This is a genomic window from Rhizobium sp. Root491, from assembly GCF_001427205.1.
GTDB classification, from domain to species: domain Bacteria; phylum Pseudomonadota; class Alphaproteobacteria; order Rhizobiales; family Rhizobiaceae; genus Agrobacterium; species Agrobacterium tumefaciens.
Genome location: NZ_LMFF01000018.1, coordinates 114,631 through 172,301, shown reverse-complemented (window position 1 = coordinate 172,301; position 57,671 = coordinate 114,631). Strand labels below are relative to the sequence as shown.

The window sequence follows — 57,671 nt, the reverse complement described above, 5'->3', positions numbered from 1 at the left end:
GCGCGGATTCAGCCCCAGCGAATATCGCAAGACGCAGATTGGCCACACGACAACGGACGAAGAATTCGCCGTCGGCGTGTTGTTGCCGCAACCTTGAGGCTTTGCTGTTCGCCTGCGAAAAGTCGGGCCCTGCAAAAAATAGATCAACGTAATTGATATGGTCAGACTTGCCCGTACCGGTATAAAAGTCCTCGATCCTGTTTAGGGGAGCCGTGGGGGTATGGGATGAATTCAGAGCGTCGTGGCGTTCTCGCGCTTTTAGGTGGCCTTGTGCTGGGAAGACCGTCTGTCGGCAAGGCCGCGAGCAACGTTCCGGCAGTTGCCCAATCCCGCTCCGAATACAAACCCCGCCATGTCCTTTGTTTTCTCGGCCCGGAAAATGGTCTGGCAGCGCTGCAGCAGAGCGCTCGCGCCGCTATCGATAAATTTGCCGGCGATTTCAGTCTCGATGAGGATTATTCGCAGGATGAACCGGACGACAGGATGGAACGCTCCTTCAATGTCTGCTGGGATCGTGTCGAGCCGGATGCCTATCAGGAGAGTGACGAGGAGGCAGTTGCAGGCCACGGCTCGGTTCTTTATGTGCTCGGCCCGTCAATGGCCGCGGAAACAGCCGTGGCGACCTGCGGTAAAGCCCTGATGTTCGTGCACCACATGCTCGATAGTGGCGCAGTTGCCGTAAAGGGTGAAAGCGCCGGCGTTGCCCATGGTGTGCAGCGGTGGAAGGAACTCTTCGAACAGTCGCGCCGTAACGCGACCGCAAACGACGCCCTGGCATTCGCCAGAACCTGCCGTCTAGCCTTCGCGCGCCGGCCCATCGGCGGCGATGCCGACGGGATGGGGAGCGTCGGCTTTCATCTGGTCGGATTGCCTGACGTGGAGATACACTTCACCCGAAAAGACCAGCAGCAGCCCTCAACAAATAGCGAGCAGCTGAAGATCGCCGCGCTGATTGACGATATTGCCGATCAAATGACCCGCAACGGGGTTGAAGCGGCCGTGAAGGATCGTCGTGCCGACCTGTCCGATGACACGCGGTATGAGGAGGACGAATATAAATTCAATCCGTTCGGCGTTGCGACCATTCGAGACCACAAGCTTTGACGCCACGCTTATAAAGATGCGGGGCCTGGGTCGCTCTCTCCGGCGACAAGCTGCATCGGCCAGACGCAGTAACGCGCCTGATTTGGGTAAAACGGCGCATAGGTCGGCATGGTAGACAGAAGCGTCTGCGCGACCATTACACCGAGATCGTGCAGGGACATGCGGAAACTGGTCAATCGCGGTTCGAGAAACTGGCCGCGTGGACCATCACGAAAACCGATGACCGCAAGATCCCGTCCCGGTTTCAGACCCACTTCCGCCAGACGGCGATAAAGGCCAAGGGCCATCAACTCATAGATCAGCACAAGCGCGGTTGGCCGCGGCCGCATCTGTAGCCACTCGCTGGCGGCGTGATATCCGCCCTGCTCGCTCGATTTCGCCCGGATGACCAGAGAAGGATCGTAAGCAATGCCGTTCTCCTCCAGTCCACGCCGGTACCCGTCCATGAAAACATAACCGAGATTGACGTCGCTATCGGGTGCGGCAACCGCAATGGTGCGATGACCGGCAGCGGCGAGCCGGTTGACGGCACTGCGCGCAACCTCCTCGAAATCGAGATCGATCCACGCATGATCGGCGCTGGAAGAGGTGCGGCCGAGCGTTACGAAAGGCAAGCGGGTCTGCTTTAAAAAATCGACACGCTTATCGACACGGCGGGTCGAGGAAATGATCATCGCATCCACCATGCGGCGCGCCACCATGCGCTTGAGATATTCGTCCGGGTCTTCCTCACCGGGACACGGCAGAACGATAAGATCGAGATTGTGAGCGGAAAACACGCTTTGCAAACCATCCGTCACTCCCATGAAGAAGTTGTCGGAGTTCTCCACCGTCTGCGCGTCGCTGCCGGTCATCAGGCCGATGACGTTAGTCGTCCCCTGCCTGAGGCTGCGGCCTGACTGGTTAGCGACATAGCCAAGTTTTTCCGCCGCCTCCAGAACACGCCGCCGCGTCTCCTCGTTAACGTCCGGCTTGCCGTTCAAGGCACGGGAAACGGTGCCTATCGATATCTCCAGATAATCGGCAAGCTGACGAATTCCTTTCATGCACTCCCCCTCCTGAGCCGGGTACCAAAATGGGTCCCCAATAACGGTATTGACATATCTAACATGATCATCCTAGTGTCGTAAACGTTTACGACGCTCTGCGCAAAGAGGAGTTTGCCCAGAGAGCGGGGAGAGAAGATGACATACAATGCCGTTTTATGCGGGTGCGGAGCTATGGCCAAAGGTTGGCTGCGCGCCATTCAATCGACGCCGGACATTCTCGGCGCGATCAAGATCGTCGGGTTCGTCGATCTGAACGAAGACACGGCACGCGCGCTTGCCGAAGAATTCTCCCTCACCGACGTCATCATCGGCGTCGATCTCCGCGATGTTCTCGCACGGACCAAAGCCGACATCCTGTTCGATGTCGTCATCCCGCAGGCACGGTATGCCGTGGTTGAAACCGGTCTTGCAGCCGGGTGCCATGTGCTCAGCGAAAAGCCGCTTGCGGCCTCGATGGAAGAAGCCGAAAAGCTGGTGGAACTGGCGGAAAAGGCCGGAAAAATTCATGCTGTGGTGCAAAACCGGCGCTTTATCTCCGGCATCCGGCGGCTGCGCCGGGCCGTGGAAGACGGCATTATCGGTGATTTGACGGCCATTCACTGCGACTTTTTCCTCGGGCCCCATTTCGGCGGTTTCCGCGAGGAGATGAAGAACGTTCTTCTTCTCGACATGGCGATCCACACTTTCGATGCGGCGCGTTTCGTCGCCGATGAAAAGCCGCTCTCCGTGTTTTGCGTGGAGAAAAATCCGGCAGGCTCCTGGTACGCCCACGGGGCAAGCGCAAATGCCATATTCGAATTCTCCAACGATGTGGTCTTTACCTATCGCGGCTCCTGGTGCGCGGAAGGCGAAAGAACCAGCTGGGAAGCCCGCTGGCGGCTGATTGGCTCCAAGGGCATGATCCTCTGGGACGGCGAAGACAATTTCTCCGCATCCGTCGCCGGCGAAGAGCCAGGTCTTCTACGCGGCTTCAAGACCGTAAACGTTTCCGACAGTATTTCCGAGAAGGATACGCACGGCCACGCCAGCGTAATACTCTCGTTTCTTCAATCCATCCGTACCGGCCAGATGCCGGAAACGGCCTCCTTCGACAACATCAACAGCCTGGCAATGGTGATCGGCGCGATTGAAAGCGCCCGCATCGGCCAGCGCGTTTCCATCGCAGCATAAGGACCGACAGACGTGAGCAATCCGGCAAAATCCATCCGCATCGGCACCATGGTCAGCGCCACCAAGGGACAGGCAGCTGAACGCATCGGGCAGATAGCCGATCTTGGTTTCGAGAGCTTCGAACCGTTCTTCTGGCAGACGACCAACGGCCAGGACCTTGCCGAGCTTGGCAAGCGTTCACTTGACGCGATCGGTGACCGCGACATCACCATCGGCACGCTCGGCATGTTCGGCAATCCGCTGGAGGAAACGGAAATCGACCTTCAGACCTTGCAGGGCTGGAAAGACTGCATCGACAATGCTCATCACTTCGGTGCCACCTGCGTTGCCGGTTTCACCGGCCGCCTGCGCGGAAAGCCGCTGCCCGAGAGCCTGCCCCGTTACAAGGAAATCTGGAGCGAGCTTGCCAAACGCGCAGCGGACAAGGGCGTGAAGATCGCCTTTGAAAATTGCGCCATGGACGGCAACTGGCAAACCGGCGACTGGAACATCGCCCATAATCCGGATGCGTGGGAACTGATGTTCAACGAAACGCCGGACGAGAATATCGGCATCGAATGGGAACCCTGCCACCAGATGGTTTATCTCATCGATCCGCTGCCGCAGATCCGCAAATGGGCGGACAAGATTTTCCACGTGCACGGCAAGGATGCGACCATTCGTTGGGATGTCATTCGTGAGCATGGGATTTTCGGCAAGGAAAAATTCGTCTTCATGCGCACGCCGGGCTTCGGCGACAGCAACTGGACGGACATTATTTCGGAACTGCGCCTGGCCGGCTGGTCCGGCTCGATCGACATCGAAGGCTGGCATGACCCCGTCTATCGCGACGCGCTGGAAATGACGGGACAGGTACACGGCCTGAACTATCTGAAACATTGCCGGGGCGGCGATTTTGTCGTCGATCCCACCTAAGGAATGGAAGCCTTTGGGAGAAGGCTTCCAGTAATTGCAGAGACGATAACCAAGAGGAGGAGATTATTATGGGTATCGCGAAATGCATGATCGCCGGTGCGCTTGTTCTGGCAGGCGTATCCGCCGGTGCGATGGTGGCGCATGCGGAAGATGTCACCTTGACCCTGTGGTCGCTGGACAGGGACATCCAGCCGGCACCCAACCTGGTAAACGAGTTCAACAAGCTCAATAACGGCATCAAGATCGAATACCGGCAATTGCAGTTCGATGATGTGGTGAGCGAATCCATGCGCGCCTACTCGACCGGCAACGCGCCCGATATCATCGCCATCGACAACCCAAACCACGCCATGTTCGCCGCACGTGGCGCGTTTCTTGACGTGACGGATATGATTGCGAAGTCGGACGTCATCAAGACGGCAAACTATTTTCCGGGCCCGCTGAAATCCGTAACCTGGGACGGCAAATATTTCGGCGTTCCGAAGGCGACGAATACGATCGCACTCTATTACAACAAGGACCTGTTCAAGGCAGCCGGTCTCGATGCGGCAAAACCGCCGCAGACCTGGGACGAGCTTGTGGAAGCTGCCCGCAAGCTGACCAACCCCGCCAAGAATGTTTACGGCATCAGCTTCAGCGCCAAGGCCAACGAGGAAGGCACCTTCCAGTTTCTGCCATGGGCGCAGATGGCCGGTGCCACCTACAAAAACATCAATACCGATGGCGCGGTGAAGGCGCTTGAAACATGGAAGACCCTTCTCAGTGAAAAGCTGGCCTCGCCGGATACGCTGACGCGCAGCCAGTGGGATTCCACCGCCACCTTCAACGCCGGCAACGCGGCCATGGCGATCTCCGGTCCTTGGGAAATCGACCGCATGCTCAAGGACGCCAAGTTCGACTGGGGCGTAACGCTACTGCCGGTTCCGACGCCGGACGCGCCGCGGTCTTCGGCCATGGGCGACTATAACTGGGCGATCTTCTCCAAGAGCAAACATCCCGCCGAAGCCTTCAAGGCCATCGAATTTTTCGCCTCGCAGGACAAGGATATGTTCAAGAACTTCGGGCAATTGCCGGCTCGTTCCGATATTCCCGTTCCGCCCACCGGCAACGCGCTGAAGGACGAAGCGCTCAAGACCTTTATCGAGCAACTCAAATATGCGCAGCCGCGTGGTCCCTCGCCTGAATGGCCGAAGATTTCCAAGGCGATTCAGGACGCTATCCAGGGCGCCCTGTCGGGTCAGATGACGCCGAAGGCCGCGCTCGATCAGGCCGCTGAAAAGATAAAGCTGATCGAAGGCTGATCTGTCTGGGCGGGCGGCCGGGTTCACCCGGCCCCATCCAAGTGGTTCCTCCCGGTGGGGCTGCCTGCTGCTTTATGCAGCGGCGGCCCCGATCGGAGCTTGTGAGGATGTTTCATGAAAAAACTGTTTTCCAGCGTCAGCGACGGTCGTGATTTCGACCTCATCCTTGTCGCTTTTCCTTTGGGCTTCCTGTTCGTCATGGCGGGGCTGCCGCTCATCTACAACATCGTCATGAGCTTTCAGGAAGTCGACATGTTCAGCCTGGGCACCTTCGTGCGCCCCTTCGTCGGCTTCAAGAATTATATCGACCTGTTCCGGCAACCGGAAACATTGCCGATCCTTTTCAACACCGTCACCTTTGTCGTCACTTCGATTGCCGGGCAATTCGCCATCGGCTTCGGTCTGGCGCTGTTCTTCTGGGTGAACTTTCCCGGCGCCACCTGGCTGCGCGGGCTGTTCCTCGTTTCCTGGGTCATGCCCGGCCTCGTCGTCGGCGCGATCTGGAACTGGATATTGTCAGGCGATTTCGGCGTGCTGAATTTCTTCCTGCGGGAAAGCGGCATGATCTCAGGCAATATCTTCTGGCGATCGGACGCGAATTTTTCGCTCTGGGCCGTGGTCATCGCCAATATCTGGCTCGGCACCTCGTTCAACATGATCCTTCTTTCTGTCGGCCTCGCCTCCATCCCCGGCGATCTCTACGAAGCGGCGGAGCTGGATGGCGCGAACGCCTGGCAGCGTTTTTACACCATCACCCTGCCGATGATGCGTTCCACCATCGGCGCGATCATCTCGCTCGGCCTGATCTTCACGCTTCAGCAGTTCGATCTTTTCGCCGCCATCACCGATGGCGGGCCCAACAACAGTTCCAACGTGGCGCAATATTGGGCCTGGGATCTTTCGTTCCGGCAATATGATTTCGGCAAGGGCGCGACGATCTCCGTCATCATGATCGTTTTCGTCATGCTGGCTTCCGTCGTTTATGTGCGCTCGACACGGCATGAGGTGCGCGGATGAGTATCACGACCCGCAACCGGTTGATGCTGGTAATCGCCATCGTGCTTGCCGTCATCTATCTCTTTCCGCTCTACTGGATGTATCTGACCTCGCTGAAAAGCGGCTCGGAGATGTTTGCGAACCCGCCGGGCTTCTGGCCGGCCGATCCGCAATGGCAGACCTATGCCTATGTCTGGGAAAGCCGCAATATGGGCCGTTATCTGTGGAATTCGGTGCTCATCGCTTCAAGTGCCGTGGCGCTCATCACCGTGCTTGGCGTTGGCTGCGCCTATGTGCTGGCGCGCTATCGCAACGTCTGGGTTGATATCGGCCTCTTCCTCATCCTCATGCTGCAGGTTCTGCCGGCGTCCCTTATGATTACGCCGATCTTCGTCGGCTTCTCGCAAGTGGGTCTGCTGGATTATCCCCGCCTGTCGGTCATTCTCGCCATTGCGGCGAAAAGCATGCCCTTCTTCGTGGTGCTGGTGCGCGCAACCTTCATGGCGGTGCCGCAGGAGCTGGAAGAGGCAGCGCTTGTGGACGGCAATTCCCGCGTCGGCGCCTTCTTCAACATCGTGCTGCCGCTTGCCAGAAACGGCATTCTCGTCAGCGCCATTCTCATTTTCATGCAGGCATTCGGGGAATTCGTCTATTCGAAATCGATGATCCAGGCGGCTGAATTGCAGCCTGCCAGTGTCGGCCTCAATTCCTTCATGGGCCCCAACACCAGCGAATGGAACAATATCATGGCCTATGCGACCATGTATGTGACGCCCATTCTTGCCCTATTCATTCTCTTGCAGCGCCGCATCGTTTCCGGCCTGACATCGGGAGCGTTAAAATGACCCTTCAGATCGAACTTTCCGGCGTAAACAAATATTACGGTGCCTTTCACGCGCTGAAGAACATCCATCTTTCCATCAAGAAGGGCACCTTCGTCGCCCTCGTCGGCCCGTCCGGTTGCGGAAAGTCCACCTTGCTGCGTTCGCTGGCGGGGCTGGAAACCATATCGAGCGGCGACATGCGCATTGCAGGCACGTTGATGAACGGTGTGCCGCCGCGCAAGCGCGATGTGGCGATGGTGTTCCAGTCCTATGCGCTCTACCCGCACATGACGGTGGAGGAGAACCTGACCTACTCGCTGCGGATGCGCGGCGTGGCAAAATCGGAAGCCCGCAAGGCGGCAGAGGAGGTTGCAGCCACCACAGGCCTGTCAAAGCTGATGAAGCGCTATCCGCGCGAACTTTCCGGCGGGCAGCGCCAGCGTGTGGCGATGAGCCGCGCGATCATCCGCAACCCGCAGGCATTCCTGTTCGACGAACCGCTCTCCAATCTAGACGCGGCCCTGCGTGTGCACATGCGCAAGGAAATCCGAGCGTTGCACGACCGCTTGCACGCCACCTCGGTCTATGTCACCCATGACCAGATAGAGGCTATGACGATGGCGGATCACGTCGTCGTCATGCGCGACGGCGTGATCGAACAGCAGGGCACGCCACTGGAATTATACGACCGCCCAGTCAATCGTTTTGTTGCTGGCTTCATCGGTTCACCGGCAATGAATTTCATTCCGGCAACGGTCAGCCCGGACGGCGCGGTGCTTCAGCTGCGTTTCAGTGAAGGCGAGCCGCAGCAGTCCATCAAAAACCCGGCTCCCTTATCGCCCGGCAAGCGTGTCATCGTTGGTATCAGGCCGGAACACATCCGGCCGCGAACCGCAACCGGCGCGGCGCTGACGTTACCTGTTTCGGCCGTGGAAACCACAGGTTCGGCCACCTTCCTCACCCTTGGCACATCGACCGAAGTGGTCATCGCTATACAGGGACGCAGTGAGGTCAGGAGCGGCGAAGTCGTCGGCCTCGACATCAACCCGACCGACCTGCATTTGTTTGATGAAGAAACCGGAGCCGGCCTCGGAGGCCGGTGAAACGAACCATGGGGCATATCCGGACCGGGCGGCCCTTCGGGGCTTTCCGATCCGCAACGAGGTGAAAGCTTCAGCGCCCCATGATGATGTCGAGGATGTTGCGGCGCGCGGTTGCGGAGGTGGCGGTGGCCCGGCCAACCTCGCGGGCGGCGATGGCGGGCGAACCGGAGCCTTCAATATCCACCCACCGACCGGCATGTTCCGTGGATTGACGCTTGAGATAGGTATAGGGCGTTTCGTCCCAGCGAAAGATCTTCGATTTCATATTGTCGAGAATGAAATCTCCGCGGTCCGTTCTTACCGTGAGGATGGCATGGCCATCGCCTTTTTCGTCGCGGACAACGGTGATCAGCAGATCGGAAACCGGGAAACCGGCATCCACAAGCCGTTTCCGTTTCTCCAGCGTGAGGTCCTCGCAGTCTCCCGCGCCGTTATAGGGATACTCCCAATAGTCCTCGTAACCCCACACTTCCATGTCGGAACGCTGGTCGATTTCGATATTGACTGCGCTGTTGATCGAAACAAGGGTAGCCCAGACATCAGGCGTAAGACTGAGCGGCGGCATTTCCTTGACCGGCTGACATTCATCCGTATGCCGCTTGCAGAAATCGTAATGCCCGATGGGCTGCGACGTGAACTTGCCAGTCTGCATCGAAGGAGACGCCTGCACCGGCGCAGCGAAACCCGCGACGGCCAGAATGAAACATGCTTGCAGCAATTTGATGAGATGGGTCATGTTCGTCTCCTGACGACATGACCTACCGGTGGCGATTTGAGTTCACATGAAACAAAATGCTCGACTTTTAACGAACCCGATAATTCCGCTCCCGATGGTCCCGACAACGAGCGGCGTTGACTGGGATAACGCCGGGGTAGCCACGGCATCTGAACAGCCAGCAACGGTAAAGTGAGCAGCGGGAACTTGCCACGCCGGGGCGGCCTGCCTATGAAGAGGCCGTCACGCAATAGTAATCCACATATTAGAGAACGCTGCATGAGCCTGTTTGCGAAGACCACCCGCGCGGCCGCTGTCATTCTGGCACTGGCCTGCCTGCCCTCAAATGCCGCAGCGCAGCAGATGGTCGTCGTACCTCCCGGAAACCGCTCCGCCCAACAGCCGGAAATACCCCAGGCCTCGGCGATCAGGACCAGGGCGTTTTCCACGACCTATGAGGAAAAATTCCGCAAGACGGTCGATCTTCTAAACAGCGAACCCGGTCTACTCGGCAAGATCAGGAAAGCGGGAGCGGCCTATGGCATCGACCCGATCCATATCGTCGGCGCTATCGTTGGCGAACACACTTTCAACGTCACCGCCGTGGACCGCCTGCAGACATATTACGTCAAGGCCATTTCCTATGCGGAACTCGATATAAAATTCAGCTATCAGGGCGTTGCCCTGAAGACGTTTCTCGAGCGTCCGGAATTCCGCTCCTGCGCGACGCTTGCCACGACATCCGAGCAATGGAGCTGCCGCGATATCGTTTGGGATGCAAGTTTCCGCGGCAAGGTCGTCGATGGCGTGAGCTATGAAGCGATTTCGTTCCAGCGGGCCTTCTTCCAGCCCTTTTATGCCGGACAGACCTTTGGTCTTGGCCAGATCAGCCCGTTGACGGCGCTGCAGGTTACCGATCTCGTAAACAGAACCAGTGGTCTGCCGAAACTCTCCGCCGACAGGCCGAAAGAGATTTACCGCGACGTCATGGATCCTGACCGGAGCATCATCTACATCGCCGCTATCCTTAGAGATTCCATCGACGCCTACAGGGAAAAAGGCTTCGACATTTCCGGCAATCCCGGCATCACCGCCACTCTCTACAATGTCGGCCAACCCCGGCGTCGCGCCGAACGCCTGCGGACGGCCGTGGATGCAGGCGCAAAGAACCTGCTGCCGGTTGAAAACTACTATGGATGGCTTATCAACGAGCGCCTCGACGTTCTGAGAGGCATCCTCGATGGCAAGGCCATCGACAAGCGAACCACCTCGGATATCGGCGAAAAAACGCGATAATGCCCTTGCAGGGAGGATTGCAAATCCGCCTCGCAAAGGATGATGCACGCAAAACGCTTCCCCGACCGCCTGGAATCTGCTACTGTCACGTGCACAAGAATTGACTGATAGTGGGATAATTCCGCGATATGCCTGACGAAGGCGACAGTACCGACGATAGTCGACACCGAACGAGGCTGGCTTGCGTAAAGCGAAGCCAGCCTCGTCCTTTCTTGTTTTCTTCAACGAAACGGGTTTCAACCTCGGATGTTCAGTCCGGGGCTTTTTGCGTTCGCGCCCGTTCCCATAAAGGCCCCTGACCATGGAATTCCTCGCAGATCCAAATATCTGGATCGGCCTCGTTACCCTTATCGTCCTCGAAGTCGTCCTCGGCATCGACAACCTCGTTTTCATCGCGATCCTCGCCGACAAGCTGCCGCCGCATCAACGCCATAAGGCGCGGATCGTCGGTCTGTCGCTGGCGCTTGTCATGCGCATCCTGCTGCTGTTTTCGATTTCATGGATCGTGACGTTGACGCGGCCGCTATTTCAGGTCGCGGACTTCTCCTTCTCCGGGCGCGACCTCATCCTCATTCTCGGTGGTGCGTTCCTGCTCGCAAAGGGAACGATGGAACTGCACGAACGGTTGGAGGGCGCGCATAAGCCAAAACAGGGCAAGGTTGTCCATGCCGTCTTCTGGCAGGTGATCGTGCAGATCGTCGTGCTTGATGCCGTGTTCTCGCTCGACAGCGTCATCACCGCCGTCGGCATGGTCAACAATCTCTGGGTGATGATTACCGCCGTCTGTGTGGCCATGGCTGTGATGATGGCAGCATCGAAGCCGCTGATGAGCTTCGTGTCGAAACACCCGACCGTGGTCATTCTCTGCCTAGGCTTCTTGTTGATGATCGGTTTCAGCCTGATCGTCGAAGGCTTCGGCTTCCACCTTCCCAAGGGTTACCTCTATGCCGCAATCGGCTTTTCCGTGCTCATCGAGGCGGCAAACCAGATTGGCAGGCGCAATCGCGAAAAACGCATCACCGCCGGTGATATGCGCGAGCGGACGTCCGATGCCATTCTGCGGCTTCTGGGCGGCCGTGTCGGCGAAGAACAGTCCCTTGGCGAGACAGCCGACGTCATCGCGGCACAGGCGGCACGAAGCGACCTGTTCAAATCCGAGGAAAAGGACATGATCCGCGGTGTCCTTACGCTTGCCGAGCGCCCCGTTGTATCAATCATGACGCCACGGACGGAAATCGACTGGCTCGATGTCGACGCCGACCACGATACGCTGAGGAACCGCCTGCTGGAACTCGACCATTCCCGCCTGATGCTCGCGCAGGGCAAGCTGGATTCGTTCCTCGGTGTCGCCGCAACAAGGGACTTGCTGCGCGATCTTCTGCATGACGGCAAATTGAACCTAGAGCGCTCGCTGCGCCAACCCCTCGTCGTGCATGAAAGCGCCACCGCGTTGCAGGTCATGGAGCAGCTGCGCAAATCCCCGCTCCAGATGGCCGTCATCGTCGACGAATACGGCACGCTTCAGGGAATAACGACGCCTACCGACATTCTCGAGGCTATCGCCGGCGAATTTCCGGATGAGGGCGAGGAATCGCAGATTTCGGAACGGGCAGAGGACGGTTCCTGGCTGCTGGACGGCGCTGTCGACGTGAGACGGGTATCCTATCTGCTGGATATCGATCTGGTGGACGAGGACGATCGTTACTCCACCGTCGCCGGCTACATCCTCTGGCGGCTCAATCGCCTTCCCGAGATCGGCGAACGTGTTTCCGGCGACGGGTTCGAGTTCGAGATCGTTTCCTGCTCGGACAGAAACATCGAAAAGGTCCGGGTCTGGAACACCACGCTTCCCGAGGCGTGAGCTGGAAAAATCCCGAACCCGTTCCGAAATGGCGACGTGACGTGCAAGCCACGGCACGTCTCCACATTTGCGTCACCAAGCAAGCGGCCGACCGGTGAAAACCGTCCTCCGCTCTAGTGGGCGGCATCGATCGTGGTAATCCAGCCGGCGGCGCGGCGGGCTGCTTCCGCAAGCACCGGTTTGGGCGCCTTGTACCATTCGTTTTCAGGCAGCTCACGCTTCACGCGTACGAAGCTGATGGCATCGTCGAGCGTCGGGAATTCCACCGGCAACGTCATATGCAGAAAGAGCGCAACAACGGCGACGGAACGCGAGCGGCCGCCGCGGCAATTGATCAGCACGCTGCCGCGCTCGCGCCGGGGATAGGACGGCTTGTCGGGCAGTATCTGTTCGAGCGCCGCCCGCAGGATGTAATGGGCCGCAACCATCTGGGTATCGGGATTTCCATCGCCGTCGATCAGGCCGATCTTGTAATAACGTATTTCGCCGGGTCCATAGACGCTGCCTTCATGATCGGAAACGATCTGCGGCTGCTCCACGAAGTTGAAGTCGAGATTGACGGCGCAATTGACGACGGTGGTGATGCCGTTTTCACGCAGAAGCTTCAGATCGCTGGCGCCTTCCTTACCTGAAATGAAGAGATCTACGCCATAAAGAGGATGCCGCTCATAGATGCGGCTGAGCTTCGGCAATTCGCCGGTTTCCTGTTCGCGAGATAGGGTCTTTTCCGGTTGCGGCATGTCTTGTCTCCATCGGCGCCGATGTGGCGGCCGTCATGTCCTTGCTTGTTCAGGCGTTTGCAGCCGTCTGGCTTGGCGAGATCGCTGCCCTGGCTATGCGGCTTGCGGATATGGATCGCGCCACCCGCTGCAATGTCTGGTAATTCGCCCCCTCGCCCGTAGCGATATAGCCGGGGCAGAGAAAATCGGCCGACCCCTCCGCCACCTTCCCCAAGGTCAGCGGCTCGTATGTTCCCCCGGCATTCTTGAGAATGAGGATGGCTGCTGCCACATCCCAGGCGTTGACGCCGAAGCCCGCAGCAGCATCTGTCCAGCCTGCCGCCACATGCGCGATGCTGAGGGCAGCGCTGCCGGGCCGGCGCAGCGTCGAGAAGGTCTCGACAAGCGCACCGAAATTGGAAAGCGCCGCATCCCGCCCATCCAGCCGGAAATCGCGCGAGACCGGATAGCCCGTGATAAGCGTCGCCCGGGTTTCATCTGCAACGCTGCGGGAGCGCAGCCTGTCGCCGTTGAGATAAGAAGCCTCGAGGTCGGCGGAAAACATCTGGTCAGTCACGGGGTCGTACACCACGCCGGCAACGGCTTCCCCACAGATGACGGCGGCAATCGATACGCACCAGAAGGCAAGGCCACGGGCAAAATTCGCCGTGCCGTCAATCGGATCGACATACCATTGCACCTCGCCATTGCCGATCTGGCCACCCTCTTCGCCCATGATCGCCGAATTCGGCTCCCGTTCGAGAATGACGGCGCGGATCGCGGCTTCGGCGCGTTTGTCGTGAATGGTGACGATGTCGTGGAGATCGACCTTGTAATCCACCGCCATATCAGAGCGGAATGCCACCAGCAGCGGATCGCGCACGGCACGCGCCGCCGCTTCGGCGATTTTCATCAGCCGCACCGAGCGGGAAAGCGCCTCCTCATTTCCAGATTTGTTTTCAGTCGAAGAAGAGCTTTGCATCGGCATATCCAGTCTATTTTTTTCGCAAAGGAGGGACCGGCGCGGCAGGACCGCGCCAGCCTGGATTATTTCCTGTAGTTGACGCGCCAGACATCCTGCCATTCCTCGCGACGATCAAAATCGTTGAGGCCGGTGGCGGACTCGTAACCCATCAGCCTGTCGGCAACCTTCATCAGCCCCGACGGCTCGTCAGCCGGCATCTTGATGTCGATATTGGTCGGCAGCTTGCCGTCCTTCATCTGCGGTGCGATGCCCTCTTCCGTCAGTATGTAGTGGACGAAGAGTTTCGCCATGTTCGGACTTTTGGTCTTGGAGGCGATGAGCCCAAGCTTGATGTAGGTCCAGCCGACCCAGGGATCGAGACCAGTGCAGAGGCCGAGCTTGTAGCCCTTGTCGGCATTGTCGCGGAACTTGGCAGAGCTGAGCAGGCCGAAGAAGGGCTGCTTCTGGCCGGGTGCGCCGACGGCCTCTGCCACCGGGTCATCGCCATCGGTGGCAAGCGGGCCGTTCTGCGCCAGCGCCTTGATCCAGGCTGCGGCCGCATCCTTTTCGATATCCTTGCCAAAATGGGCCTTGTAGGCGGCCGCCACCTTCTCGTTGCCGTGGGCTTCGAGCTGGTTGAACCAGTCCGTATAGGTGCTCTTGCTCAAGGGATCGACCATGGCGACCTTGCCTTTCCATTTCGGCTCGGTCAGTTCCCAGATGTTGGTCACCGGGCATTTATCATAGGCTTCCGTATTGTAAGCCCAGACATTGGCGTTGGTGGAGATTGCCAGCGGGTTCTGGAACTGCGTCGGGATTTTCGCAACCATGTCACCCGGCAGGTAATTCTCGACAAAACCCGCCGGCAGAAGCTGCGCGAGCGCCGATGGCGCATCGGTGATCAGCACCACGTCGCCCTGCACATTGCCGGACTGGCTTTCGCGGATGATCATTTCCAGCTGGCTGTTGGCGGAAACCTTCACGCCTGTCGCCTTTAACCCGTATTTGGCGCTGAACTTGTCGGCCATCTCCACGATCTTGCCGGTGCTGTCGTAGATATTGATCGGCTTTTCCTGCTTTGCCGCCGCCAAGATCGCATCGAGATCGAAGGTTTCTTCGGCTGCAGCCCCCATTGCGGATATGCCTGCAACGGCGATGGCTATCGCCGTCATCGGTAAAAATCTGCTTCTTCTCATCGTTCCCCTCCCAAGGAAAAGGCAAGGCAGGCTCGCGCCTGCCCTGCCGTTATTTTTTGTAGTTCACACGCCAAAAATCCTGCCAGCCTTCGCGCTTGTCGAGGTCGTCGGCCGCCGTTGCGGCATCAAAGGCCATCAACTCGTCGAGATGATCGGCTACCCGCGATGGTTCGTCCGCCGGCAGACCGATTTTCGTGTTGCCGGAGATTTTGCCATCGACCGTCTGCGGCGCGATGCCCTCTTCCGTCATCAGATAGTGAAGGAAGAGCTTTGCAGCATTCGGGCTTTTGGTCTGCCCGGCAATCAGGCCGAAGCCGGGATAGAGGAACCCGGAAAACGGTTTGACGCCACTGCAAAGACCGAGCTTCAGCCCCTTGGCCTCATTATCGCGGTATTTCGCCGCCGAGGTGATGACGAAAAAGGGATCGGTCTGTCCCGGAGCGCCCGCCGCATCGGCAACCGTGCTCGAGTCCGTCAGCAGGGGAGCGTTCTCGGCAAAGGCCTTCACCCAGGCAGCCGTCGCGCTTTTTTCGCCCGTTTCCAGCTTTTTGCCGTAGAGCTCCTCATAGGCCTTGGCGACATCGGCATCATGATGGGTTTCGATCTGGTTGAACCAGTCGGCATAAAGCGGCTTGTCGAAGAGATCGAGCATGGCAAGCTTGCCCTTCCAACGCGGCTCCGTCAGCTGCCAGATGTTGGTGACCGGGCATTTGTCGTATTTCTCGGTATTGTAGGTCCACACATGCGGATCCGAAACGACCACGAGCGGATCGCGCAACTTTTGCGGAATATCGCTTTCCATATCCGGTGGCGACCAGCTGGTGGCAATGCCTTCCGGCAGAAGTTCCCCCATGGCGGAGGCGACATCCGTTGCGACGCTGACATCGCCGACGACATTGCCGGCGCGGTGTTCGCGGATCATCAACTCGACCTGAGTTGCCTCGTTCACTTTCTTGCCGCTTGCCTGCACGCCATATTTGGCGGTGAAGGCCTGTGCGGTGTCGACGATCTTGCCGGTCACCGCATAAACGGTGATCGGTTTTTCCTTCTTCGCGGAGTCGATGAGCGCATCGAGATTAAAGGCGTCCTGCGCGTGGGCAGCACCGCCAAGCGCCAGCGAGAAGATGAGGGAAAGGGCTGAAGCCGCCATCCGCCGCCGCCGCTCGCCACCATATCGGTTCTTGGTCATGATATTCACTGTGTCGGTCCCCCCGTTATTTCTTGTAATTCACACGCCAGAAGTCCTGCCAGGTTTCGCGCGCATCCCAGTCTTCCAGGCTGGTGGCCATGCTGTAGGGCAGAACGCGGTCGAGCACGGCGCCGATACCCGAAGGTTCGTCGGCGGGCAGTTTCACGTCTTTGTTGGTGGACATCTTGCCGTCGATCGCCTGCGGCGCGATGCCTTCAGCAGTCATGACGTAGTGAATGAAGAGCTTTGCAGCATTGGGGCTATCCGTACCCTTGGTGATCAGGCCGACACCTGGATAAAGCCAGCCGATCCACGGCTTCAGCTCCTTGCAGAGGCCGAGTTTCATGCCCTTGTCGGCATTATCGCGAAACTTCGCCGAGCTGATGAGGCCCATGAAGGGCTGCTTCTGGCCAGGCGTGCCAACGGCTTCCGCCGCCGCTGCATCGGCATCGGTCAGCAGCGGCGCGTTGGCGGCAAGTGCCTTGACCCAGGCCGCTGTCGCGCTTGACTCTGCGGTCTCGAGGTCCTTGCCGTAAAGCGCCTTATAGGCCGCCTTCACCTCCCCATCGCCATGCTTAGCCATCTGGTTGAACCAGTCGACATAGGATGCCTTGCCGAGCGGATCCTGCATCGCCACCTTGCCCTTCCACTTCGGGTCGGTCAGTTCCCAGATATTGGAAACGGGGCATTTGTCGAAAAGCTCGGTATTGTAGGCCCAGACATTGGCGCTGGTGACGACGGTCAGCGGATCCTGATATTCTGGCGGAATATTGCCAGCGAGATCCGGCGGCAACCAGCTTTCGACAAAGCCCATTGGAATAAGCTGTGCCATCGCCGCCGGGGCATCGCTAATGATCGAGACGTCACCCTGAATATTGTTGGCCCGCGCCTCGCGGATGACCATCTCCAGCTGCGCTGTTGCCTTTACCTTCGCACCCTCCGCGCCCACGCCATACTTCTTGGCGAAATTCTTCGCCATTTCCACGATCTTGCCGGTGCTGTCATAGACGGTGATCGGCTTTTCCTTTTTGGCAGCCTCGATCAGGGCGTTGAGGTCGAAAGGCTCCCCCGCCTTCGCCACGCCGCCAAACGTTGCCAGAATTGCCGTTGCACACAGGAGACGGCTAAGGCCGCTCGTCATTTTCCGCTTCATACTGCTCCTCCTTCAGCAAGCGATTGTCAGTCTTTTCGTCGTTGTCAGTTGTAGCTACTGCTCCTCAGCACGGCGTCCGCTTCGGTAATCCGTTGCCCTTTTGCGTCGAACACATGCAGGGCGTCGGGAGGCACGTGGAAAAACACACGGTCGCCACTATCGACGCGCGGCAGGGCATGGGTGGTCAGGAACAGCGTATGGTTCTCGCTCCTCAATTCGAGAATCCAGCTGCCGCCCGTCGGAAGCACGCCGGTCACCGTCATTTCACCGAAGAGGCTGCCCTGCGGTACATCCTCAGACCTTGCCGTGTAACCCATCGCCTCTGGCCGCATGCCGACCGAGGCGATGCCGCGCAACTGCGGATAACGTGTTACGAAATAAGCCTCCGCATTGTCGGCGATATCAGACACGCCGGGCTGGCCGAAGGTCAGAATATTGATCGGCGGACTGCCGACGAATTCGGCGACGAAGCGGTTGGCCGGACGGTCGTAGATATCGTTCGGCGTACCCATCTGCTGGAGCGTGCCCTCGTTCATGACGGCGATTGTCGTTGCAAGTGTCATTGCCTCCCACTGGTCATGCGTCACGAAGACGATGGTGGTCTTGAACTCCTTGTGCAGCCGCTTCAGCTCGGCGCGCATTTCCAGCCGCAGCCGGGCATCGAGGTTGGACAGCGGCTCATCCAGAAGCAGCACGCCGGGATTGACGGCAAGCATGCGGGCCAGCGCCACACGCTGCTGCTGCCCACCGGAAAGCTGTGACGGATAACGGTCGCGGTACTTGGCAATGTCGAGCGCCTGCATGACGCGCTCGACGCGTGCCTCCCGCTCGGCTTTCGGCAGCTTGCGCAGGCGCAGGCCGAAATCGGTGTTGCGCTCGATGGTCAGATGTGGCCAGAGCGCGTAGCTCTGGAAGACGAGCCCCATTTCGCGCTTTTCCGGCGGCACGAATATGCCGTCATTGACGGAATCTATCACCCTGTCGCCGACACGGATTTCACCGCCGGAGAGGTTTTCAAGACCCGCGATCATGCGCAGCGTCGTGGTCTTGCCGCAGCCGGAAGGGCCAAGCAGGCACATGAATTCGCCGTCGCGGATTTCGAGATCGAGATCGGAAACCGCATTTGCGGAATTCACGCCGTAGTTCTTCTGCGCCCCGCGCAGGTTGATGGTAGGCATCAGCTTCCAAGTCCTTCTGCAAGATTTGTGCGGGTCAGCTTCTGGGCCAACAGGGTACCGAAATAGGCAATGCCAGCGATGATCAGCACCACGGCGTTTGCGGCCTGCGTATAGTGGTAGTCGACCAGCCGCAGCGAATAGGTGGTCAGAACATCCGTGCTCGGCACCGCGAGGATCACGAACAGGCTCAAGCCCTTGATGCCCGAGATGAAGGGCAGGAGAACCCCCGTCACCAGCGATCCCTTCTGGATCGGGATGACGATCGAGACCATGCGGCGGAACCAGCCGGCACCGGCAATCTGTGCTGCCTCTTCCGGGTCCTTTCCAAGCTGTGTCATGGCCGAGATACCGGCGCGCGAGGCATAGGGCATCTGGTCGGCAATCAGTGCGAGGATAAGGATCGTCACCGTGCCGTAGAGCGCCGGCATCGGCCCGCGCGGAACCGCAAAGAGCGAGAGATAGGCGGCGGCAAAGGCGATGCCGGGCACAAGATAGGGCAGGAACGTGACCTGACGCAGATAGACCGACAGGGCGCGCACCGGCGTGCGGATGACGACATACCCGACCAGAAGACCGAGGACACCAGATGTGAGCGAGGCAAGACCAACGATCATCATCGTGTTCTTCGCGGCTGCCCATAAATCGGGGCTTAAAAGAACGCCGGTCTGCAAGGCCACCGTGTTGAGATTGCTGCCGATCCAGTAATCGAGCGTGAAATTGTCGAACGTGAATTTGGCCGGCATCTTCATGACGGTCGAGAGAGCGAGGGTGAGCAAAGGCAGACCGACGCTGAGAATGAAGACAGCGGCCGCAAAGCCCGTTGCCGGAAGACGCATTTTGCCGAGGCGGCTTTGCCGGTTCATCGACCCCTTCGAGCCGATCGTCACGAAACGGCGGGCTTCGCGAACCAAGCGGGCATCGATCATCAGCGTGATGATGCCGATGAGCATGATCGAGGCCGCAACGACACCGGCAACGCCGGTCTGGCGCGAGGCGATGCTGCGGAACAGCGATGTCGAGAGGACTTCGAACTTCACGGGAAGCCCGAGAACATAGGGTACGCCGAATTCGCCGAGGCACTTTGCAAAGATCAGCACCATGGAAGAGAGCAGCGCCGGGCGCATCAAGGGCAGGATGACCTGCAAAGCCACCTGATAACGATGAGCGCCGAGAATGCGGGCCGAATCCTCCAGCTGCGAGTCGAAGCGGCGCAGCGCCGAGCCGAACAGCAGGATAACGAAAGGTGTATAATGCAGGGCAAGGATGATGGTGATCGGGAAGCGCCCATAGGCCACCCAGTCCGGCGGTGTCAGGCCCATCGCCTCGAACCAGCCGGGCTGGCCGCCAACGGTGCGATTCTTGAACAGCGTCGTCCAGGCGAGAGCGAAGGTCCATGCGGGCAGCATGTAGGGCACGATCAGCGCGGTCGCGAACCAGCGGCGACCGAACATGTCCGTGCGGCTGATAAGCCAGGCAAGCACCGTGCCGATAACAAGCGAAAGCGCAATCGCCCCCAAAGCGACGGTGAGCGTGTTGAAGAGCGGATGCCAGAAAAGATCCGTTGCGACGGGCGAGAAGAACGCCCTGTCGAGATAATAGAGCGTGAGGTCACCGACATCCTTGCCAAGACGCCGTTCGTGGCCAAACTGGACACGGACGGCATCCAGAACGATAGAGATGATCGGAACGACGATCAGATAGGTGAAAAGTAACGCCGTTAGCACGCCGATGAGCGTCGTCGGCTCCCTGAGCGCGACCTTGAGGCGATATCGCCAGGCCTGCCATGCCGAAGGCGCGGTCGCCGGGGGACGCCCCAGTGCCTCCGCCTTCGTTGATTCGCTTAAAAGAGCCATTATTCCTCCCCATATGGCCGCAACATTGCTCCGACACGCCGGCAAGCATCTGCCTGCGCGCAACCTGCGGAACAGGCGGCGCGTGCGTCGAACATGAGCAATGCGTCAATGCTTCAGCAGCGGGCACATCAGGCCCGCGAGCAACGATGACCCAGCTCCTCCCGGAAACATCGCCGGCAAGCAAAACGTGGAATAAATATTCCATATAGCGCTTAACCTTGGAATGCATGATCCATCCTAAACGGCATTTTGTCAACGAAAAAATGCACACGTGATCATTGATATATGCTATTGTTTTTAAATGGTTTTATTGAACGTGTTTTGCAAATTTTCTTATCGACGCACAAGCAGTCATTTTTTCCCGCAGAATGAAAATGGAAAGGACGATATATTTGCCGGCGAAAGCGAGAACCGCCTTCCATCAGCAAGAGCGCTTCGCACCTGAAATATTTCGATTGGAATAGTCGGCCCTTATGGCCTGTGATATCAGACATGTGGTTTTGCAACGGGGAAGTTGAATGGCGAGAGGGTTCGTGACGGCCGAAGAGGTGGCGAAAAAGGCTGGTGTCTCGCGCTCCGCCGTCTCGCGCACATTCACCCCCGGCGGCAGCGTATCGAAGGCCGTCCGGCGCAAGGTGTTGAAAGCCGCGCATGAGCTTGGCTACCGCGTCAACCGTCTGGCCCAGGGCCTCAATAATGACCGATCCAATCTCATCGGGGTGGTCGGTGCCAATCTCAGCTCGCCGTTTATTTCAAAACAGCTGGACCTCCTCAGCATCGGCCTTCTGCGTCGCGGCTTGCAATGCCTGCTGCTGAATGCGGCCGATGCACGCAAGGATATCGCGCCGCTGATCGAACTGCTTTTCGAGTTTCGCGCCCAGGCCATCGTCGTACTCTCCGGCGAGCCGCCAGCCTCTATCGTAGACGAATGCATTGCCAATGGCGTGCGCCTCATACTCATCAACCAGCGCCTCGACCGGACCGATACGAACATGGTGCTGAGCGACGATTCCCACGGCGCCGATCTCGCCGCGATGCGGCTTGTGGCGGCTAAATGCCGGAAGGTCGCGGTCGTTTCCAGCGGCAGCCAGACACCGGCACAGCTGCGCCGCGCCGGCGCTTTCACCCAGCGCATGAGCATCGAGGGTATCGAGGTCGTTCCATGGTCGGGCGGTCCGACGAGTTATGACAGCGGCTATCAGGCAGGCTGCGAGTTGCTGACGGACAAGACAATAGACGGCGCCTTCTGCGTGACTGATCTGCTGGCACTCGGCTTCATGGATGCAGCAAGGCTAGAGATGGGCCGCCGAATTCCGGAAGACCTGTCGATTGTCGGTTTCGACGATATTCCGCAGGCGGGCTGGAAAAGCTATCAGCTGACGACCGTTGCCCAATCCTTTGACGCGCTGACCGAGAAAGTCTTGACCGCCCTCGACAGCGACGAGCCCGAGACCCGGCTTCAGGTCGTGCCCGTTGAGATGGTCGAAAGGATCACCGCGCGCTAGAAGAGCACTCCCGGGCAAAAACCACAGCGCCGTTTTACTGGCATGGCTTCAACCCGCCTGCTTGATCCGGCTTTCGATCAGGAGACCGCTTTCATCGAGGATCGGATGTGCGACGGCGGCGATATGGGCGTTGATGCGCTTCAGATCGCGCAGCATGTCGAGATGCACTGAGCTTGTCTGGATGCTGTCGGTCAGGCCGTCGCGCAGGCGCTGGAGATGTCGCTCCGATGACTGTTTTTCCAGCCGTCGCACATCTTCCTTCACCTCCACCAGCCGACGGGCAAGGTCGGCATTGCGGGTGGCGAAAACGGATTGCGCCATGCGGATATTGTCGAGCGTGATGGAGAATAGACGTTCCAGCTCGCTTTTGCCATCATCGGAAAACCTGAGACCAAGATTGATCTTCTTGGCGATTTCCGGGCGGATGCCCTTCTCGATGATATCGCCGATATGTTCGAGATTGATGGCATATTCAACGATATCCATCGCACGTCGCTGATCCTTCTGGCACAAACCATCCTGGCCCACCTTCGAGACATAGACCTTGATGGCATGCTGGATACTGTCGACCCGGCCTTCCAGCGTGCTGATATCATTGAGTTTGGAAAGATCGCTGTCGCGCATGGCGTCATTCGCCTGACGCAGCATGCGCTCGATCAGGTCACCAACCAGCATGACCTCGCGGCTTGCACCGGCAAGCGCCGCAACCGGTTGACCCAGATCATGACTGTCGAGATAACTGCGGCGGCTTTCGGCTCCCTCTTTTTCCGGCAGCAGCGCGGTCGTCATCCGCAGCAACAACGGCGATAGCGGCCATGCGATCGCGGCAACAGCAAGATTGAAAAGGAGATGCGCATCGACCGCTAGATTGGCGTGCGAGAAAGGCGACATGTCGAGCAGTGCCGCGCCGTACCCGGCAAGAGGCAGGGCTGCGACACAGCCGGTGGTCCGGACGATGAGGTTGCCAAGCGCCACCCGGCGCGCCGCGACCGGCGCCTTCAACGTCGCCAGCACCGGCGGAACCGCGCCGCCGAGATTGGCGCCGAGTACCAGCACGATAACGAGGCTTGTTTCAATGCCGCCGCTTGCCGCAAGCGAGAGTATGAGGACGACGATGGCAAGGCTCGATGATGCCAGCACGGCCAGCACCGCGGAAAAGATCAACGCGACCGGCCAGGCATTGCCGAGCATGGAAATGAAGAGGTTAAGCGCCGGCGACTGCCGGATCGGATCCGTCGCCGCGGAAAGAAGATGCAGGGAAAGCAGCATCAGGCCGACACCGGCAAGGGCAGCACCCGCACCCTGCCGCTGCACCGACTTTCCACGCAATAGAATGACACCGGCAAGGATCAGCATCGGCGACAGCCAGCCAAGACCGAGTGCGACAATCCACGCAGTCGTCGCAGTACCCACATTCGCGCCGAGCAGCACGATTTGCGCCATCGCCGGTGCGATCAAGTCTTTTTCAACGAAGGAGGCAACCATCAGCGCCGTGGCTGTCGAACTCTGCAGGGCGATCGTCGCCACGAGACCGGCGATGAAGGAGCGAAACCCACCCCGTGTACCGGCGGCAAGCCCGATGCGAAGCTTGGCGCCGAAGGCACGCGACATTCCGTCCTTGATCTGCCCAAGGCCGAAAAGCAGCAGCGCCACCGCGCCGAACAGATTGATGCTGACAACGACCGATTCCAATAGATCACCTCGCCGATCACACCGCAACGGATTGGAGTTGCGGTGTGACACGGAGCTCCAGATGCCGCAAACCGCCTTCGGCACGGTTGAGAAACAGCCCAAGGGCACCGAAGAAGATTTCGATAAAACTCTTAACCGAACCGTCGTGGTGATCGGGCTCACGGCCGAACCGCTCCGCCAGCATCCGGTAAAGGGAAAGCCGTTGAGGCGCGATATGGACAAGCGCCAGCCCCGCGCCCTGACGCAGGCAATACCAGTCAGCAATAAGCTCGAACATCGGCAGATCGGAGGAAAGCCCGGCATCATGCGAGGCAAGGCTTTTTTCACCAAGCAGGCCGATAACCTCGGATATGGTTTTATCCGCGATAGCCGCCACGATCCCGGCTGGCCACTCCTTGGTAAAATAACGATGCCTGATAAGCGCGCGTTTGTGGCCAAGCAGGAAATCACCATAATTGCCGGCCGCAAATGCGCGGTCCTCATCCTCGCCCGCAAGTGCCATTTCCTGCGCGTACCCCCGGCAAATGCGGCTGTTAATCGGCAGCGCGGCCATTTCCACCGTCTCGATGGAAATCTCGTGCTGCTGGGGATGGACGACCTTGAAGGCGGGTGGAAAGGCAACCAGAGACGGCACGGCGATATTGGTGAGCGAGGTTTCCCCTTCCCCACGCCGGGTTACGCCTTCCACATGCAGATGCCCGCTGAAATGGACTTGGAGCCCGGCCTCAACCAGCGCATCCTCAACCGCCTTGCGCGGCGTGCGACGCACCACGTTGGTTTCGCCGAATAGCGCACTTTCGGCACCGCTTGCGCCATCGAAAGGATCGAGCGCTGGATAGTGCGAAAAGCCGAGCAAAGTCTTGCCGAGCGCCTGCGCCCTTTCGCGCACATCGGCAATCCAGTCGATGATGAAGGGCTTGCAGCGCAAAAGCGCATTCCAGCCGCCAGAGGTACTGTCGGTGAAAGCCGCTTCCTCACCCGTCTCGAAAGCGCCGTCAAGCGGTTCGAAAATATTGGCGTCGATCATGAGCAGCCAGAGGCCCGGCTCCGGCTCAACCAGATAAGATGCGTCCATCAGCCGGTAGATATTGGTGCCATCGGGGGAACGCACCTCGTAGAGACGATCTTCCGTCGCATCGGAAAGCCCGAACGGTGTTTCCCAATGCAGATAGTCCGGCTGGCGGAAATACCCAAAAGCCGCCATCGGGCCAAGGCCAACGGGGTAGCCTTCGCAATACATCCGGTCGCTGATCACCACCCGATCACCGGCCCGCCGCGCATCGCTTGAAACGGAAAGGCATTTGCCGTTCTCCGTCAGAAACTCCTTGGTATGATGCCGGCCACGCGGGCCGAAAATATCGTGGTTGCCGGGCAGCGCATAAAAGGCGGTGCCATGGGTATCACGATGACGCTCCAGAATACCCTTCAGCGTTTCGGATGTCGCGCGCTGGCCGTCGTCGGTATAGTCGCCAAGCAGCACCACATGGCGAATGCCCCGCTGCCGCACTTCTTCGAGTGCAGCATGCAGCGCATCGGCGCTTTCGTTGAAAACACGGGTGGATTCGCGTGTATCCGACCAGCTACGCATGGTGATGCGTTCTCCATCGACCTCTATTCCGGGAAAACCGAAATCGGCCGCCGTGTCATGGAAATGGGCGTCGGCAATGACGGCGACGGAAGGAAGCGTGCGTTTCAGCATGGTTGGACAGTCTTTCTGCCTTCGACCATATCGATCCAGTCGGAAGCGCGGCGGGCAGCAGCATAAAGCATCGGTTTCGGTGTCTCGAACCATTCGTCCGGCCGCAATTCCCGCTTCGTGCGGATCACAGCCAGTGCATCGTCAAGGGTAGGGTAAAGATGCGGCTGCTGCTTGTGCAGGAAAAGCGCGACCAGCGATACCGAGCGGCTGCGGCCGCTGCGGCAATTGACGAGCACATTGCCGCCATCGGGGAACGGATAGGTTTCGCGCTTCGGCATGGTCTGCCGCAATGCGCCGTCGAGAATATAATAGGCCCCCAGCATCATCGTGTCCGGACTGCCTTCGCCGTCGATAAGACCGAGCTTATAATAACGGATATCGCCATACCCCACCGCGCACCTGTCGCCATCTTCCGCCGACGCCTGCACGAGATTGATATCCAGATTGACGGCGCAGTTGACGACGGTGGTAATGCCGTGCCGGTGAAGGAGCCCAAGGTCGCTCGCACCATCGCTGCCGCCGATATAGAGCGCAACGTTACGCGGGCCGAGCCCTTCCGCAATCAGGCTGATCGCAGGCCGGGCATAAACGGGTCCATCCATCTCATTCCTCCACATGCACCAAGCAACCCTTCACGGACGGGCGCTCGTCTAAACTCAGGCCGATACGGCCCGCTGCCGATCCGAAGGCTGCCGCTCTGCCAAAGGTATCTTCGATGCCAGGCTGACGCCGCTTGCAACACCGCTGGCTGCGGCCAGCACCGGCCCGCCATTTTCAAGACTACCGATCTCCAGGAAAGGGCAGACGTCGCCGCCAGCTTCGCTGACGAGTAGCAGTCCCGCAAGACAATCCCATGAATTCATGTGCAATTCGAGATAGGCATCGGAGCGGCCATCGGCCACATAGGCAAGCGCCAGCGCACCGGAACCGGCGCGGCGCACATTGGTGCCCATATCGAGCAGGTTCTTGACGACATCAAGATAGGTGGCATTCGCGATACGGGTCGACCAGCCCATTTCGATTGAGGCCGCATCGAAACGTTCCGTCTGCGCGACCTGGATCGGCTGTCCGTTACGCGTTGCCCCCTCGCCGCGTCGGGCGAAATAAAGTTCATTCAGAGCCGGATTATAGATAGCGCCGATTTCGGTTTGCCCGTTTTCGACATAGGCGATGGAGATGCAGAAGTGCGGAATGCCGCGGGCGAAATTTGCGGTGCCGTCCACGGGATCAACGACCCAGACGCGATCACCGATCACACCGCCGCCCTCCTCGCCGAAAAAACTGTCCTTAGGAAAGCAGGCCGAGATCGCGCCGCGAATATGCGCTTCGGAGGCTGCATCCGTCACCGTCAGAAAGTCCTGCGGGCCCTTCATCGAGAAGCTGCGTGTCGCCTCGCCCTGAAAGCCTTTCAGCACCAGTTCCCCGGCGGAAAGAATAACGCTGCGGCACAGTTCGGCACGGGCTGCCAACGTATCCGGATAAGGCATCAGGTCCATGCGGAATAACCATCTCTCAAAAGATTGAACACGCGTTCATATTGCACACGTGTTCAATCTTTTCAAGCGTGATTTTGCGGCAGGCGGTCCGCTGGAGTTCATACCAGTCCCCTAAGCGTTCAGACAACCGGTTTAGCCCAAAATCCCCCAGACGCGATGGAACGGTTTTGCACTGCGGGAGTTTCCATATCGCAACCCAAGCAGGAGGAAGAAAAATGGATCACGCCAATCACGTACGCCTCGTTGAAACCGAACTGACACCGTCGGTTCTGGAAGGTGCAACAGTTTATGGCGCAGATGACCACAAGGTCGGCAAGGTCGATCACGTCCATGGCGTTGGCGCGGCAAGCACCGCGATCATCGACGTCGGCGGCTTTCTCGGCATCGGCGCAAAGCCCGTCGCAGTACCGCTCAGCGATCTCGATTTCATGCGCGATGAAGACGGCGATGTCCACGCGATTACCTCGTGGACCAAGGATCAGCTCAAGGAAATGCCTGAGCACCACCACTAATCTTTAAAACACGCCCGGCTACCAACCGGGCGTTCTTTTTTCTCCTGTCGGGCGACCCCGCCCATACTCCCCATAAGATGAGCTAAGGCCCGATTGTTCTGCCGACCGATGGAACGCTTAAGCGTATCGAGCATTTTCATGGCGCTCAAAAATTCGGGCGCAATGCAGTTCAAGGGGACAGCGATTGAACAACCAGATACAGGCCACTCCGCTGAGCATCGACGACGTCACCGTCATCGATGACGAGAAGGTCAAAAAAGCAGTTACGGCAGCCGCTCTCGGTAACGCGATGGAGTGGTTCGACTTCGGGGTATACGGCTTCGTCGCCTATGCCGTCGGCAAGGTCTTCTTCCCTGACGCGTCACCCGCCGTTCAAACGGTGGCGGCGCTCGCAACCTTCTCCGTCCCCTTCCTCATCCGCCCATTGGGGGGCGTATTTTTTGGCGCCATGGGCGACAAATTCGGGCGTCAAAAAGTCCTCTCCCTGACAATCATCATCATGGCCGCGAGCACCTTCTGTATCGGCCTCATCCCCGGTTATGCCACCATCGGCATATGGGCACCCATTCTGTTGCTGTTATGCAAGCTTGCCCAGGGGTTTTCCGTTGGCGGCGAATACACCGGTGCGGCCATTTTCGTGGCGGAATACGCGCCTGACCGGAAGCGCGGTTACCTTGGCAGCTGGCTCGACTTCGGCTCCATCGCCGGCTTCGTGCTTGGCGCGGGGCTCGTCGTGCTGCTCAGCACCGCGATGGGTGAAGCCAAGTTCCTCGACTGGGGCTGGCGCATTCCGTTCTTCCTGGCGGCACCCCTCGGGCTGATCGGGCTTTATCTGCGCCACGCGGCAGAAGAAACACCAGCCTTCACCGAACGCCTGCAGCGCTCCGAAGAAGAAGACCGGCAGTCGCTGAAAGAGCGCCCCATGGTTCCCATCGCCGAGATCGTGAGCCAACATTCCCGCTCGCTGGCAATATGCATAGGCATGGTCCTCGTGACCAACGTTACCTATTACATGCTGCTCACTTACATGCCGACATATCTGTCGAAGACGCTGAATTACAGCGAGGACCATGGCGTCCTCATCATCATCGCGGTTATGGTTGGCATGCTGTTCGTCCAGCCCGCCATCGGGCTTTTGAGCGACCGGATCGGACGCAGGCCGTTTCTGGCGGTTGGCAGCACGGCGATCCTGTTTCTTTCACTGCCGGCATTTCATCTCATCGCCAGCGGACAGGTTGTTCAGATTTTCTTCGGCCTGCTCATCCTGGCGGTCGCACTCAACTGCCTGATCGGGATCATGGCATCCACCCTCCCGGCCCTTTTCCCCGCCCGCATCCGCTACAGCGCGCTGGCTATCGCGTTTAATATCTCGATCATCGTTGCCGGGCTCACGCCGACACTCACCGCATGGTTGGTGGAGGTAACGGAAAATATCTATATGCCGGCTTACTATCTCATGGTCGCGGCCATCTTTGGCATTGTGACGACATTTTTCCTCAAGGAAACCGCCAACCGGCCGCTTTATGGCGACACGCCGAATGCGTCTAGCCGAAAGGAAGCGAAGTCGCTTCTTGCAGAGCAATATCTGCACATCGAGAAAAGCGTCGAGGAGATAGACGACGAATTGCTCAAACTTGAAGAACAGAAGGAAATTCTTCAAGCAAAACGCAACCAGCTGGTTGGCAGACATCCGGATCTGACCTGAGCGGATATCCAGTCCTGGAACAGGATGCGCGGCGATGCATTTGCACCCCGCGCATCCCTTAAACGTCAGACGGCGAGGAACCCGCCATCGATGGGCAACACCGCGCCGGAAATCATGCTGCTATCATCTGACAGAAGCAGTGCGATGCTCTGTGCCACGTCTTCGGCCTCGGCAAAGCGCTGCAGCGGATGGCGAACCATCATTGGTGCGCTCTTGGCCGGATCGTTCCATGCTTCGGCAGCCAGTTCAGTGAGCGTGATTGTTGGTGCGACGGCGTTGACACGGATGCCGTGCGGCCCGAGTTCCTTGGCAAGAACGCGGGTTGCGCCTTCAAGCCCCGCTTTCGAGGCCGCGTAGCAGAGATGATCCTGAAAACCGCGATGACCGGCAATTGACGTGATATTGACGATTGCGCCGCCGCCACCCTTTGCGACACGGGCACGGGCGAATTCCTGGCAGGTGACGAGCGCGGCACGCAGATTGATGCCGAGCACGGCCTCATAACCTTCGTCGCTCATATCAAGCACGCTTTCGAGCACGTTGATGCCGGCGCTGTTGATGAGAAAATCGCATGGACCCGCCTCGACCATCGCGGCCCGCGTTGCAGCCACATCGGCAAGATCGACGCGGATCGAGCGTCCGCCGATTTCGCTTTTCAGGCTGTCGAGATCGGACTGGGTCCGGCTGATTGCCACGACCTCAGCACCGCGCGCGGCCATCAGGATAGCGCAGGCACGGCCGATGCCCTTGCCTGCGCCGGTGATGATGACGGATTTTCCGGAAAACTGCATGGAATCCTCTTTACTTTGCGGCCAAAACGGCCGGACGATGGAAGCGTGTGGCGCTTCAGGAATGGTTTGCGGAACGAATGGCGCGCGCCGCATTCTGCAGTGCCAGAAACGCGTCGTAGCGTGACTGGTGCACTTGGCTGAATGCAGCGTCCGGTGCCGAATATTTGGCAATACGCGACATGGCGGGCATTGCGGAAATCAGGTCGGGATAGGCCTTGGCAGCAACCGCACCGAGCATCGCCGATCCCAGAAGCACCGGCTCCTCGCATTCAGTGAGTTCAACCGGAAGCCCCGTCGCATCCGCCAGCAATTGTCTGGCAAGCGGATGCGCGCCCGCGCCGCCGCTGACACTGATCGTTTCCACGGGAGCGCCATGACGCGCCTGCGTCTCGATGATCTGGCGAAGCCCGTAACCGAGGCCGAGAAGCCCCGCCACGTAAAGCGCGACAAGCGAATCCACCCCCGTCTCGGTGCCGTAACCGGCAATGACGGCACGGGCATGAGGATCGGCGAAGGGCGCGCGGTTGCCGAGGAACTCCGGCACCACGTGAAAATTCTCGGCAATCTTCACGGCAGCGGAAGCAGACGTGGCCAAAGCCAGTGCACGGTCGGCAAGCCATGCAGGTAATGACTTGCCTTCTTTTTCGGAAAGCGCCTTTGCCTCTGAAAATGCCGGGTGCAATTGCACCAGATAATCAATGGCCGCACCGGCGGCGGATTGGCCGCCTTCATTGAGCCACGCGCCGGGAACCATGGCGGAATAATAGGGACCCCAAACACCCGGCACGAAAGCCGGCTCCGAGGTGGTTGTCATGGTACAGGAAGAGGTACCAAAGACGTAACCGAGGCACCGCGAAGCGTCGCCGCCCGCAGCCACCGTGCCGACACCCCCGGCATGCGCATCGATCAGACCGGCGGCAACGGCGGTTCCAGCAACCAGCCCCATGGCTGTTGCGGCCTCATCGGTCAAACCGTTACCCAGCGCCGTGCCTGGATGAACGACGCTTTCACCGATACGGCGGAATCCCTGCTCCGCCAGATCGCCAAGCCCGATGCGGGTGAAATATTCCGCATCCCAACGTTCCTCATGGGCGAGATAAGTCCACTTGCAGGTAACCGTGCACGCGGAACGATCGAGCGCGCCTGAGGCTTTCCAGGTCAGGAAGTCCGTCAGGTCAAAGAAGTGCTCGGCGCGCGCATAGATATCCGGCCTGTTTTCGCGAAGCCAGAGCAGCTTGGGCGTCTGCATTTCCGGGGAAATCCGGCCACCGACATATTTCAGAACGGCATGTTCGCCAGCATTGATCCGCTCCGCCTGTTCGACGGCGCGGTGATCCATCCAGACGATGATATCGCGCTCTGGATGATCCGGCGCGCCGACCGGAAGGGTCTCATCCTCAGGCCCGCGCACCACGAGCGAGCAGGTGGCATCGAAACCGATGCCAACCACGGCTGCGGGATCTATGCCGGCGCGCGAGACACTTTCCCGCACGCTGTCGCAAACGGCTTTCCAAACCTCACCGCTCGATTGTTCGGCTATGCCGCCGTCTTCGCGATGCATCGTGATCGGGCGCTTGGCGGTGGCGAGAAGCCTGCCCGCCACATCAAAGACACCGGCACGGGCAGAGCCGGTACCGACATCGACGCCAATCAGGTAGGAAGCCATTTGCGATACTCCTTGGGAGTGTAGTTTAAACGCGGTCGAAGTTGGTGGGCAGCACCAGCATGTCGCGGATGGTGACGGTGCGCTTGCGGGTCAGCATGTAAACAACCGCATCGGCCACTTCACTCGCGTCGATGAGGCTACCCGATTCCTTGGCCTTGCGAAGATTTTCTTCCGGCCAGTCTGCCAGAAGGGCCGAGACGACCGGGCCGGGAGAGACCTGCGCGACGCGCACACCATGCGGGATCATCTGGCGACGCATGCCCTGCACGAAGCTGGTGATCGCCCATTTCGAACCCGAATAGACCGGCTCCCAATAGGTCGGGAAATGTCCGGCGATCGAGCAAGTGACGATGATGTCGCCGGTCTTGCGCTCCGACATGTGCGGCACGACGGCCTGTACATTCTTCATCACGGCATTGACGTTGAGGTTCAACATCTTGTCGATGGCTTCCGGCGTGGTTTCGGTGAGATCGCCACCGATATAAGTACCTGCGTTGCAGTAGAGAATGTCGATATGATCGACCTTCTTGAGGATCTCAGGGATCATGGCATTGCAGCTGTCGGCATCCAGAAGGTTCGTGACTTGCGCGATGGCGCGCTTGCCGAGTTTACCGACAAGTTCATTCAGGGCTTTCTCGTTCCAGTCTACCATGACGACGGTTGCACCGTTTTCCAGTAGCGCCTCGGTGGTGGCGAGGCCAATACCGGACGCGGCGCCGGTGATGACCGCGATCTTGCCTTGCAGCAATTCAGACATTTAATTCTCCTGCTTCTTTGAAGATATGACGTGTGGGCTCAACGCCAGTCGCGCCCGATATAGATGGCGAGCAGAATGATGCCGCCCTTGATGACATCCTGCAGATAAGGGTTGATACCCATGAGATTGAGGCCGTTATTCAGGATGCCGAGCAGCACCGCGCCGATAAGGGTACCAAGAATGAGTCCGCGTCCGCCGGCAATCGCCGTGCCGCCGAGAACCACAGCCGCAATGGCATCCAGCTCGAAACCGACACCCGCATTGGGCTGTCCGCTCATAAGCCGGCCGGTCAGAATGAGAGCTGCAAGCGCTGCCGTCACGCCTGAGATACCATAGACGGCAAGCTTGACGCGCCGGGTCTTGACGCCGGAGAGGCGCGCGGCCAACTCGTTGCCGCCGAGTGCATAGACGTGACGACCGAAAGCCGTACGCTGCAAAAGCACCCAGGCCACGGCGTAAATCACCACCATGATGATAACAGGCACCGGCACGACGCCAACGCGGCCGACGCCAAACCAGGAAATCCAGCTCGGAATGCCGCTGACGGGATAACCGCCGGAGTAGATGAGGCCGAGACCGCGCGCCATTCCCATCGTTGCAAGCGTGACGATGATGGCCGGCATCTTGCCCCAGGCGACAAGTGCTCCGTTGAAGATACCGATGCCAAGTCCGATGAACAGCCCGGCCGGCAAGGCGAGCGACGCAGGCAGGCCGGTATTCACCATCAGGCCGGCAGACAACGTGCCTACAAGCGCCATGACCGCGCCGACCGACAGGTCGATGCCGCCTGTTAGGATGACGAATGTCATGCCCACGGCCAGAATGCCGACGACTGAAACCTGTCGCAGCACGTTCATGATGTTGTTCACGCTGAAGAAATTGTCGCTCGCAAGACCCATCAGGATCGATACGACAATCAGGCCCGCCAGAGGCAGGGCGAGTGGCGAGCGCAGCATGCTGCCAAGGCCGAAACCGCTCGTCTTTTCGGCAATGCCGGTATTTGCATCAAGCGACATGTTCAACCCTCCCGGTGGTGGCGTTTGTCATTATTGTTTCTGAATTGATGTCTGCGCCCTCGACGGTGGCGACGATGCCCCCGGAGCGGAACACGCAGACGCGGTCCGACATGCCGATCACTTCCGGCAGCTCCGAAGAGATCATGATGATCGAATAGCCCTTGGCTGCGAATTCGCGCATCAGCGCATAGATTTCCGCCTTCGCGCCGACATCGATGCCGCGCGTCGGTTCGTCGAAGATCAGGACGCGCATGTCATGGTTCAGCCAGCGGGCGATAACGATCTTCTGCTGATTTCCACCGGACAGCGTGTCCACGCGGGCATAGGGTCCCTGTGCCTTGACCTGAACCTGCGCCATCGCCTTTTTCGTGTGCTCCAGCTCTTTTTTCAGGTCGATAAACCAGTGAGCCTTCTGGTACTTGCGATAGTTGTTGAGGGAGATGTTCTGCAGGATGGAGAAACTGGTGATCAGACCCTCTTCCTTGCGGCTTTCCGGCAGCAGGCCAATGCCGCGCATCAGCGCCTCATCCGGGCCGGAAAAGCGGGTCTCGACGCCATCGACCTTGATCTTGCGGCGCGAAGCGGAATGCGCGCCAAGCATGGCCAGCACCGTTTCCGTGCGCCCGGAACCGACAAGCCCGGCAAAACCGAGTATCTCACCCTGCCGCAGGGTAAAGCGCGAGACCGGCCCGCCTTTTTTCAGTTGAAGCTCTTCGACCTCGATCACGTTGCGCGCAGCTGTATCGATCTTCGGTTTGGGCGGAAAATTGGCCTCGATACGCCGGCCGACCATCATCTCCACCAGACGGTCATTATCGACGTCAGAGGTGAGGCAGGAGCCGATGAGTTCGCCATCACGCAGGACGGTGATGCGGTCGCAGATCTCGAATATTTCCTCGAGATGATGGGAAATGAAGATGATAGCGACACCCTGACGCCGCAGCTCGCGCATGACCTTGAAGAGATGCTCGGTCTCGGACGGGGTAAGCGTCGCAGTCGGCTCATCGAGAACGAGAATACACGCATCGAGTGAAAGCGCCTTGGCAATTTCCACGAATTGCTGCTGGGCAACGGAAAGGCGGTGCACCGGCACATCGAGCGGAACGTCCACGGCCAGACGGCTCATGATTTCGGCGGCACGTTTACGCATCGCGCGCTTGTTCAGCAGGCGCAGCGGTCCGCGGATTTCGCGTGCCAGAAACATGTTTTCAACCGCATCGAGATAGGGGATCAGGCTGAATTCCTGAAACACGATGCCGATACCGGCGGCAATCGCCTCGTCGTAATTGGCGAAGCGGCGGTCCTTTCCGTCAATGCGGATCGTGCCCTCCGAGGGCTGCAAAATACCGCACAGGATTTTCATCAATGTCGACTTGCCAGCGCCGTTCTCTCCCAGAAGCGCATGCACCTCGCCGGCGCGCGCCTGCAGGTCAACGCCGCGCAGGACCTCGATCTTGCCGAAGCTTTTTCTTATTCCATTCAGTTCCAGCATTTTACCCTCCTCGATGGTCGGGACATGTCCCGCCCCCACACGAGGCGGGGACGGGACCTGGGGAGGAATTCTTACCAGCTGAAGTCGCCGGCGTTCTTGCTGTCAACGACCATGACGTCGATCGGTACTTCCTTCGGAACGACGCGGGCGCCCCACTTCTGGGCAAGCGCCATGGCAAGGCCAACGCGCACCTGGTCACGCGGGAACTGCGCGGTCGTTTCGATGAAAGGACCGCCGTCGGCAATTGCCTTCACAGCTTCGGGAGCACCATCAACCGAGGTCAGCTTGATGTCCTTGCCGGAGCCCTGGATCGCAGCGAGTGCACCCATTGCGCCGCCATCATTCACCGAGAAGATACCGGCGAGGTTCGGACGGGACTGGATCATGTTTTCAACGACGCCGAGCGCAACGGAGCGGTCCTGACGACCATTCTGCGTGTCGACAAGCTTGATGTCGGCAAATTCGGCAAGCGCCGCCTTGCAGCCTTCGACGCGCTGCAGGATCGGCACGACCGGGATACCGTCGAGGATTGCGACTTCACCCTTGCCGCCGAGCGCATCACCGAGATGCTTGCAAGACTTGTAGCCTGCGTCACGGTTCTTCGAGCCGACGAAGGTGTCGACCGGGCCGTTTGCGTTGGCGTCGACAGCAACGACAATCACGCCGGCAGCTTTGGCAGCGTGCACGGCGGCTTCGATGCCGGCGCTGTCGGTCGGGTTCAGAAGCAGGATGTCGATCTTCTGCTGCAGCATGTCTTCCACGTCGGAAATCTGCTTTGCCACATCGTGGCCGGCGTCGGTGACGACAACATCAGCGCCGATGCTTGCCGCGGCTTCCTTCAGCGCTTCTTGCATGGACACGAAATAGGGGTTGTTCAGTTCCTGGAACGTCATGCCGATTTTCAGCTTGTCCTGTGCCAATGCCGGAGCGGCCATCATTGCAAGTGCGGCCGATGCCATCAGGAACTTGGATTTCATTCTCATAGTAACTTCCTCCCGTTTGGAAAATCTGGGCAATAAGAGCCCGTTTCCGGACAGTCCTCTGCCCGAATTGGTGAAAAATCCGCGATGTATCTTGGTTTAATCCGCCATGACCGCTGCCTTCTGGGCCGCGAATACCGTACGAAACCTCGATGGCGACATTCCCTTCAGCTTCAGGAAATGCCTGTTGAAATTCGAAAGGTTTGAAAAGCCCACGTCGTAGCAGACTTCCGCCACCTTCACGTCCTGATCCACCAGAAGCATCTGGCAGGCCAGATCGATGCGCAGCTGATTGCGATAGCGCACCAAAGTCGTTCCCGTATGTCGCTTGAAGGCACGGGAAAAGGCACTCTGGCTCTGGCCAACCATGTCGGCCAGATCGATTTCCTCGACCTGTTCGGTCAGGTGCTGGCGCAGATGCGACAAGGCGCGGTTGATGCCGCTATCGCCGATGCCCGTCAGGTCCAGCTCGTAGCTCAGGCTCGCCAGCACCTCGGGCGCCGGCGCATTGACCAGCAGATCGAGAATTTCCCAAAAAATCGCAAGACGCTTCAACCCCTGCGCCTCGATCAAACGCAGTATCAGCGGGCGAACGCGATCGCTGGTCTCATCGTCGAACAGAATGCCGCGGCGGCTGCGGTCCAGAAGGGCGCGAACTACCTCCATCTCGGACATGGAAGCGCAGGCATCCTCGATAAAAGCCTCCGGAAACTGGATGACGAGAGAGCGCGTGGGAACGATCTCGTCCGGCTCGATCTCGCTGATCCAGTTTTGGGGGAGATTTGGGCCAGTCATGATTAGCTGGCCCGGGCCGAAGCGACCGACGAAATCGCCGATGTAGAACGTGCCTGACGTCGCCACGACCAGATGAATTTCATATTCGGGATGGTAATGCCAGCGCACGGTGCGGAACGGATAGCCATGCCGCCAGGCGGCGAAGGATTCGCCCTTGCGGATATGTACCAGTTCCAGATCGGGCTGCATCGATGTTTCCTCCCATCGGTCACGTCCGCCGTATTCGCGGAGCAAAGCCATTCCTCTTTATGGCTCGTCCCAGGCGTTGATGGGGAGCATATGGCCTGCGGCACATTTACTTCCACATCATACCGGGGAAATTACCGATACTTTTTTGACTGTTTTTTGTCAGAAATTGAAGAGTGCCGTGCATCCGCCGACAACTAAGCCAGCGGTTGCGCCCATTTTTTCGCGCAGTTGCACGCCATACGCCCAGAAAATGCGCATCTTAAAGATCGATGTGATGATTTTTTAAAGCTCGACCCGCCGATCACCGGCAGGTCGAGCTTATACTTTTCCGAAGGGTTTTTGACGCCCCTGCATCGGCAGGCGGCTTGCCGGAAGGGATTATTGCGGCATCAGAATTTGCAGCTTCACGTCCGTTTCCCTTGCCTCCACCGCACGGTCAAAACCGGCAATGCTGTCTTCGAAGGGAATGGTCGCGGAGATCAGCGGCTTCAGATCGACCTTGCCGGACGCGATGAGAGCGACCGCACGGTCATACACATTGGCGTAGCGGAAAACCGTCTCTACCCGCAGCTCTTTTGCCTGCAAGCCGACGATATCGACCGGCACCGGATCGACCGGCATACCGACGAGGACGATGGCACCGCCGGGACGTGCGAGTTTCGCCATACCGAGCACGGCGGGTGCAGCGCCAGAGCATTCGAAAACGACATCGCAACCCCAGCCATCCGTCGCATCAGCCACGGCCTGCGCCAGGTCACGTTCGCGGATGTTGACGGTCTCGATGCCGTCATAAGCTGCGATGATATCCAGCTTCGGCTGGGCAAGATCGGCAACGATAACCTTTGCGCAACCGCCGGCTAGCGCCGCCAGCGCAACCATCATGCCGATCGGACCGGCGCCCGTCACGATGGCAACATCGCTGGGCTGAATACGCGCCCTGAGCGCTGCCTGCATCCCGATGGCGAAGGGTTCCACCATGGCGCCTTCGGCAAAGGAAACGTTGTCGGGCAACTTGTATGTAAAGGCGGCGGGATGAATGACTTCCGGTGTCAGGCAACCGTGAACGGGTGGCGTTGCCCAGAAGCTGACCGCCGGATCAACATTGTAAATGCCAAGTTTGGAGGCGCGCGAGGTCGGATCGGGAATGCCCGGCTCCATGCAGACGCGATCACCCGGCTTCAGATGCGCAACCTCGGCACCGGTCTCGATTACCGTGCCGGAAGCTTCATGGCCCAGCACCATCGGCGCATGCACAACGAAATGGCCGATTTTGCCATGGGTATAATAATGGACGTCCGAGCCGCAAATCCCGACGGTATGGGTACGGATGCGCACATCCTTGGGTCCGAGCTTGCCGGGAATGTCGAACTCCCTGAGCGAGAGCTTTCCTTTTTCTTCCAGCACCAGTGCTTTCATCTCATCCTCCGTAGTTTGCGAAAGGCCTTACAGCGAATTCAAACAGCGTGATGCGATGCAATTTCGACAAAAGTAAACAGAAATCAGCCGGATCGGCCGGTTTTTCTTCAAGGAGGAAAAACTGTATCGATGAGCCCGCAATTTCTTATCATCCCTGGCGCGTTAACGAGTCTACGGGGGAGAGAGACAGCACGATTCGCTCAGCGCGCTTCGGGGAATATCGCCGGCTCAAGGTTACCCACTCAGCCGGAACGAGATTGACCCTGATGTATACGCAGAACCGGCGACAAGCGGATCAGCGTGTGATCCTCAGCCCTTCCAGAAAGGTGCGGAAACTGTCGACGGCGCGTTTCGAGGTCGTTTCGGGGTCGTCGGAATTCGCGATCCACTGGGCTGCACTGCTGCTCGCCGCATTGATGAAACGCGCACAGGCCTCCGGATCAATGTCGACGATCGTCCCTTCTTGCTTCAGCGCATCGAGACTTCGCGCAACGGCCGAGATACAACCATTGGCATTTGGCCAACGTGAAGGGTCGCCGAGAACGGCCGGTCCATCACGGAACATGATCCGCTGGATTTCCGGCTCCAGAGCCATGAGAATGTAACCGACATTTTCCTCGACAAAACCCTCCCAACGCGTCGCGGCCCTAGACGAGATGTCACAGAGCCTTTTCGTCATCTCGGCGTCGATCTCACCCACAACCGCCAGCAGCAGGCCTTTCTTGTCGCCAAAATGGTGATAGAGCGCGCCGCGGGTCAGCCCTGCTTCGGCAGTGAAGTCGTCCATCGAAGCTTCGGCATAGCCGATGCTGCCAAATGCCTTGCGGCCAGCGACCAGAAGCTTCGCCCGCGTCTCGGCAATCATTTCACTGCGAGGTTTGCGCATTTTTTCTCCGAATTCTACATACGTCGCGTATACTAGTTGACATACGCGACGTATGCAATTATTTCATTTGCATACGCCACGTATGTTTGTGGTGGGTACTCCCTAAACAAGGTGCATCCCGATGTCTAATCCATATAGAGAAATTTTCCGGGCTCCGGGCGCCAAAGGCTTTTCCGCCGCAGGCTTCTTTGCCCGTCTTCCGATTGCGATGGCACCGATCGGCATCGTCGCCATGCTTTCCCAGACCCATGGTGAATATTGGCTTGCCGGTGCGGTCTCGGCAACCTTCGCGCTGACCAATGCCGCCGTTGCGCCGCAGATTTCCCGATTGGTGGACCGCAAGGGCCAGAGCAGCGTCCTTGTCCCGGCCACCATCATATCGGTCATCGCCTTTGCTATCCTGATTATCGCGACCAACCAGAGATGGCCTGCCTGGACGCTCTTTCTTTCGGCCTTCCTCGCCGCGGCCATGCCGAGTATTCCCGCGATGATGCGCGCCCGCTGGACGGAAATCTTCCGTGACCGGCCTGAGCTGAACACTGCTTTTGCATTTGAATCCGCCGCCGACGAACTTGTCTACATCGCCGGCGCCTCGCTCTCCGTCGGTCTCGCGGTCTCACTCTTTCCGGAAGCAGGTATGATGATCAGCACCGCCTCGCTGGCACTCGGTACCTTTGCCTTTCTGCTGCAACGATCGACCGAACCCAAGGTACGCGCGGTTGAAAGTGGCAGCAGGCAACATTCGGCTATCCGGCTGCGTTCGGTCCAGATCATCACGGTCGCCCTGATCTTCGTAGGCTCGACTTTCGCCACAGCCGAGGTAAGTGCTGTTGCCATCACCAAAGAACTCGGTCAACCGGAAGCTGCCAGCCTCGTCATCGGCGTTTATGCCATCGGTTCGTTTGTCGTCGGCCTGCTTCTGGGCGCGATCAACCCCAAAATGCCGCTGCAACGGCAATTGCTGATCGCCGTCAGCGTCCTTGCGCTCACCGCGCTGCCGCTCCTCTTTGCAAGCACGACAGTTTCCCTGCTTGCCTTCGCCGTATTCCTCAGCGGCGTTGCAATCTCTCCCATCTTCATCACTGCATTTGGCCTGATCGAGCGCCGTGTGCCGGAATCGATGCTGACGGAAGGCGTGACCTGGGTGATGACCGGCATCGGTATCGGCATGGCGCTCGGCGCCTTTATTTCCGGCTGGGTGATCGATAATTTCGGCCCGAGCAACGGCTTCTGGGTATCGATTGCCGCCACCCTGTCGACAGTCACCATTATCAGCCTCGGTCAGCGCAGCCTTTCTGGAGAGACCAACCGCTCTGCGACGACAACCGCAGCGCAGCCAGCCGAGTAAAGCACAGGCGTATGAAGCGCGCGCCGGCGCGCTTCTTGGCATATCCGGCCGACGCAATGCACAATCGGCATGAAAAGCTGCACGCTATGTCGCCAAATAAAACAGTCTGGCATTGCGGTGGCCGATCGATGCCTGCTCGTCGGGCGAGAGCGTTGAAAGAAGCTCACTCGTCATACCGATCCATTCCGGTAGACCCGAGCCGAGATCGACCACCGGCCAGTCGCCGCCCCAGACCATTCTCTCAGGTCCGAACAGGTTGATCACGGTTTCCACATAGGGTGTCACGCTTTCCAGCGTCGCGCATCCCGGTGCACAATAGGCGGTGATGCCGGAGAGTTTGACGAAGAGATTGGGCAGCGTCGCCAAGTCGGCCATACGCCCGCTCCACTCCCGAAAATCGTTTCCGGCAATGTCCGGCGTGCCGCAATGGTCGAGCATGAAGCGCACATCGGGGCAGGCCCCGACAAGTTCGGCGGCAATGGCAAGCTGGCGGGAATGAAAACACAGATCGACCGGCCATCCGGCCTTTCCAATCGTGCGCACGTTTCGTCGGTAATTTTCCTCGCGGCTGAGGTCGTCGGGCATAACGTGGAGAATGCGCCGGAAACCGACCACGTTGAGGTGGCGGCACTCCTCCAGCCAGGCTTCGAAACCATTATCCGTTTCCGGTCGGCAACTGGCGATCTGGCCGAACATCGGCAAGCCACCCTCGCCGATCATGCTGGCGATGAGGCGAGCCTCAGCCTGATAGTCGCCGTCATCCACCCCGCTTTCCATGAAGATCGTACCCACTACGCCACATCCCTCGACAAGCGCTGCGTAATCAGCCTGGGTGAAGCTTCCCGCAAGGCTGGGCTCCCCTCGTGTCCAGGCATAACCGAGCTTGCCTCGCAAGATCAGATGCTGGTGAGTATCGATCAGATCCATGGCATCCTCCTCCCTGTCGTTGCGGTCAATTTTCGAGGGCGAGCGCGTCGAAACCCGCCCAGGCGGCGTCCGGCACGGCCGTTTCGAAAATAGACAGGTTGCGCAAAAGGCTGTCCGGTTTTGCGGTGCCGATCAGGACACTTGCGACATCGGCATTTTGTAGCGGAAAATGCAGGGCAGCGGCCGCAAGTGCAACCCCGTGCCCGGCAGCGTGGACCTCCATGGCGCGCACCCGCTCCATGACATCTGCTGCTGCTTCACTATAGTTGAAAGTCGCACCCGGCCTTGCGCCCGTCGCAAGAATGCCAGAGTTGAAGACACCGCCGATGACGAGCGAGGTGCCGGTTTCCGCACAACGCCCCAGCAGCTTTGCTGCAGCCGACCGGTCGAGCAGCGTGTAACGACCCGCCAGAAGAATGCAGTCGATCTCGTCTATCTCCATGAGGTTCAGACAAGCCGGAACCTCATTCACGCCAAGACCAAACGCGCCGATCCGGCCTGTCGCCTTCAACTCGTGCAGGGCCTCGATGCCGCTTTCGGTGAATATCCTGAAATGATGGCGATAGGCCTCTTCCCCAAGCGTGGTCTCCTCCAGATCGTGGACATAGAGAATATCCACTGAACCGAGACCAAGCCGGGCGAGGCTTTGCTCATACGAGCGCATGATGCCATCATAGCTGTAGTCGTATTCCACCACGAAAGGCAGTGCATCGACAAAACCGTAATCCGGTGTCACGCCCGCTTCAGCCGGTTTCAGGATCCGCCCGACCTTGGTGGACAGCACGAATTCGTCGCGTGGTTTCCCCTGAAGAAAATCCCCGAGGCGGCGTTCGGAAAGGCCCTGCCCGTAATAGGGTGCGGTATCGAAATAGCGGATGCCGGCGTCCCAGGCGGCTTGCAGCGTCTCCATCGCATCTTCGCGGCTTACGCTGCGATAGAGATTACCGATACCGGCCGCGCCGAAGGAAAGTTCGCTCAGCGACAGCGCCGTGCGACCAAGTTTGCGGGTTTTCATGCGGTACCCTCCTCGCGGCGAAGCTGGCGCTCAATGGTGCGGATGACGCCGCGGAGTTCGCCGAGCCCCTTCATGCGGCCAATGTAGGAATATCCGGGATTGGTCTTTTTGGTGATGTCATCACCCAGCAGATGGCCGTGGTCAGGCCGCATTGGAATATTGGTGCGGTGGCCAGCCTTGGCGGCGGCCCGCTCCTCGCGCAACAATGCCTCGATGACTCCAATCATGTCCGTTCCGCCATCCAGATGATCGTCCTCAAAGAAGGAACCATCCGCTTCAACGGTCACGTTCCGAAGATGGGCGAAATTGATGCGAGACGCGAACTCCCGTGCCATCGCCACAAGATCATTGTCGCTACGGGCGCCGTATGAGCCGGTACAAAGGGTGATGCCATTGTTCGGGCTTTCAACGGCCGAGAGGATGGCGCGAATATCTGCAGGTGTCGAGACAACGCGCGGCAGGCCGAACAGGGAGAACGGTGGATCATCAGGGTGGATGCCGAGATGCACGCCCACCTCTTCCGCCACCGGCACGACCTCTCTCAGAAAGGCCAGAAGATTGCCCTGCATGGTCGCGCTGTCGATGCCATCGAACGAAGCAATCAGAGCGGCGATGGATTCGCGCGTCTGCACCAGGGCGCCGCCCGGCAGGCCGGCGATGATGTTACGCTCGAGAAGCGACTGGTCATCTTCGCTCATTTGCGCAAAACGCTTTTCGGCTCGCGCCACGAGCGCAGGATCGTAATTTTCAGCAGCACGAACACGCTTCAGGATGAAGACGTCATAGGCGACGAAATCCGCCATTTCGAAGCGCAGCGCCAATCCGGTATTGCGTGCCTGCCAGCGCAGGTTCGTGCGTGTCCAGTCCACCACCGGCATGAAATTGTAGCAGACGACGGGAACGCCCGCGTGACCGAGACGGGAGAGTGTATCTTTCCAGCGCGCAATCGCCTTCGGCGCATCGGCGTCGCCGCGCTTGATGGACTGTTCCATCGGAATGGATTCGCAGACACTCCATTCCAGGCCGGCCGCCTCGATCATCGCCTTGCGTTTGGCGATCTCTTCGGCCGGCCACGCCGTGCCGTCGGGGATCTGGTGCAGCGCCGTTACAACGCCGCTGGCGCCGGTCTGCCGCACATGCTGCAAGGTGATGGGGTCCGATTCACCGAACCAGCGCCAGGTTTCCTTCATATTCTACTCCTCCGAAAAATGCCGTTCGATGGCGCCGAGCGCGCCGTATTGGACGATGTCGCGATAGGCCGCCCGAAGCGCCGTTACGAATGCCTCATCCGCCTGCCATTCAGGCCCGAAGACGCGACGGAATGTTAAAAACCGCTCGATGACCGCGTCCTGCTCTTCGCCGTTGCCGGTGGGTGCACTCCATTCGGAAAATGCCGGATCGGCCATGACAATTGCCTCTCCCCGCTCGTTCAGCGCTGCGCAGGACCGTATCCACATGGCAACAGCAAAAAGAGCGGCCGTATTCGGCGCGCCTGCGGCACGTAGCTCCGCAAGCGGCGCGAGAATGCGTTGCGGCACTTTCTGTGAAGCGTCAGAGGCGATCTGGGCGGCGCGATGACGAAGGGCGGGGTTGGCGAAACGTTGGCGCAGACCGGCAACATAGTCCGGTCCGCTGACGGCCGGGCTCAATGTCGAACCAACCTCCCGCCAGTAACGGTCGACGTAACCGCGTACACGCGCATCGGCATAGATATCGGCGATCGTCTCAAGCCCGCTGCATTGGCCGATTGCGGCCATAGCGGTGTGACCGCCGTTCAGCATCCTGAGCTTCATATGCTCATATGGCTCGACCTCATCAACGATTTCGGCACCTGACAGCTCGATGCCGGGGCGACCGTGCGGAAAGCGATCCTCGATTACCCAGCGAAAGTAGGGTTCCGCAATTACCGGCCAGGAATCCTCGCAGCCGAGACGCGCCGTCACGCGCTCGCGGTCGGCTGCGGTGGTGGCGGGCACGATGCGGTCCACCATGACGCAGGGGCAGGAGAGATTTTCCGCGATGAAGGCAGCGAGATCATTATCGGTGAGACCAGCCATCTCCACCAGAAGACGGTGCAGGATGCGACCGTTGGACGGAAGATTGTCGCAGGAGAGCAAAGTCAGCGGCACAGCCCAGGCGGCCCGCCGGCGTCTTGTCGCTTCCAGCAGAAAACCGAGCGCGGAGCGCGGCTTTTGCGGATGCGCCAGATCATGAACGACATCGGGATGGTCACGAAGAAGCATGCCCGCCGACAAATCGGCGAGGTAACCCTTTTCCGTGACCGTCAAAGTGACGATTCTGACCCGCGGATCAGTCATGGCTTGCAGCAGCCGCTCCGGATCTTCAGGAGCGACGATGGTCTCGAGGATTGAACCGACAATCCGCAGCGTTTCGTTTTCACCGTCACGCAGGCAGAATGTATAGAGATTGTCCTGCGGCGCGATGGCATCGCGAGTATCGGGGCTGCGCAGCGAGGCAGCGACAATGCCCCAGCCGGTTTCGCCACGCGCCAGGCAATCATCGATGAAGACGGCCTGATGGGCGCGGTGAAAAGCGCCAACGCCAAGATGCACGATGCCCGGTGTCACCGCTTTGCGATCATAGGCGGGCAAAAGGACGTCGTTTGGCAGATGCGGCAACGCAAGGGACGAGAGGCGTTCTGTCATGCTCATTTATCTCCGTATCTCAGCCGAATTGCAGGCCGCCATTCATGTCAACGACAGTGCCGGTCATGAAGCCGGACAGCGGCGAGGCGAGGAAACCTACGGTATGGGCCACCTCTTCCGGCTGGCAGAACCGCCCGACCGGAATGGCTGCAAGCTGGCGCTGGCGGTCTTCCTCTGACAGTTGCTCCATGATCATCGGCGAAACCACATAGGCCGGCGCGACTGCATTGGCGGTGACGCCGAAAGGGGCAAGTTCGCGAGCGGACGAGTAAGTGAGGCCCACCAGCGCCGATTTCGAGACCGAATAGGCCGTGCCCGCCGTCAGGCCACCGGACTTCCAGGCATAGGACGAGATGTTGATCAGCCGCCCCCAGCGGTTTTCCTTCATGGCGGGAACGACGGCCTGCGTCAGCAGCAGGGCAGCATCGAGATTGACGGCCATCAGCCTGTGCCAGTCATCAAGCGTGGTCGCTCCCAGCTTGTGCGGCGACAGCACACCGGCATTGTTGACGAGAATGTCTATGACCTCGAAACGGTTGGCGACATCTTTCATGACGGCCCGCAGCGCCGTCGCATCGCCGAGATCGACGGCGACGGGATCACAAGCACCGCCAAACCCCTCCGCAAGCGCCGCAACAGCTTCGATGTCGCGATCGAAGGCGATTACCCTCGACCCTTGCGCGACCAGCGCCGCAACCACGGCACGGCCGATGCCGCCACAAGCGCCTGTCACGAGCGCCGTCTTGTGTTTCAGTTCCATTCTGTCTCCTCCACGTCCACTATCAAATGGACAAATGCTTCCGCTCTTCTTCAGGCAACTGTTCGTAGATCACGAAAACCATATCCAGATGCGTCACCAGCGCCTTTTCCGCACCTTCGGCATCGCCACGGTCGAGAGCATCCACGACTGCCAGATGCTCTTCGATGACGGCGGGCAATCGTTCCGGCTTTGCCCAATAACGATGGAACCGCGACAGGGTCACCTTGGCGGCAAGGATCGCCTGCCAGACGCCTTCGCGACCGGAAAACGTGCCGAGCAGGCGATGAAACGCCTCGTCGGCATGGAAGAAGCCGGATGCGTCGTTGGCGGCAATCACTCTTTCCTGCTCGGCGATGACGTCGCGCATCGTACGGCTCATTTCTTTCGTCCACTTCGGCGCGACTTCGCGCAGCAAAGCCACTTCGAGTGAACGGCGGATAAAATGGCTGTCCTGAATTTCGCCAAGCCTGATCGGCGCAACAAAGCTGCCGAGTTGCGGATAGACGTCCACAAGACCCTCTTCCGACAGGCGCTGGATCGCGGCACGCACCGGGGTGCGCGACACCGAAAACTGACGGCAGATCGAGTTTTCACTGATCGGCGCACCGGGCGCTAGGCGGACCTCGACGATCGCCTGACGCAACGCCGCATGAACCTGATCGGCAACCGAGCCATAACGATTGACCACAAGCTCCACGCTTTCGATTCCGGAGCCGGGGGCCTCTTGATGAGAGCCGCGCCCAGTGAAACCGGCAGTGGTGTTTTTCGTCATGAACGCTCCCCTTCAAAAGGCAGTCGTGAAAATCTCGTTGCTACTTGGATACAAGTATACTAGTGTCCATGGTGCTTACGCAAGTCGGCTGTTGGGAGAAAGAGCGATTAAGGGAGGTTCCAGTCGCTTTTTTTAAGGAGCAGGCCGTTTCATGGAGGAGAAAAACATGACGTATTTCATGCGCAGCCTCGTCGCTGCCGCAATCATCGGCGCGGGAGCGTGCGGTGTCGCGCAGGCGGCGGACGCCAGCAAGATCGCCCTCGTTCCGGGCGGTCCGCACCCTTATTTCGCCGCCTGGGAACAGGCCGGCAAGGACGCGGCCAAGGACTTCGGCCTGGCTGGCGCCGACTATAAGGTGCCGCAAAAGTGGGAACTGGCACAGCAGAACCAGCTTCTCGAAAGCCTTCTGAGCCAGGGTTATAACGGCTTCCTGATTTTCCCCGGCGATCCCGTCGGCGCGGTCTCGACAGCAGAGGAACTGACCGGCAACGGCGCGAATGTGATTGCTGGCGCCGGATGCTTCAAGGACCCCTCGCCCGCCGCCTTCTGCCTTGGTACCGACACCGGTAATTCCGCTTATCTCGGCACCAAGGAGCTGATCAAGGCGATGGGAACGGGCAAAAAACGCATCGCCCATTTCACCGGCTTCCTTGTGGACCCCAACACCCAGCTTCGTATCGATGCCGTGAAAAAGGCAGCTGACGAAGCCGGCGCCGAGGTCGTTCACGTCATCGCCGATATCGACGCACCGGAACCGGCGGAAGAAAAGATCAGCGCCTACCTGGCCGCCCACGCTTCCGAAGTGGACGGCATCGTGACCACAGCCTGGGTTCCTGCGGTCGTTGCCTCCAACGCACTGCGCAAGATCGGCGACAAGCGCATCCACATGGTCGGCATCGACCACGACGAAGTCGTGCTGAAAGCGATCAAGGACGGTTTCGTCGACGGCACGATGCTTCAGAACCCCTATGGCCAGGGTTATATCGGCGCGTTTGCACTGAGCAAACTTCAGTCCGGCTGCAAGGTGAAGGAAGATGCGCCGTTCAAATCCAATGCGCTGACGACCAAGTTCATCGATTCCGGCACCGCCTATGTCGATGCCGCCAAGGTGGACAACTACATCGATGCCATGCGCGCCGAGACCAAAAAGCTGCTCACCAACTTCGATACGACCTATCTGAGCTGCAACTAATCATGCCTTGAGCGATTGCCGGGCGGCAAACGACCGCGCCCGGCAATCTGCCCTGCCAGAAAATATTCTTTCAGGCGGCAGCGCAATGACCAGGCGACACGCGCAGGCGCTTCGGGCGAACCAATACCGGGACAGTTTCATGACCGTGAACGATACTTTGCTCACAAAGGGTTCGCAGGAGGGCGACAGACGAATGGGGTCCAGCCTTTCGCAAGGCCGCTTTTTTCTGACCAATGAATTCGGCCTCATTCTGCTGATCGTCGTCTTCGCCGTCATTTTCGGCGTCGCGGCCAGCGGCTTCCTTTCGCCTTTCAATCTGTTCACGCTTGGTCGCAGTGCCGCGATCAACATCATGATCGGCCTGTCGATGATGGCGGTGATCGTGACCGGCGGCCTTAATCTTGCCGTTGGAGCGATCGGCGTCTCGGCGGCCATGGCCTGTGGTTATCTGATCGAGGTGCTTGGCGTGCCGTGGCCGCTCGCCCTCATTGGCGGTCTCGCCACCGGCGCGGCGCTCGGTTTCGTCAATGGCTGGACCGTCATCCGCACGGGGCTGCACAGCTTCATCATCACGCTTGCCACCATGAGCATCTTCTTCGGCGTGATGATCTTCCTGACGCGCGCCGAGGCCTACCGTGGCCTACCGCCGATCTTCGCAGCCTTCGGAAAACTGAAGCTCGCGACCTATTTCTCGCCGCTGCTTCTCGTCACGCTCGCAACGGCGCTTGCCCTGTCCTTTCTCTACAGACGCACCGTTCTTGGCCGCGAAATGCTGGCGGCAGGCGCACGCCCGGAAGCGGCGGAACTTTCCGGCATTCGGGTCGACCGTATCTTCATTGCCTGTCACGTACTGTCGGGCCTGCTTGCGGCACTGGCTGCCCTGATGCTGGTGACGCGCACGGGCGCCGCCATTCCTTCCATGGCAGGCCAGCTTGGGCAGGACTGGCTTCTGCCAGCTTTTCTCGGCCCTGTTCTCGGTGGCACACTTTTGCAGGGCGGCAAAGTTTCGGTGCTCGGCACCTGTCTTGGCGCACTTTTGGTCACCATGCTCACCAGCGGCCTGCTGCTGCTTCAGCTCGGTGAATTCTGGGTCCAGACATTTCTCGGCCTGCTGCTGTTGCTAGCGGTTTTGATGGACAAGGCGCGGCGAAGCTATCTCGCCCGACGCAACCTGGCTTGAGGACTGGACGATGAAGACCGACAACACCCTTCTAGGCCTTGCCAGAACCGACTGGTTCGGCCCCCTATTGGTCACGGTGCTGGCAATCGCGCTTATCCGCGGCTTCAGCCCCAACTTCCTCTCTTCCTTCAACATCCAGATTCTCCTTCTTGCAATCGCGGTCAACGCGCTCATCGCCTTTTCCCAGATGATCATCATTGCCATTGGCCAGATGAACCTGTCCGTGGGCGCAATCGGCGGACTGGCCGCAATCTCCTTTGCGGGACTGATGCAGGTCTGGGGGCTTCCGGCACCGGTGGCCGCCATTGCTGCGGTGCTGATCGGTGTTGTCTGCGGCATGCTCAACGGTCTGCTGATCGCCATCACCGGCATTTCCGCCTTCGTCATCACACTGGCGACGCTGTCGATCTACAAGGGTATCAACCTTGGCATCACCCGGGCGGAGCCGTTCTACGGCGTGCCGGAACAGGTGAAAGCCTTCGGCTCGGCACTGCTCGTCGGCCCGGTTCCGTGGCTCGCAGCACCCACCATCATCATCGCATTCGCGCTGTGGTTCATGCTGCGCCGCCAGCCGATAGGCCGCTTCATCCTTGCCATTGGCGGCAACAGCCATGCGGCAGAGCTTTCCGGCATTTCGATCCGCACGACAATGATCGTGGCGCACGGCATTTCCGGCCTTCTGGCGTCCGTCGCCGGCATTCTGCTCGTATCCCGCCTGCAGATCGGCCAGCCTTCCATTGGCGATGACTGGCTCATCCTGTCCTTTGCCGCACCCGTTATCGGCGGTGCCGTACTGGCTGGCGGGCATGTCAGCGTGGGGGCGACCCTGCTCGGCGTCGTCATCGTCGCCATCATCACGCAGGCACTCGTGCTGTTCTCCATCGATCCATTCCTCGTGCAGGTGGTGCTCGGCGCAATGATCCTCGCCGCCGTTGGCATCAACCGCCTGCGCGAAACGCATCTCGGCAAAAAGACAGGAAAGGCCTGACATCATGGACAAGCAACCTGTTTTTCAGGCGCGCAACATCGAAAAAGTGTTTCCCGGCGTTCGGGCGCTCAAGGGCGTCAATCTTTCGCTGGAGCCGGGATCGATCCACGCGTTGCTGGGTGAGAACGGCGCCGGCAAATCGACGTTGATCAAGGTCATTACCGGCGTCCACCATCAGAGCAGCGGCCAGATCCTTGTCGACGGGCAGGAAGTGCGCTTTGGCAACCCGCGCGAAGCCATTGCCCGCGGCATCGGTGTTGTCCATCAGGAACGCAACCTCATCCCGCGCTTCTCGATTGCCGAGAATATCCACATGGAAAAGCTTGGGGCGCACTATCTCAAACCCATCGACTACGCCGCGCTGAACCGCGATGCACGCCGCTGGCTGCAGGCTCTCAATCTGGAAGTCGATCCGGCGATGCCGGTATCCGAGCTTTCCGTCGCGCAAATGCAGCTCGTGGAAATTGCCAAGGCGCTTTCCCTGCAAAGCCGGGTTCTTTTGCTCGACGAACCCACGACATCGCTGACCCCGAGCGAAACGGACAACCTCTTCCGCATTCTGCGCCGCCTGCGCGATGATGGAGCAAGCCTTGTCTTCGTCAGCCACAAGCTGGAAGAGGTTCTGGATATCTGCGACCGGGTAACGGTTCTGCGAGATGGCGAAAACGCCTGCGAAAGCCGGTCTATGGAAGGTCTCGGACGCCAGGACCTGGTGCGCCTGATGATTGGCCGTGCCGAAGGCGGCGGTGGCTGGCGCAAACGCGCGGTCGAGCACAATCCGCTGGTGCTTGAACTCAAAGGTGTCTCTACCGCAATCGGCCATCGCGATGTCAGTCTTTCCGTGCGCAAGGGTGAAATCGTCGGCCTTTACGGGCTGGTGGGCGCGGGGCGCACCGAATTGGCAAAATCGATCATGGGTAAATTCGCCGTCACGGAAGGCGAAGTCCGGATCGAAGATCGCCCGGCCCGCATCCGCTCCGTTGCCGAAGCCATCCACGAATACGGCGTCGGTTATGTCAGCGAGGACCGCAAGGGTGACGGCCTCATTCTCCAGCATTCCGTTCTTGCCAATGCGGGCGTTCCCATCTGGCGCAAGCTCTCAAACGCATTCGGCGTGCTTTCCGACAGCCGCATCCGTGCGGCGGTCACCCCTTTCCTGCAGAAACTTGAGGTGAAGACGCCGAGCCTGAGCCAGACCGTGGGTAATCTTTCCGGCGGCAACCAGCAGAAGATCAGCGTCGCCAAGTGGCTTGCCGCCGACGTGAAGCTGCTGATTGTAGACGAACCTTCTGTTGGCATCGACATCAAGACCAAGGCCTATCTGCACGATCTGCTGCGCGAGCTTGCAGACAGCGGCACCGCCATTCTCGTCATTACCAGTGACATGCCGGAGATGGTGGCACTGGCCGACCGCATTGTTGTCATGGACCGCTATCGGGTTAAAGGCGTGGTCGAAAACAATGGCGTCTATGCCGATATGAGCGAGGGTATCATGGGCTTGATCCATGATGCGGAGCGCGAAACGGCCCTTTCACGTCAGGCATGACGCACTGCCCTGCCGAAGTGTCACCGCAAAAACCGCACGCTGTTCCGGTAGGGCGTCAGGTACCATCGGACGGCTGCTCGAAATCTCTCCCGGCACGACGCCTTCTGCTGGGCGGGACGGCGTATTTCTGGGTGTAGCAACGGGTGAAATGGGCAGCGGTCGAGAACCCCGTCAGCAAGGCCACGTCAACGATCGAAAGCGAGGTCTGCTGCAGCAGCTCATCCGCCTTTGCCAGCCGAAGACCACGGTAAAAAGACATCATGGACTGGTCGAAATGGCTGGAAAACAGGCGGTGGAGCTGGCGAATACTGCTGCCGCACAATTGGCCCAGCTGCTCCGGCGACAGGGGATCCGCAACATGGGTCGCCATGAGTTCAATGGCAGCTTCGAGTACCGGGTGGTGGACGTTGAAACGTTGGCCGGCGCGGCCCAACTGAGGCTCATCGGCCGTTCTCAAACGCGGATGTATGAACCATTCGCTGACATCGCGCGCGAAGGCAGAACCATGGTCTTTCGCAATAAAAGCCCCCATCATGTCAATGGCGGCAACGCCGCCCGCGCAAGTGTAGCGATCGCGATCGATGACGTAGAGCGCACGCTCGATCAGGAGATCGCTGGCATATTCACTAAGCGGATCGATGTGGGTCCAGTGAACGGTAAAACGTCTGCCCGTCATCAGACCGGATTTGGCAAGGATCGCCGCGCCGCCGGAAATGCCTCCGAGCTTGACACCCCGCTGGTTGAGCGTGCGCAGGTTGCGCACAAGTGCCGGATCTTCATAGAGCATGGGATTTCCGCCCGCGACGATGAAGACCAGATCCAGCTTCTCAGACAAAGCCCGCGAAACGGGCGCGGTATCGAAACCTCCGCCTGACGTGGATGCGCCAAACCCGCCATTCGCCGAGTAAAACCGGCAATGGTAGAGCGTTTTGCCGGCAAGGTGATTGGCCGCGCGCAGCGGCTCAACCGCCGCAGCCAACGACATCAGCGCATAACCCTCAATGAGTATGAACCCGATCGACATTGACCCTTCGGCGTGCATGACCTGCTCCAAGACAATCCCTAGGGCAAGCTTAGCCGACTTGGCCAAAATGGACAATAATGCGTCCGTCACGGATATAAAAATCGTGCGGTATCGCGCTATAAACTTGGACAACCGCCCTGTTTTCGAGGAACACAGATTTGCGCTATTCGGCTCTCCAGGTTTTCAAACAGGCCCTGACCGGCCACAAGGGCTGGCGCCCACTGTGGCGGAACCCCGATCCGCAACCTCATTACGATTTCATCATTGTTGGCGGTGGCGGTCATGGACTTGCAACGGCCTATTATCTAGCCAAGACCTTCTCCAAGTCGCGGATCGCCGTTCTGGAAAAAGGCTGGCTGGGATCAGGAAACATCGGGCGCAACACCACGATCATCCGCTCAAACTATCTGCTGCCCGGAAACGAGCCATTCTATGAGTTTTCGATGAAACTCTGGGAAGGGCTTGAACAGGAATTCAATTTCAATGCGATGGTAAGCCAGCGCGGCATTGTGAACCTGTTCCACACCGACGCGCAGCGCGATGCCTACCGCCGTCGCGGCAACGCCATGCTGCTGGCCGGTGCGGACGCGCAACTGCTAGCGCAAGACGATCTCCGCGCAATGATCCCGTTTCTCAATTTCGACAATGCACGCTTTCCAATCAAGGGCGGCCTTTACCAGCGCCGCGCTGGAACTGCCCGCCACGATGGCGTTGCCTGGGGTTACGCGCGCGGCGCCGATCTGGCAGGGGTCGATCTTATCCAGAACTGCGAAGTCCAGGGATTTCGCATCGAGGATGGAACGATCAAGGGCGTGGAAACCAGCCGTGGCTACATCGGTGCCGGAAAGGTCGGCGTCGCCGTGGCGGGATCGACCGGCCGTGTTATGGCCATGGCGGGCATGCGTCTGCCGATTGAAAGCCATGTGCTGCAAGCCTTCGTTTCGGAAGGGCTGAAGCCGACCATACCGGGCGTCATAACCTTCGGAGCAGGCCATTTCTACGTCAGCCAGTCCGACAAGGGTGGCCTGGTCTTCGGTGGCGATATCGACGGCTATAACTCCTATGCCCAGCGCGGCAATCTGCCCGTGATCGAAGATGTCGCCGAGGGCGGCATGGCGCTGATGCCGATGATCGGCAGGGCGCGCCTGCTGCGCATCTGGGGCGGCATCATGGACATGTCGATGGACGGTTCACCGATTATCGACCACACGCCGGTGAAGGGCCTCTATCTCAATGCCGGCTGGTGTTACGGCGGCTTCAAGGCGACGCCGGCAAGCGGCTATGCATTCGCGCATCTGCTGGCCACCGATACCCCGCATGATACGGCAAAGGCCTACCGCCTCGACCGGTTCGAAAAGGGCTATGTCATCGACGAAAAGGGCGCCGGCGCCCAACCGAACCTTCACTGAGGCTTGAACAATGCTGATCCCTCACCCACTGCTCGGGCCGCGCGACGCTCAGGAATTCACCTATTTCGGCGATGCCGCCCTGTTGCGTCGCCCGGACGGAATGGCCGAGAGCGCTGCGAAAGACTTCAACGATTATGTCTATCTGCGTGACAATCCCGCCGGCCTGCATCGGGAACTGTGGTTTCACGAACAGGGTGATCGCAGCTGGCTCGTGGTCACGCGAAACACCGTCACCCATGAAATCTTCGGAGCGGAACTCGCAAACGAGGTAGCGCTCCGTCAGAAGGCAGATGAAGCATGAGACTGAAGGACGGCTTGATCGACCGCAGCAAGGTGCTGCATTTCACCTTCGATGGAAAGAATTATCAGGGGCATCCCGGCGACACGCTCGCCTCGGCACTTCTGGCAAACGATGTCCGCCTGATGGGGCGCAGCTTCAAATATCATCGCCCCAGAGGCGTGATCTCTGCCGGCTCAGAAGAGCCGAATGCGCTGGTCGAATTGCGCACGGGATCGCGGCTGGAGCCGAATACCCGCGCCACGACGGTCGAACTGTTCGACGGGCTGGAGGCGAAAAGCCAGAACCGCTGGCCGTCCCTGTCTTTCGATGCACTTGCGATCAATGATCTGTTTGCCGATTTCCTGACCGCAGGCTTTTACTACAAAACGTTCATGTGGCCGAAGGCGTTCTGGGAAAAGCTCTATGAGCCCGCCATTCGCAAGGCTGCGGGACTTGGAAGCCTGTCGATGAAACCGGACCCCGACAGTTACGACAAGGGGTTCCTTCACTGCGATCTGCTGGTCATCGGCGCCGGAGCGGCCGGTCTGGCTGCTGCCCTGACCGCGGCGCGTGCCGGTGCCAAGGTTATTCTGGCGGACGAGGACAATCGCCTCGGAGGTCGCCTGCTTGCGGAGAGCCACCTGCTCGACGGCGCCCCTGCAACCGACTGGATCGGAACGCTTGAGGCGGAGTTTTCAACCCTGCCGAACCTGCGCGTCATGCGCCGCACCACGGTTTTCGGCTCATTCGACCATGGCATATTCGGTGCGGTCGAGCGGGTTTCCGACCATCTTTCCGCACCAAAGGGCGTACGCCAGTCCCTCTGGCGCATCACTGCAAAGCGCACGGTGCTTGCCGCCGGGGCGACAGAGAGGCATATCCCCTTTAAAAATAACGACCGGCCGGGGATCATGCTTGCCGGTTCGCTGCGTGCCTATGCCAATCGCTGGGCAGTCAGTCCGGCAGGCAGGGTCGCAATCTTCACCAATAACGATGACGGCCATCGGACCGCTGTCGACCTGGCTGCGAAAGGTGTCGAGATCGCCGCTGTCATCGATCCGCGCCCGGATGCGCGGGCGCTTGCGGAATACCGCCTGATTGCGGGGGCGACAGTTACCGGCAGCAAAGGCAGGCTGGGGTTGGTTTCCATCGATGTCCGCAAGGATGGCTATGACGAAACCATCGATTGCGGTGCGCTTGGTATCTCCGGGGGCTGGAACCCCAATGTTCATCTTACATCGCACCAGCGCGGTCGCCCGGTATGGGATGACGGGCTACAGGCATTCCTGCCCGGCGACGTACCCTCGCATATGCTCGTTGCAGGGGCGGCGGCAGGCAAAGGCAGCACGGGGGCGGCGCTGATCTCCGGTGCATCCGCTGCCATAACGGCTCTGGAGCAAATGGGGATTGCCGCATCCAGGCCAGCCCTGCCGGAGGCCGAGGATACGCAAATCGGCATCAAGCCCCTGTGGCATGTGCCGGGGAAAGGGCGCGCCTGGGTCGATTTCCAGAACGACGTCACGGTCAAGGACATCAAGCTCGCCCATCAGGAAAACATGCGGCCCATCGAGCATCTCAAGCGCTGGACCACGCTTGGTATGGCAACTGACCAGGGCAAGACATCGAATGCCACCGCTTTGGCAATCATGTCCGAACTGACGGGCAAATCGATACCGGATACGGGTACGACGATTTTTCGCCCTCCCTATACGCCGGTTTCGATGGCGGTACTCGGCGGCGGCGACACCGGCGCACATTTCCGTCCGCGCCGCCTGACACCCAGCCATGCCTGGGCTGAAGCACATGGCGCCGTTTTCGTCGAAGTCGGTCAATGGATGCGTGCCCAATATTTCCCTCAAGCCGGGGAGACCCATTGGCGGCAATCCGTCGACCGCGAGGTTCTGGCCACCCGAAAGGGCGTCGGCATCTGCGATGTGACGACGCTTGGCAAGGTGGATGTTCAGGGCGCCGATGCGGCTGAATTTCTCGACCGTCTCTACTGCAATGCAATGAAGAGCCTCAAGGTCGGCATGGTCCGTTACGGCCTGATGCTGCGGGAAGACGGCCACGCCTATGATGACGGCACCTGTGCCCGTCTGCGTGAGGATCATTATATCGTCACCACGACCACGGCCCAGGCCGGCCCGGTCTATCGTCACATGGAGTTCGCCCGCCAATGCCTGTGGCCGGAATTGGATGTGCAATTGATCTCGGCAACGGATGCCTGGGCACAGCTCGCAGTCGCCGGTCCGAACGCCCGCCGCCTTATCGAACGCATTGTCGATGGTTTCAACCTTTCCAACGCAGCCTTTCCCTTCATGGCCTGCGCCGAACTGACGGTTTGCGGGGGATTGCGAGCACGGCTGTTCCGGATCTCGTTTTCAGGGGAACTTGCTTACGAGATTGCAGTCCCCGCCCGCTACGGTAATGCCCTGATGTCCCGGCTGATGGAAATCGGTGCGGATCTTGGAGCCACCGCCTACGGGACGGAAGCGCTTGGTGTCATGCGTATCGAAAAAGGCCATGCTGCCGGAAACGAGCTGAACGGCCAGACGACGGCGCAGATGCTGGGCATGGGCAGGATGGTTTCGGCCAAGAAAGACGCGATTGGTACCGTCATGACTCGCCGCGAAGGGCTTGTCGGCGAAAGCCGGGTGCTCGTCGGCCTGCAGCCGCTTGCGGCAACGGACGCTGTGGTGTCAGGTTCACATCTGTTTACCCGCGGCGCCAGCCAGAATACCGAGACCGATCAAGGCTGGATCACATCCGCCTGCTATTCGCCCAACCTCGGTTTCAGCATCGGTCTTGGTTTCCTTGCCGATGGTGCAAACCGTATCGGAGAGATCATCGTCGCGGCCAACCCCTTGCAGGGACAGTCGGTCGAATTGCGTGTGGTCTCGCCCCATTTCATCGACCCTGAGGGAGAGAGACTCCGTGCCTGATTTGAAGCCGACAACCGCACTCGGCGCGCAGACTTCGCGGCGCGCCCGCCATGGCACGCTGCGACTTGAGGAAAATTCGGGGCTTGCCCTCGCATCGCTCAGCCTGCGCCGCAACGTCAAAGAACCGGTGCCCTTTGACCTCACCTTGCAGGGTCCCGGAAAATGGGTCCAGCAAGGCCCGGTTTCAGCTTTTTGGACGGGGCCGGGCCAATGGCTGATTGAGGCCGCAGACCGGGCCGAAACGGATTTCGCCGCAGAACTCGCGAGCCTTTGCCCTTCCTGTTCCGTGACGGAGCAGACCGATGGCTTCGTCGCCTTCGAAATCGAGAGCGACGCAGGCGAGGCGCCGATTGTCGCGCTCATGCAGAAGCTGGTGAACCTCGATCCCTCGGTATTCGGGCAAGGGACCGCCACGCGCACAGGCATGGAACATATGAGC

At 59.4% G+C, this 57,671-nt stretch carries 51 protein-coding genes (2 of these 51 only partly in view); 22 read left to right on the top strand and 29 right to left on the bottom strand.

Annotated elements, in window-relative coordinates; translation table 11 throughout:
• Window positions 1-97, top strand: partial view of a GlxA family transcriptional regulator gene (locus tag ASD46_RS23865; protein WP_060642870.1) — the end only. It extends 935 nt beyond the left edge of the window; only the last 97 of its 1,032 coding nucleotides appear in the window; its start codon lies beyond the left edge, outside the window; its stop codon occupies window positions 95-97.
• Window positions 98-225: 128 nt separating this feature from the next.
• Entirely contained in the window at window positions 226-1,104 is an 879-nt protein-coding gene (locus ASD46_RS23860; protein WP_060642869.1) for a hypothetical protein, read from the top strand.
• Window positions 1,105-1,112: 8 nt separating this feature from the next.
• On the opposite strand, the gene ASD46_RS23855 is transcribed toward ASD46_RS23860, so the two are convergent.
• On the bottom strand, window positions 1,113-2,150 hold the full coding sequence (locus ASD46_RS23855; RefSeq protein ID WP_060642868.1) for a LacI family DNA-binding transcriptional regulator: 1,038 nt from the start codon (window positions 2,148-2,150) through the stop codon (window positions 1,113-1,115).
• 138 nt (window positions 2,151-2,288) lie between these two features.
• On the opposite strand from ASD46_RS23855, the gene ASD46_RS23850 reads away from it, so the two are divergent.
• The 6 genes from ASD46_RS23850 (at window position 2,289) to ASD46_RS23825 (ending at window position 8,462) form a co-directional block, all read left to right on the top strand.
• A complete protein-coding gene (locus ASD46_RS23850) occupies window positions 2,289-3,323 on the top strand; it encodes a Gfo/Idh/MocA family protein (protein WP_060642867.1) in 1,035 nt (344 codons plus the stop codon).
• 12 nt (window positions 3,324-3,335) lie between these two features.
• A complete protein-coding gene (locus ASD46_RS23845; RefSeq protein WP_013762259.1) occupies window positions 3,336-4,238 on the top strand; it encodes a sugar phosphate isomerase/epimerase family protein in 903 nt (300 codons plus the stop codon).
• A gap of 68 nt (window positions 4,239-4,306) precedes the next feature.
• Window positions 4,307-5,539: an ABC transporter substrate-binding protein gene (locus tag ASD46_RS23840; RefSeq protein ID WP_025595104.1), complete on the top strand. Its 1,233-nt coding sequence runs from the start codon at window positions 4,307-4,309 to the stop codon at window positions 5,537-5,539.
• 114 nt (window positions 5,540-5,653) lie between these two features.
• Entirely contained in the window at window positions 5,654-6,556 is a 903-nt protein-coding gene (locus ASD46_RS23835; protein ID WP_060642866.1) for a carbohydrate ABC transporter permease, read from the top strand.
• Complete coding sequence (locus ASD46_RS23830) at window positions 6,553-7,380, top strand: carbohydrate ABC transporter permease (protein WP_060642865.1); 828 nt, start codon at window positions 6,553-6,555, stop codon at window positions 7,378-7,380. The genes ASD46_RS23835 and ASD46_RS23830 overlap by 4 nt, the downstream gene beginning before the upstream one ends.
• Complete coding sequence (locus ASD46_RS23825; protein ID WP_003518167.1) at window positions 7,377-8,462, top strand: ABC transporter ATP-binding protein; 1,086 nt, start codon at window positions 7,377-7,379, stop codon at window positions 8,460-8,462. The genes ASD46_RS23830 and ASD46_RS23825 overlap by 4 nt, the downstream gene beginning before the upstream one ends.
• A 70-nt stretch (window positions 8,463-8,532) precedes the next feature.
• On the opposite strand, the gene ASD46_RS23820 is transcribed toward ASD46_RS23825, so the two are convergent.
• The gene (locus ASD46_RS23820) at window positions 8,533-9,198 is read right to left on the bottom strand and encodes a transglutaminase-like cysteine peptidase (RefSeq protein WP_060642864.1); all 666 of its coding nucleotides are present in this window, start codon (window positions 9,196-9,198) and stop codon (window positions 8,533-8,535) included.
• Window positions 9,199-9,456: 258 nt separating this feature from the next.
• Between ASD46_RS23820 and ASD46_RS23815 the strand changes: the two genes are divergently transcribed.
• Together ASD46_RS23815 and ASD46_RS23810 are read left to right on the top strand one after the other, a co-directional pair.
• Window positions 9,457-10,473, top strand: a complete 1,017-nt coding sequence (locus ASD46_RS23815) for a DUF1402 family protein (protein ID WP_003518169.1) — start codon at window positions 9,457-9,459, stop codon at window positions 10,471-10,473.
• A 301-nt stretch (window positions 10,474-10,774) separates the two neighbouring features.
• Window positions 10,775-12,334 (top strand): TerC family protein, encoded by a 1,560-nt coding sequence (locus ASD46_RS23810; RefSeq protein WP_003518172.1) that lies wholly within the window; start codon window positions 10,775-10,777, stop codon window positions 12,332-12,334.
• 113 nt (window positions 12,335-12,447) lie between these two features.
• On the opposite strand, the gene ASD46_RS23805 is transcribed toward ASD46_RS23810, so the two are convergent.
• The 7 genes from ASD46_RS23805 to ASD46_RS23775 all read right to left on the bottom strand — a co-directional run bounded on the left by ASD46_RS23805 (window position 12,448) and on the right by ASD46_RS23775 (window position 20,586).
• Window positions 12,448-13,074, bottom strand: coding sequence for a dual specificity protein phosphatase family protein (locus ASD46_RS23805; protein WP_013762253.1), 627 nt, complete (start codon window positions 13,072-13,074; stop codon window positions 12,448-12,450).
• A 49-nt stretch (window positions 13,075-13,123) separates the two neighbouring features.
• A complete protein-coding gene (locus ASD46_RS23800; protein ID WP_060642863.1) occupies window positions 13,124-14,041 on the bottom strand; it encodes an inositol monophosphatase family protein in 918 nt (305 codons plus the stop codon).
• A gap of 59 nt (window positions 14,042-14,100) precedes the next feature.
• A complete protein-coding gene (locus tag ASD46_RS23795) occupies window positions 14,101-15,189 on the bottom strand; it encodes an ABC transporter substrate-binding protein (RefSeq protein ID WP_060642862.1) in 1,089 nt (362 codons plus the stop codon).
• A gap of 73 nt (window positions 15,190-15,262) precedes the next feature.
• Window positions 15,263-16,363: an ABC transporter substrate-binding protein gene (locus tag ASD46_RS23790; RefSeq protein WP_060642861.1), complete on the bottom strand. Its 1,101-nt coding sequence runs from the start codon at window positions 16,361-16,363 to the stop codon at window positions 15,263-15,265.
• A gap of 64 nt (window positions 16,364-16,427) precedes the next feature.
• Entirely contained in the window at window positions 16,428-17,555 is a 1,128-nt protein-coding gene (locus tag ASD46_RS23785) for an ABC transporter substrate-binding protein (protein ID WP_060642860.1), read from the bottom strand.
• 44 nt (window positions 17,556-17,599) lie between these two features.
• A complete protein-coding gene (locus ASD46_RS23780; RefSeq protein WP_060642859.1) occupies window positions 17,600-18,733 on the bottom strand; it encodes an ABC transporter ATP-binding protein in 1,134 nt (377 codons plus the stop codon).
• Entirely contained in the window at window positions 18,733-20,586 is a 1,854-nt protein-coding gene (locus ASD46_RS23775) for an ABC transporter permease (protein ID WP_003518186.1), read from the bottom strand. The genes ASD46_RS23780 and ASD46_RS23775 overlap by 1 nt, the downstream gene beginning before the upstream one ends.
• A 518-nt stretch (window positions 20,587-21,104) precedes the next feature.
• Here ASD46_RS23775 and ASD46_RS23770 point away from each other — a divergent pair.
• Window positions 21,105-22,091 (top strand): LacI family DNA-binding transcriptional regulator, encoded by a 987-nt coding sequence (locus ASD46_RS23770; protein ID WP_003518188.1) that lies wholly within the window; start codon window positions 21,105-21,107, stop codon window positions 22,089-22,091.
• Window positions 22,092-22,139: 48 nt separating this feature from the next.
• Here the strand turns inward: ASD46_RS23770 and ASD46_RS23765 are convergent, their stop codons facing one another.
• The 4 genes from ASD46_RS23765 to ASD46_RS23750 are packed head-to-tail and all read right to left on the bottom strand — an operon-like array spanning window position 22,140 to window position 26,978.
• Window positions 22,140-23,783 (bottom strand): Na/Pi cotransporter family protein, encoded by a 1,644-nt coding sequence (locus ASD46_RS23765; RefSeq protein ID WP_025595112.1) that lies wholly within the window; start codon window positions 23,781-23,783, stop codon window positions 22,140-22,142.
• Window positions 23,784-23,799: 16 nt separating this feature from the next.
• The gene (locus ASD46_RS23760; RefSeq protein ID WP_060642858.1) at window positions 23,800-25,482 is read right to left on the bottom strand and encodes a metallophosphoesterase family protein; all 1,683 of its coding nucleotides are present in this window, start codon (window positions 25,480-25,482) and stop codon (window positions 23,800-23,802) included.
• Entirely contained in the window at window positions 25,476-26,084 is a 609-nt protein-coding gene (locus ASD46_RS23755) for a dual specificity protein phosphatase family protein (protein WP_003518193.1), read from the bottom strand. The genes ASD46_RS23760 and ASD46_RS23755 overlap by 7 nt, the downstream gene beginning before the upstream one ends.
• A 54-nt stretch (window positions 26,085-26,138) precedes the next feature.
• Complete coding sequence (locus ASD46_RS23750; RefSeq protein ID WP_060642857.1) at window positions 26,139-26,978, bottom strand: inositol monophosphatase family protein; 840 nt, start codon at window positions 26,976-26,978, stop codon at window positions 26,139-26,141.
• A gap of 215 nt (window positions 26,979-27,193) precedes the next feature.
• Here ASD46_RS23750 and ASD46_RS23745 point away from each other — a divergent pair, with 215 nt between their 5' ends.
• Both ASD46_RS23745 and proP read left to right on the top strand, forming a co-directional pair.
• A complete protein-coding gene (locus tag ASD46_RS23745) occupies window positions 27,194-27,490 on the top strand; it encodes a PRC-barrel domain-containing protein (RefSeq protein WP_003518197.1) in 297 nt (98 codons plus the stop codon).
• Between the two features lie 184 nt (window positions 27,491-27,674).
• Entirely contained in the window at window positions 27,675-29,195 is a 1,521-nt protein-coding gene (gene proP, locus ASD46_RS23740) for a glycine betaine/L-proline transporter ProP (protein WP_025595114.1), read from the top strand.
• Between the two features lie 65 nt (window positions 29,196-29,260).
• Here the strand turns inward: proP and ASD46_RS23735 are convergent, their stop codons facing one another.
• From ASD46_RS23735 to ASD46_RS23695, 9 genes are all read right to left on the bottom strand, one after another.
• Complete coding sequence (locus ASD46_RS23735) at window positions 29,261-29,986, bottom strand: SDR family oxidoreductase (RefSeq protein ID WP_060642905.1); 726 nt, start codon at window positions 29,984-29,986, stop codon at window positions 29,261-29,263.
• Between the two features lie 55 nt (window positions 29,987-30,041).
• Window positions 30,042-31,652, bottom strand: a complete 1,611-nt coding sequence (locus ASD46_RS23730; protein ID WP_060642856.1) for an FGGY-family carbohydrate kinase — start codon at window positions 31,650-31,652, stop codon at window positions 30,042-30,044.
• A gap of 25 nt (window positions 31,653-31,677) precedes the next feature.
• A complete protein-coding gene (locus tag ASD46_RS23725; RefSeq protein ID WP_003518201.1) occupies window positions 31,678-32,409 on the bottom strand; it encodes an SDR family oxidoreductase in 732 nt (243 codons plus the stop codon).
• A gap of 38 nt (window positions 32,410-32,447) precedes the next feature.
• A complete protein-coding gene (locus ASD46_RS23720) occupies window positions 32,448-33,425 on the bottom strand; it encodes an ABC transporter permease (RefSeq protein WP_003518202.1) in 978 nt (325 codons plus the stop codon).
• On the bottom strand, window positions 33,415-34,917 hold the full coding sequence (locus ASD46_RS23715; protein ID WP_060642855.1) for a sugar ABC transporter ATP-binding protein: 1,503 nt from the start codon (window positions 34,915-34,917) through the stop codon (window positions 33,415-33,417). The genes ASD46_RS23720 and ASD46_RS23715 overlap by 11 nt, the downstream gene beginning before the upstream one ends.
• 71 nt (window positions 34,918-34,988) lie before the next feature.
• Window positions 34,989-35,900 (bottom strand): ABC transporter substrate-binding protein, encoded by a 912-nt coding sequence (locus ASD46_RS23710; protein ID WP_013762239.1) that lies wholly within the window; start codon window positions 35,898-35,900, stop codon window positions 34,989-34,991.
• A gap of 96 nt (window positions 35,901-35,996) precedes the next feature.
• On the bottom strand, window positions 35,997-36,881 hold the full coding sequence (locus tag ASD46_RS23705; RefSeq protein WP_003518205.1) for an AraC family transcriptional regulator: 885 nt from the start codon (window positions 36,879-36,881) through the stop codon (window positions 35,997-35,999).
• A 378-nt stretch (window positions 36,882-37,259) separates the two neighbouring features.
• Window positions 37,260-38,297 carry an NAD(P)-dependent alcohol dehydrogenase gene (locus ASD46_RS23700; RefSeq protein WP_060642854.1) on the bottom strand — a complete coding sequence of 346 codons (1,038 nt, stop codon included), beginning with the start codon at window positions 38,295-38,297 and terminating at the stop codon, window positions 37,260-37,262.
• Window positions 38,298-38,592: 295 nt separating this feature from the next.
• On the bottom strand, window positions 38,593-39,183 hold the full coding sequence (locus ASD46_RS23695) for a TetR/AcrR family transcriptional regulator (protein WP_003518207.1): 591 nt from the start codon (window positions 39,181-39,183) through the stop codon (window positions 38,593-38,595).
• A 121-nt stretch (window positions 39,184-39,304) separates the two neighbouring features.
• Here ASD46_RS23695 and ASD46_RS23690 point away from each other — a divergent pair, with 121 nt between their 5' ends.
• Window positions 39,305-40,531 carry an MFS transporter gene (locus tag ASD46_RS23690; protein WP_035200093.1) on the top strand — a complete coding sequence of 409 codons (1,227 nt, stop codon included), beginning with the start codon at window positions 39,305-39,307 and terminating at the stop codon, window positions 40,529-40,531.
• A gap of 84 nt (window positions 40,532-40,615) precedes the next feature.
• On the opposite strand, the gene ASD46_RS23685 is transcribed toward ASD46_RS23690, so the two are convergent.
• Genes ASD46_RS23685 through ASD46_RS23660 form a run of 6 tightly spaced genes read right to left on the bottom strand, consistent with a single transcriptional unit; the run spans window position 40,616 to window position 46,671 of the window.
• Window positions 40,616-41,458: an amidohydrolase family protein gene (locus ASD46_RS23685; protein WP_060642853.1), complete on the bottom strand. Its 843-nt coding sequence runs from the start codon at window positions 41,456-41,458 to the stop codon at window positions 40,616-40,618.
• A gap of 25 nt (window positions 41,459-41,483) precedes the next feature.
• Window positions 41,484-42,473 (bottom strand): aldo/keto reductase, encoded by a 990-nt coding sequence (locus ASD46_RS23680; RefSeq protein WP_060642852.1) that lies wholly within the window; start codon window positions 42,471-42,473, stop codon window positions 41,484-41,486.
• Window positions 42,470-43,663, bottom strand: coding sequence for a mannonate dehydratase (gene uxuA / locus ASD46_RS23675; protein WP_060642851.1), 1,194 nt, complete (start codon window positions 43,661-43,663; stop codon window positions 42,470-42,472). The genes ASD46_RS23680 and uxuA overlap by 4 nt, the downstream gene beginning before the upstream one ends.
• 3 nt (window positions 43,664-43,666) lie before the next feature.
• A complete protein-coding gene (locus ASD46_RS23670; protein WP_060642904.1) occupies window positions 43,667-45,139 on the bottom strand; it encodes a mannitol dehydrogenase family protein in 1,473 nt (490 codons plus the stop codon).
• Window positions 45,140-45,158: 19 nt separating this feature from the next.
• Entirely contained in the window at window positions 45,159-45,899 is a 741-nt protein-coding gene (locus ASD46_RS23665) for an SDR family NAD(P)-dependent oxidoreductase (protein ID WP_060642850.1), read from the bottom strand.
• 22 nt (window positions 45,900-45,921) lie between these two features.
• Window positions 45,922-46,671, bottom strand: a complete 750-nt coding sequence (locus tag ASD46_RS23660) for a GntR family transcriptional regulator (protein WP_019566872.1) — start codon at window positions 46,669-46,671, stop codon at window positions 45,922-45,924.
• A gap of 151 nt (window positions 46,672-46,822) precedes the next feature.
• On the opposite strand from ASD46_RS23660, the gene ASD46_RS23655 reads away from it, so the two are divergent.
• The 4 genes from ASD46_RS23655 to ASD46_RS23640 all read left to right on the top strand — a co-directional run bounded on the left by ASD46_RS23655 (window position 46,823) and on the right by ASD46_RS23640 (window position 51,577).
• Entirely contained in the window at window positions 46,823-47,863 is a 1,041-nt protein-coding gene (locus ASD46_RS23655) for a sugar ABC transporter substrate-binding protein (protein WP_060642849.1), read from the top strand.
• Between the two features lie 139 nt (window positions 47,864-48,002).
• Window positions 48,003-49,043 (top strand): ABC transporter permease, encoded by a 1,041-nt coding sequence (locus ASD46_RS23650; RefSeq protein ID WP_060642848.1) that lies wholly within the window; start codon window positions 48,003-48,005, stop codon window positions 49,041-49,043.
• Window positions 49,044-49,053: 10 nt separating this feature from the next.
• Window positions 49,054-50,031 carry an ABC transporter permease gene (locus tag ASD46_RS23645; RefSeq protein ID WP_060642847.1) on the top strand — a complete coding sequence of 326 codons (978 nt, stop codon included), beginning with the start codon at window positions 49,054-49,056 and terminating at the stop codon, window positions 50,029-50,031.
• 4 nt (window positions 50,032-50,035) lie between these two features.
• A complete protein-coding gene (locus tag ASD46_RS23640) occupies window positions 50,036-51,577 on the top strand; it encodes a sugar ABC transporter ATP-binding protein (RefSeq protein ID WP_060642846.1) in 1,542 nt (513 codons plus the stop codon).
• Window positions 51,578-51,632: 55 nt separating this feature from the next.
• Here ASD46_RS23640 and ASD46_RS23635 read toward each other — a convergent pair whose 3' ends face one another.
• Window positions 51,633-52,601 carry a GlxA family transcriptional regulator gene (locus ASD46_RS23635; protein WP_323455148.1) on the bottom strand — a complete coding sequence of 323 codons (969 nt, stop codon included), beginning with the start codon at window positions 52,599-52,601 and terminating at the stop codon, window positions 51,633-51,635.
• 158 nt (window positions 52,602-52,759) lie between these two features.
• Here ASD46_RS23635 and ASD46_RS23630 point away from each other — a divergent pair, with 158 nt between their 5' ends.
• The 4 genes in view from ASD46_RS23630 to ASD46_RS23615 are tightly spaced (at most 10 nt apart) and all read left to right on the top strand, a layout consistent with a single transcriptional unit that may run on beyond the window.
• Entirely contained in the window at window positions 52,760-54,010 is a 1,251-nt protein-coding gene (locus ASD46_RS23630; protein ID WP_003518227.1) for a sarcosine oxidase subunit beta family protein, read from the top strand.
• Between the two features lie 10 nt (window positions 54,011-54,020).
• On the top strand, window positions 54,021-54,311 hold the full coding sequence (locus tag ASD46_RS23625; RefSeq protein WP_060642845.1) for a sarcosine oxidase subunit delta: 291 nt from the start codon (window positions 54,021-54,023) through the stop codon (window positions 54,309-54,311).
• Window positions 54,308-57,232 carry a sarcosine oxidase subunit alpha family protein gene (locus tag ASD46_RS23620; RefSeq protein WP_060642844.1) on the top strand — a complete coding sequence of 975 codons (2,925 nt, stop codon included), beginning with the start codon at window positions 54,308-54,310 and terminating at the stop codon, window positions 57,230-57,232. Before ASD46_RS23625 ends, ASD46_RS23620 begins: the two co-directional genes overlap by 4 nt.
• On the top strand, window positions 57,225-57,671 hold the 5' portion of the coding sequence (locus ASD46_RS23615) for a sarcosine oxidase subunit gamma (protein WP_060642843.1). Its footprint extends 129 nt past the window's final position; 447 of the gene's 576 nt are visible here — the first part of the coding sequence; its start codon is at window positions 57,225-57,227; its stop codon lies off the right edge, out of view. The genes ASD46_RS23620 and ASD46_RS23615 overlap by 8 nt, the downstream gene beginning before the upstream one ends.

Excerpts from the sequence above, each read along its gene's own strand:
- ASD46_RS23625 (WP_060642845.1), top strand. The coding sequence starts at position 54,021 with ATGCTGATCCCTCACCCACTGCTCGGGCCGCGCGACGCTCAGGAATTC.
- ASD46_RS23710 (WP_013762239.1), bottom strand. The coding sequence starts at position 35,900 with ATGAGAATGAAATCCAAGTTCCTGATGGCATCGGCCGCACTTGCAATG.
- ASD46_RS23855 (WP_060642868.1), bottom strand. The coding sequence starts at position 2,150 with ATGAAAGGAATTCGTCAGCTTGCCGATTATCTGGAGATATCGATAGGC.
- ASD46_RS23840 (WP_025595104.1), top strand. The coding sequence starts at position 4,307 with ATGGGTATCGCGAAATGCATGATCGCCGGTGCGCTTGTTCTGGCAGGC.
- ASD46_RS23860 (WP_060642869.1), top strand. The coding sequence starts at position 226 with ATGAATTCAGAGCGTCGTGGCGTTCTCGCGCTTTTAGGTGGCCTTGTG.
- ASD46_RS23775 (WP_003518186.1), bottom strand. The coding sequence starts at position 20,586 with ATGGCTCTTTTAAGCGAATCAACGAAGGCGGAGGCACTGGGGCGTCCC.
- ASD46_RS23800 (WP_060642863.1), bottom strand. The coding sequence starts at position 14,041 with ATGCCGATGCAAAGCTCTTCTTCGACTGAAAACAAATCTGGAAATGAG.
- ASD46_RS23770 (WP_003518188.1), top strand. The coding sequence starts at position 21,105 with ATGGCGAGAGGGTTCGTGACGGCCGAAGAGGTGGCGAAAAAGGCTGGT.
- ASD46_RS23725 (WP_003518201.1), bottom strand. The coding sequence starts at position 32,409 with ATGTCTGAATTGCTGCAAGGCAAGATCGCGGTCATCACCGGCGCCGCG.
- ASD46_RS23790 (WP_060642861.1), bottom strand. The coding sequence starts at position 16,363 with ATGGCGGCTTCAGCCCTTTCCCTCATCTTCTCGCTGGCGCTTGGCGGT.
- ASD46_RS23820 (WP_060642864.1), bottom strand. The coding sequence starts at position 9,198 with ATGACCCATCTCATCAAATTGCTGCAAGCATGTTTCATTCTGGCCGTC.
- ASD46_RS23695 (WP_003518207.1), bottom strand. The coding sequence starts at position 39,183 with ATGCGCAAACCTCGCAGTGAAATGATTGCCGAGACGCGGGCGAAGCTT.
- ASD46_RS23665 (WP_060642850.1), bottom strand. The coding sequence starts at position 45,899 with ATGGAACTGAAACACAAGACGGCGCTCGTGACAGGCGCTTGTGGCGGC.
- ASD46_RS23810 (WP_003518172.1), top strand. The coding sequence starts at position 10,775 with ATGGAATTCCTCGCAGATCCAAATATCTGGATCGGCCTCGTTACCCTT.
- ASD46_RS23685 (WP_060642853.1), bottom strand. The coding sequence starts at position 41,458 with ATGGATCTGATCGATACTCACCAGCATCTGATCTTGCGAGGCAAGCTC.
- ASD46_RS23690 (WP_035200093.1), top strand. The coding sequence starts at position 39,305 with ATGTCTAATCCATATAGAGAAATTTTCCGGGCTCCGGGCGCCAAAGGC.
- ASD46_RS23830 (WP_060642865.1), top strand. The coding sequence starts at position 6,553 with ATGAGTATCACGACCCGCAACCGGTTGATGCTGGTAATCGCCATCGTG.
- ASD46_RS23680 (WP_060642852.1), bottom strand. The coding sequence starts at position 42,473 with ATGAAAACCCGCAAACTTGGTCGCACGGCGCTGTCGCTGAGCGAACTT.
- ASD46_RS23835 (WP_060642866.1), top strand. The coding sequence starts at position 5,654 with ATGAAAAAACTGTTTTCCAGCGTCAGCGACGGTCGTGATTTCGACCTC.
- ASD46_RS23825 (WP_003518167.1), top strand. The coding sequence starts at position 7,377 with ATGACCCTTCAGATCGAACTTTCCGGCGTAAACAAATATTACGGTGCC.
- ASD46_RS23745 (WP_003518197.1), top strand. The coding sequence starts at position 27,194 with ATGGATCACGCCAATCACGTACGCCTCGTTGAAACCGAACTGACACCG.
- ASD46_RS23760 (WP_060642858.1), bottom strand. The coding sequence starts at position 25,482 with ATGCTGAAACGCACGCTTCCTTCCGTCGCCGTCATTGCCGACGCCCAT.
- ASD46_RS23620 (WP_060642844.1), top strand. The coding sequence starts at position 54,308 with ATGAGACTGAAGGACGGCTTGATCGACCGCAGCAAGGTGCTGCATTTC.
- ASD46_RS23735 (WP_060642905.1), bottom strand. The coding sequence starts at position 29,986 with ATGCAGTTTTCCGGAAAATCCGTCATCATCACCGGCGCAGGCAAGGGC.
- ASD46_RS23795 (WP_060642862.1), bottom strand. The coding sequence starts at position 15,189 with ATGACGGCGATAGCCATCGCCGTTGCAGGCATATCCGCAATGGGGGCT.
- ASD46_RS23635 (WP_323455148.1), bottom strand. The coding sequence starts at position 52,601 with ATGTCGATCGGGTTCATACTCATTGAGGGTTATGCGCTGATGTCGTTG.
- ASD46_RS23815 (WP_003518169.1), top strand. The coding sequence starts at position 9,457 with ATGAGCCTGTTTGCGAAGACCACCCGCGCGGCCGCTGTCATTCTGGCA.
- ASD46_RS23715 (WP_060642855.1), bottom strand. The coding sequence starts at position 34,917 with ATGCTGGAACTGAATGGAATAAGAAAAAGCTTCGGCAAGATCGAGGTC.
- ASD46_RS23705 (WP_003518205.1), bottom strand. The coding sequence starts at position 36,881 with ATGCAGCCCGATCTGGAACTGGTACATATCCGCAAGGGCGAATCCTTC.
- ASD46_RS23730 (WP_060642856.1), bottom strand. The coding sequence starts at position 31,652 with ATGGCTTCCTACCTGATTGGCGTCGATGTCGGTACCGGCTCTGCCCGT.
- ASD46_RS23785 (WP_060642860.1), bottom strand. The coding sequence starts at position 17,555 with ATGAAGCGGAAAATGACGAGCGGCCTTAGCCGTCTCCTGTGTGCAACG.
- ASD46_RS23805 (WP_013762253.1), bottom strand. The coding sequence starts at position 13,074 with ATGCCGCAACCGGAAAAGACCCTATCTCGCGAACAGGAAACCGGCGAA.
- ASD46_RS23670 (WP_060642904.1), bottom strand. The coding sequence starts at position 45,139 with ATGACAGAACGCCTCTCGTCCCTTGCGTTGCCGCATCTGCCAAACGAC.
- ASD46_RS23700 (WP_060642854.1), bottom strand. The coding sequence starts at position 38,297 with ATGAAAGCACTGGTGCTGGAAGAAAAAGGAAAGCTCTCGCTCAGGGAG.
- ASD46_RS23640 (WP_060642846.1), top strand. The coding sequence starts at position 50,036 with ATGGACAAGCAACCTGTTTTTCAGGCGCGCAACATCGAAAAAGTGTTT.
- ASD46_RS23660 (WP_019566872.1), bottom strand. The coding sequence starts at position 46,671 with ATGACGAAAAACACCACTGCCGGTTTCACTGGGCGCGGCTCTCATCAA.
- ASD46_RS23780 (WP_060642859.1), bottom strand. The coding sequence starts at position 18,733 with ATGCCTACCATCAACCTGCGCGGGGCGCAGAAGAACTACGGCGTGAAT.
- ASD46_RS23655 (WP_060642849.1), top strand. The coding sequence starts at position 46,823 with ATGGAGGAGAAAAACATGACGTATTTCATGCGCAGCCTCGTCGCTGCC.
- ASD46_RS23650 (WP_060642848.1), top strand. The coding sequence starts at position 48,003 with ATGACCGTGAACGATACTTTGCTCACAAAGGGTTCGCAGGAGGGCGAC.
- ASD46_RS23755 (WP_003518193.1), bottom strand. The coding sequence starts at position 26,084 with ATGGATGGACCCGTTTATGCCCGGCCTGCGATCAGCCTGATTGCGGAA.
- ASD46_RS23720 (WP_003518202.1), bottom strand. The coding sequence starts at position 33,425 with ATGTCGCTTGATGCAAATACCGGCATTGCCGAAAAGACGAGCGGTTTC.
- ASD46_RS23850 (WP_060642867.1), top strand. The coding sequence starts at position 2,289 with ATGACATACAATGCCGTTTTATGCGGGTGCGGAGCTATGGCCAAAGGT.
- ASD46_RS23750 (WP_060642857.1), bottom strand. The coding sequence starts at position 26,978 with ATGGACCTGATGCCTTATCCGGATACGTTGGCAGCCCGTGCCGAACTG.
- uxuA (WP_060642851.1), bottom strand. The coding sequence starts at position 43,663 with ATGAAGGAAACCTGGCGCTGGTTCGGTGAATCGGACCCCATCACCTTG.
- ASD46_RS23645 (WP_060642847.1), top strand. The coding sequence starts at position 49,054 with ATGAAGACCGACAACACCCTTCTAGGCCTTGCCAGAACCGACTGGTTC.